Source organism: Faecalimonas nexilis, assembly GCF_059731825.1.
This window is the reverse complement of sequence record NZ_AP029189.1, coordinates 3344946-3400947: the sequence shown is the minus strand read 5'-3', so window position 1 is coordinate 3400947 and position 56002 is coordinate 3344946. Positions and strand designations below refer to the sequence as shown.

Annotated in this window: 58 protein-coding genes and 6 pseudogenes (1 of these 64 running past the window's edge); 22 read left to right on the top strand and 42 right to left on the bottom strand. The window is 48.0% G+C overall.

What is annotated here, in order from left to right; all coding sequences use genetic code 11:
* The first annotated feature begins 77 nt into the window (after nt 1–77).
* The 7 genes and pseudogenes from AC6I5B_RS16835 to AC6I5B_RS16805 all read left to right on the top strand — a co-directional run.
* Nucleotides 78–236, top strand: a complete 159-nt coding sequence (locus AC6I5B_RS16835) for a hypothetical protein (RefSeq protein WP_004612927.1) — start codon at nt 78–80, stop codon at nt 234–236.
* Between the two features lie 278 nt (nt 237–514).
* Complete coding sequence (locus tag AC6I5B_RS16830; protein WP_004612925.1) at nt 515–1375, top strand: DUF6017 domain-containing protein; 861 nt, start codon at nt 515–517, stop codon at nt 1373–1375.
* Between the two features lie 24 nt (nt 1376–1399).
* A complete protein-coding gene (locus tag AC6I5B_RS16825; protein WP_004612924.1) occupies nt 1400–1774 on the top strand; it encodes a hypothetical protein in 375 nt (124 codons plus the stop codon).
* On the top strand, nt 1764–2291 hold the full coding sequence (locus AC6I5B_RS16820; protein WP_004612923.1) for a PcfB family protein: 528 nt from the start codon (nt 1764–1766) through the stop codon (nt 2289–2291). The genes AC6I5B_RS16825 and AC6I5B_RS16820 overlap by 11 nt, the downstream gene beginning before the upstream one ends.
* Nucleotides 2288–2881 (top strand): annotated as a pseudogene (locus AC6I5B_RS16815) (type IV secretory system conjugative DNA transfer family protein); the annotation flags it as partial. The gene AC6I5B_RS16820 and the pseudogene AC6I5B_RS16815, both read left to right, overlap by 4 nt.
* 759 nt (nt 2882–3640) lie before the next feature.
* On the top strand, nt 3641–5488 hold the full coding sequence (ltrA, locus tag AC6I5B_RS16810) for a group II intron reverse transcriptase/maturase (protein WP_062807359.1): 1848 nt from the start codon (nt 3641–3643) through the stop codon (nt 5486–5488).
* A 179-nt stretch (nt 5489–5667) separates the two neighbouring features.
* Nucleotides 5668–5850: pseudogene (locus tag AC6I5B_RS16805) on the top strand (recombinase family protein); the annotation flags it as partial.
* 63 nt (nt 5851–5913) lie between these two features.
* Here the strand turns inward: AC6I5B_RS16805 and AC6I5B_RS16800 are convergent.
* The 6 genes from AC6I5B_RS16800 to AC6I5B_RS16775 form a co-directional block, all read right to left on the bottom strand.
* On the bottom strand, nt 5914–7590 hold the full coding sequence (locus AC6I5B_RS16800; protein ID WP_002569190.1) for a recombinase family protein: 1677 nt from the start codon (nt 7588–7590) through the stop codon (nt 5914–5916).
* A gap of 100 nt (nt 7591–7690) precedes the next feature.
* A complete protein-coding gene (locus AC6I5B_RS16795) occupies nt 7691–7918 on the bottom strand; it encodes a TnpW family protein (RefSeq protein ID WP_004613661.1) in 228 nt (75 codons plus the stop codon).
* A gap of 417 nt (nt 7919–8335) precedes the next feature.
* Nucleotides 8336–8596 carry a helix-turn-helix domain-containing protein gene (locus tag AC6I5B_RS16790; protein WP_002569189.1) on the bottom strand — a complete coding sequence of 87 codons (261 nt, stop codon included), beginning with the start codon at nt 8594–8596 and terminating at the stop codon, nt 8336–8338.
* On the bottom strand, nt 8577–9017 hold the full coding sequence (locus AC6I5B_RS16785) for an RNA polymerase sigma factor (protein ID WP_002569188.1): 441 nt from the start codon (nt 9015–9017) through the stop codon (nt 8577–8579). Before AC6I5B_RS16785 ends, AC6I5B_RS16790 begins: the two co-directional genes overlap by 20 nt.
* Before the next feature lie 537 nt (nt 9018–9554).
* The gene (gene rlmN / locus AC6I5B_RS16780) at nt 9555–10544 is read right to left on the bottom strand and encodes a 23S rRNA (adenine(2503)-C(2))-methyltransferase RlmN (RefSeq protein WP_497773466.1); all 990 of its coding nucleotides are present in this window, start codon (nt 10542–10544) and stop codon (nt 9555–9557) included.
* Nucleotides 10545–10567: 23 nt separating this feature from the next.
* Nucleotides 10568–10747, bottom strand: a complete 180-nt coding sequence (locus AC6I5B_RS16775) for a cysteine-rich KTR domain-containing protein (RefSeq protein WP_002588768.1) — start codon at nt 10745–10747, stop codon at nt 10568–10570.
* A 384-nt stretch (nt 10748–11131) separates the two neighbouring features.
* On the opposite strand from AC6I5B_RS16775, the gene AC6I5B_RS16770 reads away from it, so the two are divergent.
* The 4 genes from AC6I5B_RS16770 (at nt 11132) to AC6I5B_RS16755 (ending at nt 13704) form a co-directional block, all read left to right on the top strand.
* Nucleotides 11132–11485: a helix-turn-helix transcriptional regulator gene (locus tag AC6I5B_RS16770; RefSeq protein WP_002569186.1), complete on the top strand. Its 354-nt coding sequence runs from the start codon at nt 11132–11134 to the stop codon at nt 11483–11485.
* 267 nt (nt 11486–11752) lie between these two features.
* Nucleotides 11753–12082 (top strand): plasmid mobilization protein, encoded by a 330-nt coding sequence (locus tag AC6I5B_RS16765; protein ID WP_002569185.1) that lies wholly within the window; start codon nt 11753–11755, stop codon nt 12080–12082.
* Nucleotides 12043–13389, top strand: a complete 1347-nt coding sequence (locus AC6I5B_RS16760; RefSeq protein ID WP_002569184.1) for a relaxase/mobilization nuclease domain-containing protein — start codon at nt 12043–12045, stop codon at nt 13387–13389. Before AC6I5B_RS16765 ends, AC6I5B_RS16760 begins: the two co-directional genes overlap by 40 nt.
* 63 nt (nt 13390–13452) lie before the next feature.
* Nucleotides 13453–13704: a helix-turn-helix domain-containing protein gene (locus AC6I5B_RS16755; RefSeq protein ID WP_002569183.1), complete on the top strand. Its 252-nt coding sequence runs from the start codon at nt 13453–13455 to the stop codon at nt 13702–13704.
* Between the two features lie 177 nt (nt 13705–13881).
* Here AC6I5B_RS16755 and AC6I5B_RS16750 read toward each other — a convergent pair whose 3' ends face one another.
* The 15 genes and pseudogenes from AC6I5B_RS16750 to AC6I5B_RS16680 form a co-directional block, all read right to left on the bottom strand.
* Nucleotides 13882–14247 carry a cysteine-rich VLP domain-containing protein gene (locus AC6I5B_RS16750; RefSeq protein WP_002569182.1) on the bottom strand — a complete coding sequence of 122 codons (366 nt, stop codon included), beginning with the start codon at nt 14245–14247 and terminating at the stop codon, nt 13882–13884.
* On the bottom strand, nt 14244–14456 hold the full coding sequence (locus AC6I5B_RS16745; protein ID WP_004607965.1) for a transposon-transfer assisting family protein: 213 nt from the start codon (nt 14454–14456) through the stop codon (nt 14244–14246). The genes AC6I5B_RS16750 and AC6I5B_RS16745 overlap by 4 nt, the downstream gene beginning before the upstream one ends.
* Nucleotides 14453–15406, bottom strand: a complete 954-nt coding sequence (locus AC6I5B_RS16740) for a hypothetical protein (RefSeq protein ID WP_002569180.1) — start codon at nt 15404–15406, stop codon at nt 14453–14455. The genes AC6I5B_RS16745 and AC6I5B_RS16740 overlap by 4 nt, the downstream gene beginning before the upstream one ends.
* Before the next feature lie 3 nt (nt 15407–15409).
* Nucleotides 15410–18973, bottom strand: a complete 3564-nt coding sequence (locus AC6I5B_RS16735; RefSeq protein WP_002569179.1) for a YodL domain-containing protein — start codon at nt 18971–18973, stop codon at nt 15410–15412.
* Nucleotides 18974–19185: 212 nt separating this feature from the next.
* Complete coding sequence (locus AC6I5B_RS16730; protein ID WP_002569178.1) at nt 19186–21276, bottom strand: DNA topoisomerase 3; 2091 nt, start codon at nt 21274–21276, stop codon at nt 19186–19188.
* Nucleotides 21277–21291: 15 nt separating this feature from the next.
* A complete protein-coding gene (locus AC6I5B_RS16725; RefSeq protein WP_002569177.1) occupies nt 21292–21480 on the bottom strand; it encodes a hypothetical protein in 189 nt (62 codons plus the stop codon).
* A complete protein-coding gene (locus AC6I5B_RS16720; protein WP_002569176.1) occupies nt 21477–22178 on the bottom strand; it encodes a DUF4366 domain-containing protein in 702 nt (233 codons plus the stop codon). The genes AC6I5B_RS16725 and AC6I5B_RS16720 overlap by 4 nt, the downstream gene beginning before the upstream one ends.
* Nucleotides 22171–22449: a DUF4315 family protein gene (locus tag AC6I5B_RS16715; protein ID WP_002569175.1), complete on the bottom strand. Its 279-nt coding sequence runs from the start codon at nt 22447–22449 to the stop codon at nt 22171–22173. The genes AC6I5B_RS16720 and AC6I5B_RS16715 overlap by 8 nt, the downstream gene beginning before the upstream one ends.
* A gap of 34 nt (nt 22450–22483) precedes the next feature.
* Nucleotides 22484–24553, bottom strand: a complete 2070-nt coding sequence (locus AC6I5B_RS16710) for a C40 family peptidase (protein ID WP_002569174.1) — start codon at nt 24551–24553, stop codon at nt 22484–22486.
* A 35-nt stretch (nt 24554–24588) separates the two neighbouring features.
* Nucleotides 24589–25548, bottom strand: coding sequence for a DNA-methyltransferase (locus AC6I5B_RS16705; protein ID WP_002569173.1), 960 nt, complete (start codon nt 25546–25548; stop codon nt 24589–24591).
* Nucleotides 25545–27983 carry a VirB4-like conjugal transfer ATPase, CD1110 family gene (locus tag AC6I5B_RS16700; protein ID WP_002569172.1) on the bottom strand — a complete coding sequence of 813 codons (2439 nt, stop codon included), beginning with the start codon at nt 27981–27983 and terminating at the stop codon, nt 25545–25547. Before AC6I5B_RS16700 ends, AC6I5B_RS16705 begins: the two co-directional genes overlap by 4 nt.
* Nucleotides 27934–28335 carry a PrgI family protein gene (locus tag AC6I5B_RS16695; RefSeq protein WP_002569171.1) on the bottom strand — a complete coding sequence of 134 codons (402 nt, stop codon included), beginning with the start codon at nt 28333–28335 and terminating at the stop codon, nt 27934–27936. Before AC6I5B_RS16695 ends, AC6I5B_RS16700 begins: the two co-directional genes overlap by 50 nt.
* A gap of 177 nt (nt 28336–28512) precedes the next feature.
* Entirely contained in the window at nt 28513–29382 is an 870-nt protein-coding gene (locus tag AC6I5B_RS16690; RefSeq protein WP_015524262.1) for a VirB6/TrbL-like conjugal transfer protein, CD1112 family, read from the bottom strand.
* 19 nt (nt 29383–29401) lie between these two features.
* Nucleotides 29402–29494, bottom strand: a pseudogene (locus tag AC6I5B_RS16685) (Maff2 family mobile element protein); the annotation flags it as partial.
* Between the two features lie 90 nt (nt 29495–29584).
* Nucleotides 29585–31195, bottom strand: a complete 1611-nt coding sequence (locus AC6I5B_RS16680; protein WP_497773465.1) for a recombinase family protein — start codon at nt 31193–31195, stop codon at nt 29585–29587.
* Nucleotides 31196–31409: 214 nt separating this feature from the next.
* Here AC6I5B_RS16680 and AC6I5B_RS16675 point away from each other — a divergent pair, with 214 nt between their 5' ends.
* Nucleotides 31410–31949 (top strand): DUF3795 domain-containing protein, encoded by a 540-nt coding sequence (locus tag AC6I5B_RS16675; protein WP_055246193.1) that lies wholly within the window; start codon nt 31410–31412, stop codon nt 31947–31949.
* A gap of 62 nt (nt 31950–32011) precedes the next feature.
* Here the strand turns inward: AC6I5B_RS16675 and AC6I5B_RS16670 are convergent, their stop codons facing one another.
* The 21 genes and pseudogenes from AC6I5B_RS16670 to AC6I5B_RS16570 all read right to left on the bottom strand — a co-directional run bounded on the left by AC6I5B_RS16670 (nt 32012) and on the right by AC6I5B_RS16570 (nt 48449).
* Nucleotides 32012–32209 (bottom strand): transposon-encoded TnpW family protein, encoded by a 198-nt coding sequence (locus tag AC6I5B_RS16670; RefSeq protein ID WP_009320846.1) that lies wholly within the window; start codon nt 32207–32209, stop codon nt 32012–32014.
* The gene (locus tag AC6I5B_RS16665) at nt 32206–33060 is read right to left on the bottom strand and encodes an ATP-binding protein (RefSeq protein WP_497773464.1); all 855 of its coding nucleotides are present in this window, start codon (nt 33058–33060) and stop codon (nt 32206–32208) included. Before AC6I5B_RS16665 ends, AC6I5B_RS16670 begins: the two co-directional genes overlap by 4 nt.
* Nucleotides 33057–33806, bottom strand: a complete 750-nt coding sequence (locus AC6I5B_RS16660) for a phage replisome organizer N-terminal domain-containing protein (protein ID WP_373131021.1) — start codon at nt 33804–33806, stop codon at nt 33057–33059. Before AC6I5B_RS16660 ends, AC6I5B_RS16665 begins: the two co-directional genes overlap by 4 nt.
* A complete protein-coding gene (locus AC6I5B_RS16655; RefSeq protein WP_005927784.1) occupies nt 33796–34008 on the bottom strand; it encodes a hypothetical protein in 213 nt (70 codons plus the stop codon). The genes AC6I5B_RS16660 and AC6I5B_RS16655 overlap by 11 nt, the downstream gene beginning before the upstream one ends.
* Before the next feature lie 184 nt (nt 34009–34192).
* Nucleotides 34193–35815, bottom strand: a complete 1623-nt coding sequence (locus AC6I5B_RS16650) for a relaxase/mobilization nuclease domain-containing protein (protein ID WP_373131020.1) — start codon at nt 35813–35815, stop codon at nt 34193–34195.
* Nucleotides 35787–36185, bottom strand: a complete 399-nt coding sequence (locus tag AC6I5B_RS16645; RefSeq protein ID WP_025486349.1) for a plasmid mobilization protein — start codon at nt 36183–36185, stop codon at nt 35787–35789. The genes AC6I5B_RS16650 and AC6I5B_RS16645 overlap by 29 nt, the downstream gene beginning before the upstream one ends.
* A gap of 582 nt (nt 36186–36767) precedes the next feature.
* Entirely contained in the window at nt 36768–36905 is a 138-nt protein-coding gene (locus tag AC6I5B_RS16640) for a helix-turn-helix domain-containing protein (RefSeq protein WP_497773776.1), read from the bottom strand.
* A 55-nt stretch (nt 36906–36960) separates the two neighbouring features.
* Complete coding sequence (locus AC6I5B_RS16635) at nt 36961–37404, bottom strand: RNA polymerase sigma factor (protein WP_215665635.1); 444 nt, start codon at nt 37402–37404, stop codon at nt 36961–36963.
* 157 nt (nt 37405–37561) lie between these two features.
* On the bottom strand, nt 37562–38146 hold the full coding sequence (locus AC6I5B_RS16630) for a DUF2812 domain-containing protein (RefSeq protein ID WP_055247169.1): 585 nt from the start codon (nt 38144–38146) through the stop codon (nt 37562–37564).
* The gene (locus AC6I5B_RS16625; protein WP_055247170.1) at nt 38143–38466 is read right to left on the bottom strand and encodes a PadR family transcriptional regulator; all 324 of its coding nucleotides are present in this window, start codon (nt 38464–38466) and stop codon (nt 38143–38145) included. Before AC6I5B_RS16625 ends, AC6I5B_RS16630 begins: the two co-directional genes overlap by 4 nt.
* Before the next feature lie 177 nt (nt 38467–38643).
* Nucleotides 38644–38784: a Maff2 family mobile element protein gene (locus AC6I5B_RS16620; RefSeq protein WP_002586628.1), complete on the bottom strand. Its 141-nt coding sequence runs from the start codon at nt 38782–38784 to the stop codon at nt 38644–38646.
* A gap of 417 nt (nt 38785–39201) precedes the next feature.
* Nucleotides 39202–39372, bottom strand: coding sequence for a hypothetical protein (locus tag AC6I5B_RS16615; RefSeq protein ID WP_002569167.1), 171 nt, complete (start codon nt 39370–39372; stop codon nt 39202–39204).
* Nucleotides 39359–39913 (bottom strand): annotated as a pseudogene (locus AC6I5B_RS16610) (type IV secretory system conjugative DNA transfer family protein); the annotation flags it as partial. The gene AC6I5B_RS16615 and the pseudogene AC6I5B_RS16610, both read right to left, overlap by 14 nt.
* Nucleotides 39914–40015: 102 nt before the next feature.
* Nucleotides 40016–41203: an RNA-dependent RNA polymerase family protein gene (locus AC6I5B_RS16605; RefSeq protein WP_243097876.1), complete on the bottom strand. Its 1188-nt coding sequence runs from the start codon at nt 41201–41203 to the stop codon at nt 40016–40018.
* Nucleotides 41200–41925 (bottom strand): reverse transcriptase domain-containing protein, encoded by a 726-nt coding sequence (locus AC6I5B_RS16600; protein ID WP_201885414.1) that lies wholly within the window; start codon nt 41923–41925, stop codon nt 41200–41202. Before AC6I5B_RS16600 ends, AC6I5B_RS16605 begins: the two co-directional genes overlap by 4 nt.
* A gap of 814 nt (nt 41926–42739) precedes the next feature.
* Nucleotides 42740–43438: pseudogene (locus AC6I5B_RS16595) on the bottom strand (VirD4-like conjugal transfer protein, CD1115 family); the annotation flags it as partial.
* A 121-nt stretch (nt 43439–43559) separates the two neighbouring features.
* Nucleotides 43560–45407, bottom strand: a complete 1848-nt coding sequence (gene ltrA, locus AC6I5B_RS16590; RefSeq protein WP_062807359.1) for a group II intron reverse transcriptase/maturase — start codon at nt 45405–45407, stop codon at nt 43560–43562.
* A gap of 756 nt (nt 45408–46163) precedes the next feature.
* Nucleotides 46164–46706, bottom strand: a pseudogene (locus tag AC6I5B_RS16585) (type IV secretory system conjugative DNA transfer family protein); the annotation flags it as partial.
* Nucleotides 46703–47179: a PcfB family protein gene (locus AC6I5B_RS16580; RefSeq protein WP_002569165.1), complete on the bottom strand. Its 477-nt coding sequence runs from the start codon at nt 47177–47179 to the stop codon at nt 46703–46705. The gene AC6I5B_RS16580 and the pseudogene AC6I5B_RS16585, both read right to left, overlap by 4 nt.
* Nucleotides 47180–47220: 41 nt before the next feature.
* Nucleotides 47221–47442: a DUF5348 domain-containing protein gene (locus tag AC6I5B_RS16575; protein WP_002569164.1), complete on the bottom strand. Its 222-nt coding sequence runs from the start codon at nt 47440–47442 to the stop codon at nt 47221–47223.
* Nucleotides 47443–47465: 23 nt separating this feature from the next.
* Nucleotides 47466–48449, bottom strand: coding sequence for a DUF6017 domain-containing protein (locus AC6I5B_RS16570; protein ID WP_002569163.1), 984 nt, complete (start codon nt 48447–48449; stop codon nt 47466–47468).
* A gap of 255 nt (nt 48450–48704) precedes the next feature.
* Here AC6I5B_RS16570 and AC6I5B_RS16565 point away from each other — a divergent pair, with 255 nt between their 5' ends.
* The 10 genes from AC6I5B_RS16565 to AC6I5B_RS16520 all read left to right on the top strand — a co-directional run.
* Nucleotides 48705–50957, top strand: a complete 2253-nt coding sequence (locus AC6I5B_RS16565) for a DUF4368 domain-containing protein (protein WP_497773463.1) — start codon at nt 48705–48707, stop codon at nt 50955–50957.
* Nucleotides 50958–50959: 2 nt separating this feature from the next.
* On the top strand, nt 50960–51307 hold the full coding sequence (locus AC6I5B_RS16560; RefSeq protein WP_004612920.1) for a TnpV protein: 348 nt from the start codon (nt 50960–50962) through the stop codon (nt 51305–51307).
* A gap of 17 nt (nt 51308–51324) precedes the next feature.
* On the top strand, nt 51325–51597 hold the full coding sequence (locus AC6I5B_RS16555) for a DUF6809 family protein (RefSeq protein WP_004612919.1): 273 nt from the start codon (nt 51325–51327) through the stop codon (nt 51595–51597).
* Nucleotides 51598–51706: 109 nt separating this feature from the next.
* A complete protein-coding gene (locus AC6I5B_RS16550; protein ID WP_004612918.1) occupies nt 51707–52003 on the top strand; it encodes a hypothetical protein in 297 nt (98 codons plus the stop codon).
* Nucleotides 51981–52271, top strand: coding sequence for a hypothetical protein (locus tag AC6I5B_RS16545; RefSeq protein ID WP_004612917.1), 291 nt, complete (start codon nt 51981–51983; stop codon nt 52269–52271). The genes AC6I5B_RS16550 and AC6I5B_RS16545 overlap by 23 nt, the downstream gene beginning before the upstream one ends.
* Before the next feature lie 200 nt (nt 52272–52471).
* Entirely contained in the window at nt 52472–53089 is a 618-nt protein-coding gene (upp, locus tag AC6I5B_RS16540) for a uracil phosphoribosyltransferase (RefSeq protein WP_004612916.1), read from the top strand.
* 18 nt (nt 53090–53107) lie between these two features.
* Nucleotides 53108–53665 carry an HD domain-containing protein gene (locus AC6I5B_RS16535; protein WP_004612915.1) on the top strand — a complete coding sequence of 186 codons (558 nt, stop codon included), beginning with the start codon at nt 53108–53110 and terminating at the stop codon, nt 53663–53665.
* Between the two features lie 86 nt (nt 53666–53751).
* A complete protein-coding gene (locus tag AC6I5B_RS16530; protein ID WP_004612914.1) occupies nt 53752–54057 on the top strand; it encodes a DUF3847 domain-containing protein in 306 nt (101 codons plus the stop codon).
* Nucleotides 54058–54342: 285 nt separating this feature from the next.
* Entirely contained in the window at nt 54343–55935 is a 1593-nt protein-coding gene (mobQ, locus tag AC6I5B_RS16525; protein WP_004612912.1) for a MobQ family relaxase, read from the top strand.
* Between the two features lie 65 nt (nt 55936–56000).
* Nucleotides 56001–56002: a 2-nt sliver of a CHC2 zinc finger domain-containing protein gene (locus AC6I5B_RS16520; protein ID WP_004612911.1), read on the top strand. The gene runs 625 nt beyond the window's last position; a 2-nt sliver of its 627-nt coding sequence is all that appears in the window; the start codon is cut by the window's right edge — 2 of its three bases fall inside, at nt 56001–56002; the stop codon falls past the right edge of the window.

The following is a 56002-nucleotide window of genomic DNA, read 5'->3' as shown; positions in this document are numbered from 1 at the left end:
AGGGCATTTATGGACAAGTGTTTCATAGATGCCCTTTTTGCCAATACTGATAAAAAAGTGAAGGGAGAAGAAATGGGATGAAAACAGTATTGATCATTGCAGGGATTATCGTATTCCTGGTATATGGGTTTGTTTTATACTGCTGCATAAGAGTTGGAAAGGAATCCGATGAACAGTATAACAAGCTGAAAGAAGGAAAGGAGCAGGAAGATGACAGAAGTAGGGTATGCAAGTGATAAGCCTTCGGACTGTGCGTATTGTTACTTCTTTAGTGCCGGGAGAAAGAAATGCAAAAGGAAAGAATGTTTTTAGCGTATTTCTTCTCCGCCACTTCGCAGGAAGGTAACTCACTGGGAGCCATGTGAAGGCTGTCCTTATGGAAAACATACTCCCTGTCTGGGTTACTGCATTGTGAAGGCTATGAAAGAAGTGAAGGAGCATCGGGACACAGGATAATACATATGAATTTCCGTATCATTATGGTGAAGAAGCGGAGTCCTATTCTTTTTACCGTGTGCCTAAAGTCCTTTTTACCAATACGCAGTTTAAGAGCCTTTCCTGTGAAGCGAAATTGCTTTATGGACTTTTGCTTGACCGTATGCAGCTATCTATAAAGAACCGGTGGCTGGATGAAGAGGGAAAGGTATACATTTATTTTTCCCAGGAGCAGATCTCCGGCATGATGGGATGTGGCTTGAAAAAGGTAGGGAATCTGTTAGCAGAGCTTGACAGTCGGAAAGGAATTGGATTGATTACGAGGATACGGCAGGGGTTAGGCAGACCGGATAAGATTTATGTACGCAAATGTACGCAACAGGATATGTATAAAAGGAATATCCAGACACGTCAAAATGACATTTCTGGAAATGCCAAAATGACAGGTACAGATATGTCAGAAATGCCGGGTAATGATACTGAGGATAATAAGACTGAAATAAGTGACACTGATAGGAGTGATACTGAGTATCTTTCTTTCTATTCTGAAGAGAGTGAAGAAATGCACAGGAAACGAATGGAAAGAGAATTATATCACCAGATGATCTTGAATAACATTGGGTATGAATATCTGGTTGATGTGTATAACCGGGATATGCTGAACGAGATTGTGGAACTGATTGTGGATACTGTCTGTTCCGAACAGGAAATGCTACGTATAGGTGGGGACAGAAAGCCAAAGGATGTGGTTAAAAGTCAGTTTTTGAAACTAAATTCTGAACACATCCGGTTTGTCCTGAAATGCTTGAAGGAGAATACCAGTAAGGTGATCAATATCCGGCAGTATCTTCTTACTGTGCTGTATAATGCACCACTTACAATCAGTAATTATTATTCGGCACTGGTGCAGCATGATATATATGGCGGAAGTGAAGATTAAACCGGAAGTAAAGGAGGTATCAAAGTGACAAAGAAAGATAAAGCGATTCAAGAACTGTGTGACAGCTTGGGTGGTGATTACAAAGTACAGGATATTGATTTGGAAACCTGTATTTACAGAGATTTTGGAAATGGGTTTGATGTGGAGATAAGCGGAGTTTATACCACAAGCCAGAAGAAGAAAGCAACTATCTATTTATGGTGTGTGGGAGAAGGACATTATTTCCAGATTGTCCGAATTGCAAATGGAGTAGCAAGAGACGTAATCGGAAAGGTTGTCGAGGAACTATTTGCATACAGTGAGGAGCTGATAGCACAGGGGTATGACAGCTATGAGAAAGTTTTAGCTTTTTTAAGACAACAGCGAGAAAAGAAAGGGCGTGGTGTGATTGCAGGATGAAGTGAATGAGAAAACAGTTTCACTTTGTATCCGCTGTGGTAAGGTCACTGCCAACTTGCTGAAAGCTGCTATGGTAAAGGCTCTTGCAAAGATGGAGCAGGAGAAAAAACAGCAGGGACAGAGAACAAACCAGAAACAGCCCCAAAAGGAAAAGGAGGATAAGACTTACAAGGGAAAACAGAGCCTGGATAAGCTGATGAAGCAGAATGTACAGCTGTCCAACATTGAGATCACAGATGGAAACATTAAGTCTTTTGAACGGGTGGCAAAGAAGTACAGCATTGATTTCAGCCTGAAAAAAGATGTGACTGCGGACCCGCCAAGATATTATGTCTTTTTTAAGGCAAGGGATGCCGATGTGATGACTGCCGCTTTTAAGGAATACACGGGTAAGTCTCTGAATAAGGACAAAAAACCATCCGTAAGGAAGAAGTTACAGCAGGCAATCACTAAATCGCTTGCAAAGCACAGAGAGCTGGAGAAAACAAAAGGAAAGGAGAAGGAGCCGTCATTATGAGCAGATTACAGAAGTTGCTTGGTGTAGGAAAAGGATACCTGGAGAGATTACCGCCAGTAGATGTACATAAGCTGCTTCGGACTGTTCTGATGAATCTTCCGTATATCGTGATCTTTTATGTGGGAAATAAGCTGGCATGGTTGTACCAATACTGTGTGGGTGATTCCATGATAGAAAGACTGATAGTGTTAGTCCTGAATTTCCAGCTGGCATTTAGCAGGATTCTTCCAAGTATGCATAAAAATAAATTGCTGGTTGGGCTGACCGGAGCCGTGGGAGTGAAGCTCATGGTTTATCTAAAAGGGAAAAATGCCAAAAAGTTCCGGCAGGGAGTGGAGTATGGTTCGGCTAGATGGGGGACAGCAAAAGACATTGCACCCTTTATCGACCCGGTATTTGAGAACAATATTCTCCTTACCATGACCGAACGGCTGACTATGAACGGCAGACCCAAGAATCCGAAATTTGCAAGGAACAAGAACGTGATTGTAATTGGCGGATCTGGCTCCGGAAAGACCCGGTTTTATGTAAAACCGAATCTGATGCAGATGGGAAAATATATCAGCTATGTGGTCACAGACCCCAAAGGTTGTGCGAGACGTTCCAGTCTGAAAAGGACTGGCACATCTCAACTGAATCATTGTTTATTGTAATGAAATTAGTTCGAGTTGGAGAACTGAATGCGTGAATAGTCGAATGAAGGGGTAACGCCCTGAAAGGCTACTCTAATACTCCGGCTGGCATGGAAATGAGTAAACATTGAAATGTCAGAAGCCCGGTGAAGTCGGCAGAGAGATACCGTAACAATAGTAGTTGACGAAAGCTGTCCAGAGGTGGATGGTGTATCCTATATGCCGGGAGTCTATAAAATACCTATGGTTAGAATGGTGGATGTTACATAATCCACTGACGAACCCTCGAATGTACGGGTCTATATCGGGACTAAGTATAAATGCTTAGTAACACAACTAGTGTTGCTACTGCGGGTGAGTAAGACTTCTGCCTTTATGAAAATCCGTGCAATGTTACAGGCATTGATGTGGTAGCAGGCTCAGAGATGGGAACCTACGGGTATATAGGAACAGATAACGCATTCGGAACGTCGTAAGCTGACAGCGTGGAGATTTTACTGTCTATGAAACGTATCGAACGGGAAAGTCATCGTGAGATTAGCGATGATATAAGGGAGATAATGTCAGTGAAAGCGGTGGCATAGTACCGATGAAACCGTGATAACAAGCGGTGGAGGGATAGCCACTAGTCATATATTAGAGTAAATAAGTTACAAATGGTATGGGTTCGAGTAAGACTAAGAGATGTAATAACTCCCAGATAGGAGGTTACAGACCATACAAAAGAAAGCTAAGCTCCGGTACAACGAATATTACGATATGCAGAAAGCATTCGATGAGTTGTATCAGCAGAGCAAAAATGGTAACAACTTTTATAAGTTATTAGAAATTATCGGTTCAGAGCAGAATATTTGCCTGGCATACCGAAACCTAAAAACCAATAGCGGAAGTAAAACCGCTGGTACAGATGGTAAAACAATCGAGGATATCAAAGGTCTATCGGACAGGGAAGTAATTGAAACTGTCAGAAAACAATTAGCAGATTATCATCCGCAATCAGTCAGGAGGGTCTTTATTCCTAAGCCCGGAAGCGATAAAAAGCGTCCGTTAGGGATTCCATGTATCTGGGATAGATTGATACAACAGTGTATCCTACAGGTGTTAGAGCCGATTTGTGAACCTAAGTTTCATAATCACTCATATGGATTCCGGCAAAATAGAGATGCCCACCATGCGGTCAGCAGAGTTGTCAGCATGGTAAATATGTATAAACATTATTATTGTGTGGATGTGGACATCAAGGGCTTCTTTGATAATGTAAACCACGGAAAGCTGCTAAAACAGATATGGACATTAGGTATACGAGATAAACGATTGCTATGTATCATTAGCAAAATATTAAAATCAGAAATTGAAGGAGAAGGAATACCGGACAAGGGTACACCGCAAGGTGGGCTGATTAGTCCGCTACTTTCGCTCATTGTGCTGAATGAACTTGATTGGTGGGTAAGTAGCCAGTGGGAGACTTTTACACCAAATGGAGTGAAGAAAGGCAACATGAAAGGAAGTAAGGGCTGGTTGAGTTATGCACGAAAATATACAAATCTAAAAGATGGGTATGTGGTGCGTTACGCTGATGATTTTAAAATTATGTGCAGAAGTTATACTGATGCACAAAGATATTATCATGCGACAATAGACTTTTTAAAGTCAAGATTAAAACTCGACATTAGTCCGGAGAAGTCCAAAGTTGTTAATCTCCGAAAGAACTCTTCTGATTTTCTGGGATTCAAAATTAAAGTCCTGCCAAAAGGCAAGACCAGATATGGATACATTGCTAAAACTGATATGAGCGATAAAGCCATCAAAAAGATTACTGCTGAATTAAAGGCAAAAGTGATTAATATAAGGAAACACACAACTGTTGGTAGAATCAATGCCTATAACATGGCAGTGATAGGGATACAGAATTATTACTGTATTGCTACCAACATATATAACAATCTAACGGATGTTAATTACGCTCTCTTACCAACCTTTAGAACCAGATTATCATGTATTGGAAGTACAATTCCGTTTGCGGAAACGCCCTATGAATTTCAACAGAAAACTGTAGGAATCAAGAAAGAAACCAAAATTATAACAGTAGGCAAAATGCCACTACTGCCACTTACAGGAGTTCATCACAAACATCCTATAAATTTCTCACAAGATATTACCAGCTATACAGCAAAAGGAAGAGAAAAGATTCATAAATCTGTCCAATGTGTAGAAACACAGGAATTACGAAATGTGATGAAGTATAGGAATCCTAATGAAAGCATTGAATTTAATGATAATAGTATTTCTGCATACCTCGTGCAACAGGGGAACTGCTATGTCATGGGAAATAGGCTGAATGTACATCAAATGAAATGTATAAGGAAAATTCCAGTAGGTGAAGGTGGTACAGACAAGCATACTAATATCGCATTTATTTCAGAGGAAATATGGCGAGCTGTTATGACAGAGGATATTTCAGAAACTATCAGAATAATGAAGAGATTCAATATGGACGACAAGCAAAGACGGAGATTCAACCGATTGCGTGAAAATTATGGATTACTACCAATTAAGAAAAGATAACTTATAAATTTACTTGAGTATGATGGCACGCCGTATGATGCGAAAGCATCATGTACGGTGTAGAGCGGGGGAAAAGGTGGAGATTACTTCAAAGCCTTACCTATCGCTATACAATATACCAAGATAGAAAAAGGTAGCGTTTTATCAACGCTAATTACATACAGAAGGGAGGCAAAACCGTGGCAAAGAAAGAAGAAATCAAAATCACAGCTCTATACGAGCGATTATCCAGAGACGATGAACAGGCTGGCGAATCGAACTCCATCCTAAATCAGAAAAAGTATCTCGAAGAATATGCCCGACAAAAGGGACTGAGAAATATCCGCCATTTCTATGACGATGGCTACTCAGGCACGAATTTTGTTGAGGTAAGATAACGATACCTTTTTTGCAGAGGGTGTTATCTTACCTCTTTTTGATGTATGTTAGATAGCATAACTCTTTACGTCGGCTCCTATCTGTCTGAAATAGGAGATACTTTCGGTAGGCTTGTCACCTGTATCAACTCTGCCGACAAAGCTATAAAAGATTTCGATTTTGCGGGTGTTCGTTTCCTTATCCAGTTCGTGAATAAGAATACGGTCAATAAATTCATGGACGTTTTCGTAGGTCAGTTCTTCAATCGCTGTGTATCTGCGTACCAGTGCGACAAACCTTTTTACGTCCGCGCTGCGCTCGGTGGCGTTGTCGATTTCCTGTGACAGCTCCGCAATCCTCCGGGTCAGCGTCTTTTTTTCTTCATCATAGCCGGAAGTCAGAAAAGCAAATTGTTCATCTGAAAGTTTCCCTAAAGCGTTGTCCTCGTAGAGCTTGCGGAATAAGATGTTCAGCTCGTTAATACGGTTCTGCGCCTTGTCAAGCTCTTTCCGCTGCTGTGTCAGCGTCTTTTGTACTGCCTTTGCGCTGCACTCGTTGGCTGTTTCGATAAACTCCTGTTCATGCTCTTTCACATAAGACGTTACTCGCTGCAAGTCTGCAAGGACAAGTTCTTTCAATACGCTTTTGCGGATATAATGCGTAGTGCAGAGCATATCATTTCTTGCCCGGTTGCGGTAGTTGCCGCAAGTGTAGGCGTGTTTCCGTTCAAGCGTCCCGGCTCCGCGTACTGCATACATTTTGTAGCCGCAGTCCCCGCAAAAGAGCAGCCCGGAAAACAGGTCAATTTCATCAACCTTTGTCGGGCGTTGCCGGGTGGCAATCCGCTTCTGTGCAAGTTCAAAGGTTTCTTCATCAATCAAAGGTTCGTGAGTGTTGGGGAAGAAATACCTTTTTTCCTCCGGGTTCTTTTTCGTCTTTTTCGACTTATAAGATACCTTGTAGGTTTTCCCGGTTATGGTATGCCCTAAATATTCTTTCCTTGTCAGAATGTCGTACAGCGTCTTATCCGGCCAGTTGTACCATGCGTTGAGCTGTGGGCGGGGGTGGCGTTTGCTCCCTGTCCTGCGGTAGCGCAGTTCCCCGACGGTCAGTATTTCATTGTCCCGCAGCCAGTTCTGGATTTCACACATACGGTCGCCCCGTACATACATTGCAAAAATCTGTTTTACGACGTGCGCCGTTTCCGGGTCGGGTATCAGATGATTGCGGTTATCCGGGTCGATAAGGTAGCCGTAAGGAGCTTCGCCGTTGACGCGCTCGCCTTTCTGCGCCTTTGCCTGTTTGACAGCCCGGATTTTCTTTGAGGTGTCGCGGGCGTAAAACTCGTTGAACCAGTTCCGCAGAGGGGTAAACTCGTTATCTTCCCTTGCTGTGTCTACACCGTCGTTAATGGCAATGTAGCGCACTTCATATTCGGGAAAGACAATCTCTATCAGCTCCCCGGTTTTCAGATAATTACGTCCCAGACGGGAAAGGTCTTTTGTTATGACGGTCGCCACGTTCCCGGCTTCAACCTCATGCAGCATGGCTTGAAGCCCCTCACGCTCAAAGCTCACGCCGGAAAATCCGTCGTCTACGAAAAAGCGCGTGTTGAAAAAGTGGTGTTCGTCAGCATACTTTTGTAAAATCAGTTTTTGGTTCTGTATGCTCTCGCTTTCCCCGGCTTGCATATCTTCCTGGCTCAATCTGCAATATAAAGCGGTAATCTTGTCTGTCTGTAACATTTTGTCCTCCTTTCCGACGACAGACAAGCATGGTATTTGTACTGTCTATATTATACCACATACCGCTGCCTGTGTCATGTATAAAATGTGAAGAAACGCCCTATTTCCGGGCGTTTGCGGGGTTCAGTTCCATGTCTTTGCGAATGAGTTTTTTTATCTTTTTATCCAGTGTGTCCGTTGCGCGTTCACTTGCGGACGAACATACAAGGTAAGTAACTTTTCCTATTTTATGCTCCGTTGTGGTAACGGGCGTTTGGTTTTGCGTCAAAGAAAATCCCCCTTTCTTTCGCAAACATATAATATAGTCTATGAATAGCAGCAAGTCCACTATTCAATAAAACAAAGGCTTTAATCGGACGGTTATTAGCATAACCTCATGGGAATTTCACCCCGGCATGGTTCTCATGCCGCCCTACCCATTGCCTGCGACGCTCTTAACGCTCGGACTGTGGCTGTAAGGAAGTATCATTGTATATTCTGCGTGTCGTCGCCCGCAAGCCGCTACACTTGCTTTCCGGCGCGGTGTTGGTCGCTCGGCTGTCCGGGCGGGGATAACCTCACCCGGATAGCGTCATGGCGCACCCGCCGTATGGCTCGGCGCAAAAGGAACGTATCCGATTTGCCCTATGCTGCGCCGCCGTTATCTTGCGCCGCTTTCTTTGTCAAGGTTCAGAATGGCTTTGCTGCCGCGTCAGCAGCGGAACGGAAAAGGGGGAGAGAGAAAGCGTCCCGCCGCCGCTGCGGTTTATTCCTCTGCCTTAAAGGTGAGGACAGCCATCATCAGTTTTGCTTGCAGCCGTTCCCGAATGTCGTGGTCTACGCCAAAATAGACGTTCCCGCGCTCGTCGTACAGCTTCCGCATGGAGAGGCGGGCTATGTAGCCGCTGAAATGCTGCAAGACAATCTTCATGGCGTCCGGGTCGCCCTTTGTCGCTGCCACAATGACAGGATAAGGAACAAGGGCATTTTCCGGGTAGCCGGGTTCGTTACCATTCGTCCCATTCATCAGCATTTTCCTCCAGATATTTTCTTAATTTCTCAAAAGAGCTTGTCCGCCTGTACTGTATCGTGCTTCTCGACGTGTTGAACAGCTCCGCAATCTCGGTATCGTTCATTCCCTCGAAGTAATACAGCAATATGGCTTTGCGCTTTTCTTCCGGCAAAGTACGGATTGCTTCAAGAAGCAGCTTTGGCGTGATTTTCTTCCCGGCTTTCTCAAAGACGGTTTCGGCGGCTTCACGTTTGAAATATTCATCAAACGTATGAAGCTGCCGCGCTTCGTCTAAGGTCATGTCGGAAAAGGTCACTTCCTTTGCCTTGTGTCTGCGAAGTTCTCTATGGGTGTCGCAAGCTTCATTGTGCAATACCGTATTACAAAACTTCTGAAAAGCACACTGTTTGTAAAACTCCCTGCTATTAGGTTCCACATTCTCACCTCCTTTCTCGTTGGAAAGTTGGTGGTGCTTCCCCCCTTTTCGCGGGGCAATACGGCGTTTTTCAAAAACGCCGAAGATTTTTTGAAATTTCTTCAAAAATTTTTTGAACGTACAAAATGCGCCCGTCCGAAAAGCCCGGACGGGCGCATAGGCATTGTAAGCAGTATCCAGATGATTAGACAGTTCATATATATAAGCGTAGTTTCCCCCGGTGGTGGGCGGGCTTTTTTTGATAAGTCAATAACTGTCGGATTTTGTCGATATGCTTTTTGCTTCATGGCGGCTACCTCCTTTAGCCGCCGATTTCAACAGTGATACCGCGTCATTTCATTAGAAGATAAAAAGAAACGGCGGCTTTGATTTTTCAAAGCTGCTGCGGAAATCAAAGAACGACAAGCAACAGTTCTGATTTTGCTCCAATATGGTTATTAGGGGCACAAATTAAAATCAAAAAAGAGCCGATAACAGCAGTATTTCAAACTGCATATTATCGGCTCTGCGTCTGTGCGTCTGGCTCTTTTAATTAAATTATTTCTGTTGTTTTTTGGCTTTATTATATGTATTAGCTAACTGTCCACAAGCTGCTTTAATCTCTCTACCATGAGAAACTCTCATGGTAACTTCAAGTCCTGTTTGCTCTAATCGATGTTTGAACGCAACCATTTCTTGTTTTTGTGGTGCTCTAATTTTTGAATTACTCGTCGGGTTGTATTGCAGCACGTTAATCATAACATTTTTGCCCTTAAACCATTTTGCAAGTTGCCTTATATCTGAGGAACGGTCATTTATACCTGGTAAAAGCAAATACGCAAATACCACTTTTCGATTATGCCTTTGAGAATAGGACAATGCTTGCTTAACAACATCTTCAATAGCGTACATGTGCATATGAGGAATGATACAGTTTCTCGCAGCCTGTGTTGCTGCATGTAAAGATATTGTCAACTGAATTTTTAGATGTTCTTCGCGCAATTTTTTTAATTGATTAACTGGACCAACTGTTGATACGGTAATGCCGTCGGTTGGAAAGTTAAGTCCATTTCTATCTCGAAGAATATGGATTGCTGCAATCAAGTTGTCGTAATTGAATAAAGGTTCTCCCATTCCCATAAAAACGATACGATTTACTTTTTGACGTATCAATACAACCTGCTGCACAATTTCAGACGGTGTTAGATTACGAACAAAACCATTGCGTCCGGACTCACAAAAAATACAGCCAACAGAACAACCAACTTGCGTACTTACGCAAACAGTCCCACCATCTCGCCGTTTAATAAAAACCGTTTCAATATACCTGTTATCTTTCAATTCATAAACATACTTTTCAGTATCGCTACTTTTATAGACTTTTTTTGTTGATATTGATAGATTTTCTTTGTGAAATGGCTGTTTATACAATTCCGTATATAAGGCTCTTGCTTTATCCTCTCCAATTACTTCCGACATTTCTTTGTAAGTAAATCCGTATGGGTCATTCAATATTTCCGTAGGTGTACTTTTAGGTAAGTGTTTCATTTAAATATCCTTCCTTTTCAAAATTAAAAAGTTTGTTTTTCAGAGTTTTTGATTATGATTTCTAGTTTTTCAACATCAACGATATGCGTTAATTTACATTTAGGGCAGAAAAGAGGAAAATTTCTTAATACCGTATTATAAAATACTTGAACCCTCGTCTTTCCGTTACAAATTGGACATTTTATCCAATATTTTTCAAGCATAATATTTCTCCTTTTGCGCAAAAAAATGCAGGTCAATTCTCAACATGAGCATTGACCTGCATTTATACATATAATACTACAACAAAATTAAGGCATAGTTTTTATACTATGTCTATACGTCGTTAGTTTTGTTGTATAGCATACGCAAAATAAGCATGACAAAAAAGCCCATATTGAAAATGGGAAAAATCTTTTTTGATTTCAATGCTTATCGAATACGCATGCTATGTAACATAAACATTCCCCCCCTTTTATATAATATTATATACAAAAGCAGCTTGTTGTCAACATATATATATATGAATTATTTTGGCTAACTGATAGAACTACGTAGACATATCCAAGAAGAAAGGGGAACAGTAAAATGTAATAGGGTGAATAACTATGGCAAAAAGACCAGTACCACGATACGACTTTAAGGCTTTTGGGGCAGCGATAAAGGCAGCGCGTGAGGGATGCAAGGAGAGCCGCAAGAAAGTAGGCGACGAAATGTTTATCTCGCCGCGCTACCTTGCGAACATTGAGAACAAGGGGCAGCACCCAAGTTTACAGATATTCTTTGAGCTGATACAGCGTTACCATATATCCGTAGACCAATTCCTTTTAGAAACGCCGCCGGAGAAGAACACGCAGCGGCGGCAGCTTGACGCGCTTCTTGACGGTATGAGCGATACAGGCATACGGATTGTAACCGCAACGGCAAAGGAGATTTCCGAAGTCGAAAAAGAGGGCGAATAGGAATGTCCGACTTAAAACTGAACAGGATTTAGAAAGCGTTGTAATCTTTTTTGAGGTTGCAGCGTTTTTCTTTTGCGTAAGTTTGGCAAAATCGCTTTTTCTCCGTAGTAGGTGATAAGAGCCTAAAGGATAAAAACATTCGTAGCAAGCATAGGAAGCGGGTACCACTTCCGTATTTTCGCCCTCCCGCGCTGCGGCGCGTCGGTTGAAAATTGCTTGTTGGGAAGTGTCCCAAACCCTCGGAACGGAAAGGAAAGGAGCGAACACATGGACGGACGCAAAAGGACAGTGCAAATCAAATTCAGAGTGACGGAAGCGGAACGGGATTTAATACTGGAAAAAATGAAGCTCGTACCCACCCGGAACATGGCGGCGTATCTGCGGAAGATTGCCATTGACGGGTATATCATTCAGATAGACCACGCCGATATAAAGGCTATGACCGCAGAGATACAGAAAATCGGTGTCAACGTCAACCAGATAGCACGCCGCGTAAACGCGACGGGGAACGCATACCAAGAGGACATAGAGGAAATAAAGGGGGTGCTTGCGGAGATATGGCGGTTACAAAGATTAAGCCTATTAAAAGCACTCTAAGCAAAGCCCTTGACTATATCGAAAACCCGGACAAGACGGACGGGAAAATGCTTGTGTCCTCTTTCGGTTGCTCCTATGAAACGGCAGATATTGAGTTTGAATATACCCTGTCGCAAGCACTCCAAAAGGGGAACAATTTAGCCTTTCATCTGATACAGTCCTTTGAGCCGGGGGAAGTCGATTATCAGAAAGCCCATGAAATCGGAAAGCAGCTTGCCGACGCGGTAACAAAGGGGCAGCATGAGTATGTACTCACGACGCACATTGACAAAGGACACGTCCATAACCATATCATTTTTTGCGCGGTGAACTTTGTAGACCACCATAAATACAATTCCAACAAAAGGAGCTATTACGGCATACGGAACATGAGCGACAAGCTGTGCCGGGAAAATGGCTTGTCCGTTGTCGTCCCCGGCAAGGGCAGCAAGGGAAAGAGCTATGCGGAGTACCAGGCAGAAAAGACGGGTACAAGTTGGAAAGGCAAGCTGAAAACCACTGTTGACGCGCTTATCCCCCAAGTTTCCAGTTTTGAGGAATTGCTAACGCGGTTACAGGCGGCGGGCTATGAGATAAAGCCGGGGAAATATGTATCATGCCGCGCCCCCGGACAGGAACGCTTCACCCGCCTTAAAACCCTCGGCGCAGACTATACAGAGGAAGCCGTAAGGGAACGGATAGCGGGCAGACGGACAAAGGTGGCGAAAGCTCCCAGAGAGCAGCGCGGCGTGTCGCTGCTTATCGACATTGAGAACAGTATCAAGGCAGCGCAGAGTAAGGGCTATGAACAGTGGGCGAAAATCCACAATCTGAAACAGGCAGCTAAAACAATGAATTTCTTGACGGAACATAAGATTGAGCAGTACGCGGATTTAGTCAGCCGGATTGAGGAAATGGCAGCGGAAAGCGGACAGGCGGCAGACGCATTGAAGAACGCCGAAAAGCGGCTTGCGGAAATGGCGGTGCTTATCAAGAATGTTTCCACCTATCAAAAGACAAAGCCTGTCTATGACGCATACCGCAAGGCAAGGAACAGGGAGAAGTACCGCGCCGGACAGGAACAGGCAATTATCCTCCATGAAGCCGCCGTAAGGTCACTGAAAGCGGCGGGCATTGCGAAGCTCCCGAACCTCGCCGCGCTGCAATCGGAGTATGAAGCCCTCCAAGCGCAGAAAGAAGCCCTTTACGCCGACTATGGAAAATTGAAAAAGAAAGTCCGGGAATATGATATTATCAAGCAGAACATTGACAGCATTTTACAGGCAGACAGACAGCCGGAACGGGAAAAGGAAACAGAACGCGGATAAGGATAGCAAAATCCCCGCCGCTGTGCTATGATAGGGCTATCAAAAAGCAGAGGAGCGTTGAGCATGGAAAACCAGAAAATGCCGGAATATGAAACCATACGCGCCGCCGTTGCCGGGGAGAAATGGGCGGTGGAGAAAGTCGTGGATTGCTACAAGGACGAAATCGACAGGCTATCGACGGTAGCGGTCAGACAGCCAGACGGAAGCACGAAACAGGAAATCAACGAAGATATGCGCCAGTCTATCACAAAGAAGCTGATAGAAGCCCTCCCGCAGTTCCCGCTTGAAGAAATGGAAAAGGGAAATGTCAGATAGGCAAAAAAAGAACAGGGCGCGGAAGCCAGTATATGACTTCCGCGCCCTGTCTTTTTATGGGTGCTGTTTTCGTGAATGTTACGCAGTAGAACGCCATTTTCGGGGGTAAAGGTATAAAGTATCGCCTATCCGATTTTCACGCCCGGAAAGCCCTGTAAATCAAGGGATTTTCCGCACCTACTGCGTAACAGGGGTGCGTCTTTTCCTCATGCGCTCGGCAGCTTGTCTGCGGGTGATACGCTTCCGGCAGACGGGGCAGTATTTGACACTGTTAGAGGTTGACGCAAAGAACGCGCCGCACTCGGTACACTTCTTCTTGTCCCCTGTCTGGTAAAGCTCCGCATAGAGTAGCCTGTCGGCGGGAAGCACCGCAGCCCGGAACCACTTGCAGAGAAGCGAATAGGAAATGAGCTGCGGACAAACGCACTCGTCCCCGTCGTCCAGTAAGATACAGTTCCCGTTATCATAATTGCAGCACGTCCGGCGCACAAGGGCGTTGACTTTCCGGCTCTGGGGCGGCGTCAGCCGCTTAACCCCGTTCATACTTCATCAGCGGCGTAAATGGGAAGCTCTGCAAATTCCGCTTCGGTCAAAGCGTCCACTTTGGAAAGGGTGCGCTTTGCAAGCTCCCGCATATCCGCGTCCATGTAGGGCAGCGCGGCGTTGACATTCTCAATCAAAGCCCGCTTGCCGCCCTCGTTGTAAATGCTCAAAAGGTTTGTTTCTTCAACAGTCAGTCTAATCATGCTCATACCTCCATATCGTGATTTTTTGTTTTTGCCGCCGCCTTTTTCGGGGCGGTCTTTGCCTTGTCTGCTTTAAGCTGCGCCCGGATAGAGGGGCGGGGCTTCCTTATCTTCCTGTCCCGGTTCTCCCCCTTGTCAATCAGCGCATACGTCCCATGTCTGCCCTCGATTTTGGAAAAGGCAAGGGTCTTGTAGGGCAGCATGGAGAAAAGGCGGTCAGTGTCCTTTGTGGCTGCAAGCTGCATGAACGCCGGGGAAAGCTCTACCATGAAATGGGTCTTGTTGGGGCTGTTCGGCGTGTCGTGCCGCTTCATTTCCCGTACAATGCGCCGCGCTTCCGTTTCAATCAGCCCGTCCCGCAATGCGGCGATATGCGCCTTGAAATCCCCCGGCGGAAGCTGCTCCCGGCTGCGCCGTTCTTCCTGTAAGAGCGATTGCAGCGCGTCCGGGTCGTTGGGTACGGCTTCAAAGCGTTCAAACTTTCCAAGCTCATAATCGGGATTGCCGTTGAAAAACTGTCCGGCGGGTATCTCCCGTTCCCCATGCTCATAAATCAGCTTCACCGTATCGGCGGGCAGCTCCTTTTCCTTGACGCGCTCATAATGTTTAGCGTAGTCCAGTTCGTACAGATTGCCCTTGATTTTCCCGCGCTCCGTCCCCGTTAGCTCGATTGCATAGGCAAGGACGCGGTCGCTCGTCTGCTCCATGTAGAAACGCCATGTGTTGTGGGGCGCGGTGTCTTTGAGGAAAACGTCGCGCTCCCGGAAGCAATGCGTCCCGGACGGGCGGCAGAACCACAAAAGGGTCTTGTCCTCCTTGCGGGGGCTTGCCGCCGCCTTTGCGATAATCTCCTTGTCAATCTCCAAGTCGCTCTGGTAAAAGCCTGTGTTCTGCTTCATAACCGCATTGAGGGAAGCGAACAAATCCACGTTCTCAAATTTACTCTGTTTCGGCATGGGTCAGCTCCTTTCCAAATCCTGTAATTTCTGCTTTGCGTTTTTCTTCTGCGCCTTTTCCTTGTCAGCCCTAAGCTGCGCCCGGATAGAGGGCTTCTTTTCCGGCTTCGCTTCCTTGCCGCGCTCTTTGTCGGCTTTGACCGCGTTAGCCAGGTCAACAAGGGAAATTGTTTCTCCCGCCTTAACCTTTGCTTCCAGTTCGTCAACGGTAGGGGTGTTGTTGATGATACCGTCAAAGTTGTTGTCGTTCTGCTCTACGGTGTCCTCGATATGCTTCAAGGGGTTTGCCTTTTCCGGCTGCTCTGCGGCAACAGCAAACGCCCGCGTCCCGTTCCCCATAATCAGATACTTTCCGTCGTCCGACTGGTGGTGAAAGCCATATCCGGCGGCTTCTATCTGCTCCCGGCTCATGGCGGTCACATGGAAAGTCCCCCTCGGTGTCTGGATTGTTTCGCCCGTTGTCAGCTCGTCCGGGGTAAGCTGCTTCTGCTCCTGTAAAAACTCCGGCACTTGCCGGAAGCCTACGCTGTCAACGTAATGCGCGGTGTCCTGTCCGTTCTGATGAAGCACTACCACGTCCGAAACGGAAAGGCTGTGTCCCTTAAAATCTTTTGGGTGGTCGATATTGAAGCGGGTATAAATATCTTCAAGGGAAGTTTCCGGCGCAAGGGGCGCGGAATAGACAAGCTCATAGTTCGCTTTATCAACCACATTTCCCGCCGCCTGCAGGCGGTCGTAAGGCTCAAAGCGGAAGTCCCTTGTTTCGTCCCCGCCCTTTATCTGGTAAATGGAAAAGGTGTCCTTGTCCTGTCCGGTGGTCTGCGCCGTTTCCTGTGCCTTTGCGTAAAGCTGCTTTACGTCGCCCTCGGTCAGCTCGCCGCTTTTGAGCTGCCCCATAAGCTCGCGGCATTTCTCCGGCGTTCCCGTATAAAGCACGTCGCCCATTTTCGCCCGCCCGTTCTCCTGTGTCACATAGGCTTGCAAGAGGTGGCTGTTTTCCCGGCTGTCGCTGTAAGGGTTCCGGCGCACTCTGTAAATCGTTTCCGGGGTAAAGGCTTCTTTCGGGGCTGCTTCCGGCTTTTCTTTCCCGGCTGTATCTGCTTTTTTCGGGGCTTCCGGCTGTGGCGCGGCTTCTTGTCCCTCTCTGGTGGGCTGCTCCTGTCCGGCGGTCTGCTCCTTGTCCTGTGCCTTTTGCAGCTCCGCAAAATTCGCGTCTATGGAATTGATAATCTCGGCGGCTGCGCTGCGTATCGTTTCAAGGGAGCTTTTCAGCTCGGACAGCTCCCGCCCGCTGCTCCACCCGGCGACATAGCCGAAAGAATAGTCCGACGTGTCAAGCCCGTAATGTTGGCAGACGGTATAGGCGACGCTTTCCGCTTCGACTTCGCGGGTGCGGCGGTCAACGCGGGGTTGCTCGTCCTTTGGCGCGTTGAGGTCAATGTCGTGCAGCTTCGCATGGGCGATTTCGTGAATGGCGGTCTTTAAGGTCTGTAATTCGCTCATGCCCTCGTTGATAGCAATGCGCTTGTCCTCCAAGTGGTAGTAGCCATGAGAGCCGCCCTCGATATTCTCAAAGGCGATAGGAACGGGGGAAGTCTTTTCAAGGGCTGCGAAAAAGTCCTTATAGCGGTCAACGTCGCCTGTCAGTTCGTCAACGGCAATGTCCGGCAGTTCCTTTCCCTCGGTCTGGGAAACGTCAAAGACGGATACCACCTTGTAGGCGGGTATGGTGATTTCCTTTTCCTCGGTGACGGGCTTTCCGTCCTTGCCGATTATGGGCTTCTGCGTGTGCGGGTCGATTTTCTGCATTTCCTGTTTGATTTTATAGGGCGACGGGGCAATGATTTTAATTCCCTTTTGCCCTCTCATCACATTTCGCTCAAAGTTGTTCTTCCAAGCGGAAAAGCCCGCCAAAAGGGAAGCGTCCGGCTTCTGCATGGCGATAAGGACGGTGTTTCGGAAGCTGTAATTATGGAATTTTGACATGACTTTCAGATATTCCTTGTAACGCTCGCTGTCAAAGAGTTCCGTAATGCCCTGTTCCAGACGGTCGGTAATCTCTTTTAATTTCTCGGCGGGCTTCCCGGCTGTCAGCACGATAGGGATAACCGGGTGCGGCTCCTGTGGCTGCTCTGCGGCGGTTCGGGCGGTCTGCTCTGTGGCGGCTGCGTCCATAAAGGTCTTGTCCTGTCCGCCGCGTTCCGGCTGTGGGAAGCTCATAACGCGGTATTCTTTGGGTATCTCGTTTTCCGTTCCCCGATACCATTCGGTAAAGGTGTTCTGATTGTTATAGATATAGCCCTGTTCGGTAAACTGCCCCTTATCCTTGCTAACTGCGTCCCGCCCGTATTCTTCATACTTGAAATATTTCTTTGCTTCTTCGGGAAGCTCCAGCTCGTCCAGTTCGTCGATAAGATAATAACCGTAATCTTCTTCGCTGCGGACAGTGGGATAGAGCCAGTAACAGTCAAGGTTTTGTGCAAGGTTGATAAGGTCTTTCATGCTTCCGGCATACTCGCCATGTGTAACCGCCGCCGCAAATTTATCCTTGTCCCCGTCACTCTGCATTTCCAGAAGTTTTCCAAAATAATTCAGCTCGTCCATGCTTGCGCTTTGGATAACGGAAAGCGGCAAGTCAAAGGGGCAGTCCTCCGTAGAAGAATACCCGTTGATGAAAAAATCCTGCGGATTGTCTGCGGTAATGCCGACGCTTTCCATAGCCGCATGAAGCTGCTCTGTTGTGGTCGGCATGGGAAGCCACACGCCGCCCGGTTTGCCTGTTTCAAAGCGGCTGCGGCTGTCGATAAGAATTGAAAACTGCTCGTTTATGGTTTCACGCTCCTTTCTCTGTTCGGTGTCCTGTGGCGGCTCTGCTGTGGTGGGGGCTGCTTTTTCAGCGGTAGGCTGCGCCCGTTCCTCGCCCTCGATAGCATAGCCCGGTAAAAGCTGCCCGTTTACTTTGAAATGCTCTGCATACTCTGGCGGGATAGGCGGCGATACCTCGGTGAATAAATGCTGATAGGCTTTGATACGCCCATTCAGATATTTTTCCATAGCTGCCTTGTCTGCAAAGACTTTCCTTTCCTGTCCGGCGATTTTTGCCTGTCCGTAATTGTGGGGGCTGTTGGTGTAAATACTCCATGAAAGCGTCCACGAATAGGGAATGGATTTCTCTTTTTCCCTGTCATACCGGGTATTCTCGGATATGTGGTAGCGCATTTGGTAGACGCGGTTGCTGATGTGCTTCCCGTAGTCCGTAGCTTCCCACTGGTTCGCGGTATGCGTAGCTTCGGGTGTCCTCACATACTCAATGGCTTTGTCAATGGCAAGGGTCTTTCCCGCCTGTTCGTCCCATGCCGCCGCCTGTTCTTGCAAGGCTTCAAAAGCTGCCTGTTCAGCCGCCGCGTATTCTTCCCGCAATGCCTGTAACTGTTCTAAGGGCAGGGCGGTAAGCCCGGAAAGGTCAGCGGTCTGTTCCTCAAAATAAATATTTCGCTCTATCCGCATACTGTCAGCCGGGTCTAACTTGTCACGCTCAAACATGGAGTAACCTTTTTTCTTTTCCATTCATTCGCTCCTTTCTGAAATGGCGGCGCACCGCCGCGCTTTTGGGGTTCGCCCCGTACTACGGTGGGCTGTGCGTTATGCCAACAATTTTTTCATTTTTTTAGAGGGTTTGGGAAACTTCCCAACAAGCAAAATCCCCGTCCGGCGCGTCAGCGGCAGGACAGGGATTTACGGAAGTGGGTACCCGCTTCCTATGCTTGCTATTCAAGTTTTTAGTTCTTCTGTACTTCGATACGGTAGTTGACGTATTTCCCGCCAGTGTCAGCCAGAACGATAGTTCCGTCATAGGTCTTGCCTGTTTTCGGGGAATAGAGCTTCTTCACATTCACTTTGCCGGATTTAAGGAGCGCGGCGGCAATCTTCGCGGAAAAAGCGGTCTTGCGTTCCTCGAAAAAGCGGTCATTCTTCCACATGACAAAGGCACATTCTTTGTTGCTGCAATAATAGTTTTTCTTCCCCTCATGGACGGGGGAACCGCAACGGGGGCATTTGCCGACAGAGGGCTTTTCCTCCCGGAACAAATCCTTTTTCCCGTCCAGTGCTGCGGCGTGTGTCTGCACAAGCTCCCGCGCCATAGCTTCAATGCCGGACAGAAATTCGCCGGGGTCTGCGGCTCCCTTTGCTATCTGCGTCAGATTGTTTTCCCATTCTGCGGTAAGCTGCGGGGAAGTGAGCATATCCGGCAAGACTGATATAAGGGCGGCTCCGTTCTGCGTGGGGATAAGCTGCTTCCCCTTGCGCTCTGCAAAGCCGCCCTTTACCAGTTTTTCAATGACGGCGGCGCGGGTGGCGGGAGTGCCAAGCCCCCGGCGTTCCGCGTCCGGGTCGGTGTCCCCGTTCCCGGCTCGCTCCATAGCAGAGAGAAGCGACGCTTCGCTGTGGGGCTTCGGCGGCGTTGTGGTATGCTCCGTTACTTTTGCGGCGGGGTTAGGAAAGTTCTGTCCCTCGGAAAGCTCCGGCAGCGTCACGCCCTCATTTTCCCCGTCCTCTGCTTCGGGCTTATCTTTCAGCGTCGCCCGGTATCTGCGTTCAAGCTCTTTCCAACCCTCCGCAAGTACGGTCTTTCCCCTTGCGGTGAAGTCTGTCCCGGCGCATGAGAAAACCGCCGTAACCGCTTCATAAATATGCGGCTCGGCGGTGGCAAAAAGCAGACGCGCCCCCGCAAGGGTAAGGATATTCTTCTCGCTTTCCGGCAGCGCGTCCGGGTCAGCCTTTGCAAGCTCCATAGTGGGAATGATTGCGTGGTGGTCTGATACTTTCTTGCTGTCTAATACCTTTGCAATCTCCGGCGTGAAGTCCGCGCCCGCCATAAAGGGGAGCTTTTCGCAGAGCAGCGCGATAATGTCCGCTGCGGTGCCGCCCATGTCGTCAGTAAGAAAGCTGCTGTCCGTCCTCGGATAAGTAAGGAGCCGCTTTTCATAAAGGGATTGTGCAAGGTCAAGGGTCTGCTTTGCGGTGTAACCGAAAATGCGGTTCGTTTCCCGCTGCAAAGAGGTAAGGTCAAAGAGCTTTGGCGGGGCTGCGGTTTTCTTCTCTCTGGTAAGGGAAACGCATACCGCCTTTCCCGCTTCGCAAGCCCCTTTCAGCGCGTCGGCTTCTGCCTTGTCCGAAATCCTTTCGCTTGCCGCGTCCGCGCCGGATAAATCAAGGCGAACATGATAATATTTTTCTTTCTGGAAATGGGAGATAGCCGCGTCCCGGTCGGTGAGCATTTTTAAGGTCGGGGTCTGGACGCGCCCCACGTTCAAGGTCTTTCCATACAGGCAGGAGAAAAGCCGGGTGGCGTTAATGCCGATAAGCCAGTCAGCCTTTGCGCGGCAGAGGGCGGACGCAAAGAGCGCGCCATAGTCCCGCCCGTCTTTGAGGGAAGCAAAGCCCGCCTTAATCGCCCCGTCCTCCATTGAAGAAATCCACAAGCGGCGCATGGGCTTCTTGCAGCCCGCCACTTCGTAGACAAAGCGGAAAATCAATTCACCCTCGCGCCCCGCGTCACACGCATTTACCACTTCGGAAACGTCGGCGCGGTGCATAAGCTCTTTAATGGTTTTGAATTGCTTCCCCTTGTCCGGGTCAACGGCGTACTGCCATTCCTCCGGCAGAATGGGTAAGCTGTCAAAACTCCATTTTTTATATTGCTCCCCGTAGGCGGCAGCTTCCGCAAGCTGTACCAAATGCCCGACGCACCATGAAATGAGGTAGCCGCCGCCCTCGATATACCCGTCCTGTTTCCCCTTAATGCCAAGCGCGGCGGCGATAGTCTGCGCCACGCTCGGCTTTTCTGCAATCACAAGTCTAAATGCCATGAAAAAATCCTCCTTTCAGCGTTCCGGCGCGGTGTGCTTCTTCTCCTGTGCCTGTTTCAGACAATAGCCGATACAGGGGGATTGCGCCTTATAAGGGCAACGCATACACGCCGGGGATTTTGGAACGGGCGGCGCACTGTCACGCCGCCCGGTGGGTCTTTGTACCATCATTTTTTCTAAAGGGTTTTCGGTAAAAAGCGTCATGCTTCCTCGTCCTCCTGTTCTTCATCAGAAAGCCCGTCCCCCTCGTCCTCGTCGTAATCGTCAAAATCGAAATCTTCAAGGTCGGTGTCGCCCTTGACGTTCTGCTTTGGCTTCATAAACTTAAAATAATAGAACGCGCCCCCGCCGCCAAGAAGTGCCACGACAAGGAAAAGCACAAGCCCGCCTGTATTGCCTTTCTCTTTGGGCTGCTCTGTTGGTTTCTCGGTTTCCGGCTCCGCTTCCTTGCCGCTGCAAGCGGTCATGTTGTCCTTGCAGACAGGGCAGCTCACATTTACCTTTCCGGCTTCGCATTTATCGGTGCAACTGCAAACGGCGGGCGGGGCTGCTTCGGTGCTTCCGTCCTCCATGAGTGCCATAAGGTCGGCTTCGTCCACTTGATTAAGGAAATGTACGGTGTCCTCGCCCTCGTCGTCCCGGTCGATAAGGATATAAAAGTAATTGCCGTTTTTGGTCGTCACTGTGATAAGCTGCTTGTTGCCGCCGAAATCGTCTACAAGGGTCGCGTTCCCGTCCGGGGTAAGGGGTTCTTCCTTTTCGGGTTCCTCATAGACAACGCCGCTGTCGTCGGTCGCGTCCTGTCCCTCCGGGGTCTGTGCAAAGGCGGTGACGGAAAAGCCGCCCGTCAGCATGAGGGCGGCGCAGAGTGCGGTCAAGGTTCTAAGGATTTTCTTATTCATTCTCGGTGTCCTCCATTTCTTCGGTGTCGTGGTCTGCGGGTTCTGCGGGGTAGCCCGGCGCGGCTTCCATGCCCGGAATACCGCCGCCGGAAAGCATAGCGGAAAGCTCATGCGGGGAAAGGCGCATGGAGCGCACAAGCTGTACGATTTGCAGGTTTTCCGCTTCGGTTTTCTGCGCTTCAAGCCCCCTTAATCTGTTCTGGTACTCGGTGATTTTCTCGCGGGTCTTTGCAATCTCTTTGTCGATACGTTCAATTTTGTTCATAGCCATCAATAAATTTCTCCTTTCTTTGCTCAAAAATATGTTAATTCCAGTTCATCAGCCCATAGCCTTTGATACAGGAGTAATTGACGGGGTAGCTCTTTATCTTGCAGGCGTCGCCGGAATTGCCCTCGACGGTATAGACGCGCTCCCCGTCCGTTCCGATAACAAGCCCCACATGGTCTGCGCTCCCGTCCCCGTCCCAGTCGAAAAAGATAGCGTCGCCGGGGGCGATATTCTCATAGCCCCTCGCGCCCCATTGCCCGCGTGACTGGAACCAGGGTACGCCCTGTGACTGGCACCCGGCAAAGCGCGGCTCGCTCTTTCCGGCTTGATTGTAGCACCATGAAACGAAACAGGCGCACCATTCCACGCGGCTGTTAAATCCGTACCAGCTCCAAAAGGGTCGCCCGCCCACGTTGCCGACTTGCCGCTTCGCAAGGTCTACAACGGCGGTGTTGCCGGGGCGTGTGCCGTTTACAAGCTGTACGCCGCTTAAATCCTCGGACGCGCCCATATCGGGGGAGCCGCCGCCGAAAATCAGCGGTTTGTTTCCGCTTGTTTCCAGATAGACGCGGTACATTTCAAGCTGCTGTGGCGTTAGAAGTTCCTCCGCAATCTCGGAAATGGGCTTGTTCGTCAGCTTCACGTTGAGGATATGGTACTCGTAGGGTACTTCCTCGGTGGTCGTTTCCCCTGTTTCCGGGTCTGTGCTTGTTTCTGTGCGGTAGCGGATTTCCGTTTCTTCTGTCAGCGTCAAAGTGTACTGCATGGCAAAGACGCGATTTAGCTCTGCCTGTGCGCTCTGCGGGGTGTAGGTCTGTAAAAGGGCGGTGAGGTAGGACGCTAACTCATGGGGGTTATGCCCGATACTGTCAAGGTCATAGCGGTATTCGTCATAGCCGGGGTGGGTGCTTTCGATATTGTCAATCTGCTGCTGAAGCTCGTTTTCCTTTGCGGCGTAATTGTTCTCCGTCGCCACAAGGTCGCTGTCCTCCGACGTGTAGGAAGTCCCAAGTATGCCGTTCATCAAGCCGGAGAACATGGAACCGCAAGAGGAAAGCCCCGCCGATACCATGATGAATAAGAGTAGCGCGGCAACGGCGATACATACGCCCGCCGGGTGCCGCCCTACAAAAGCGATTGCCTTTTTTGTTTCCTCGGCGGTCTTTTTTGCCGCCTTGCGGGTGTTCTCTGCGGCTTTCTGCGCCGTTTTTGCGCCGCCTTTCCTTGCCGACTTTGCATACTGCCGCTTGATTTGCTGCTTCTGCATGAAGCGGGAAAGGGGATTGCCCGCAATCTGCGGATTGTCATGCAGGGCTTTATGGTACTGAAAATCCACATTCGCCTTGAACGCCGCTTTCTCTGCCTTTGCCGCCGCCCGGTAGGGTTTGAGCTTGTGGCTGTGGTAGCCCTCCTTGACTTTCCGCGCCCCGTACTTTGCGCCGCGCTCTGCCAGTTCTTCGGATTTGTGCGCCCCCTCAACGCCGGAATTGTCCTTTTCAACGGAATGTATCTTGTTGTGGACGAAAATACCCGCTTCCTGTGCGGGGCGGGATAGCGGGTTATTGTGGGGCTTATTCTTTCCTATGGGCTTTTCCTGTTCCTCAAAATGTAGGCGGGTCTTGCCTTTCCCGGTGGCTTCATCAAAGGTGCGCTCCCGTACAAGTTTCTTTTCTTTGGGGATAGCCGCCTTTGCCGCGTCCAGACGGTCGGCTGCTTTGTCCGATTTTCGGATATACCTTTCAAGCTCCGGCGTTGCCCGTTCCTCGTCGGTAAACTGCAAGCGGGAAGATTTTTCTTTTGCTGTGGCTTCTGCCTGTGCTTTCCTCGCCGCCTTTTTGCTCGCCTTTCTGGTACGCGCCCCGTCGATACGTTCCAAGACGCGCTCGGCTGCTGCGGTGTCCTGTTCCCGTTCTGCCCCCGGCGCATGGGGAAGCGGCGGCGTGTCGGTTAAGGGCGGGGAAGTTGCGCCGCCCGGTAGGGGCTGCGCTGCCTGTTCCGGCTGCGGTGGGGCTTCGGTCTTTGCAAAGTCCGCGTCCCTTATCCGCTTGCTGATACGTTTCTTTTTCCCGGTAGCGGCGTTTACCTCGACAGCCCCCTCGCGGGTCATTTTCTGCGTGACTTTTTCACGCGCCTTATATTGTTTTATGTGTCTGTCCCTCCAATCCGCGCCCTTGCAAGGGCGCAATACTCGGCGTTTATCTCAATGCCTATATAATGCCTGTCAAGCTGCTTTGCGGCTGCCCCCGTCGTGCCGCTGCCGAAAAAGGGGTCAAGCACAACGCCGCCTTTCGGACAGCCCGCCTTGATACAGGTTTCGGCAAGTTTTGGCGGGAACGCGGCGAAATGCCCGCCCTTGTAGGGAACGGTATTGATAAGCCACACGTCCCGCCTGTTCCGCATGGTCGGCATGAGGGCTTCGTCGTAGTAGCTGCCGCTTCGCGCCCGGTTAAGCCCCTGTACGTTCCCCTGTCCGGGTACTTCGTCCGCATATTTCTGTCCCGCGCTGCGCCCGGTGCGGTACCGCGCCGCCGTTGTGGGGGCTAACGGCTCGGCTATGGCGGCTGCGTCATAAAAATACTTCTTTGACTTCGTAAGCAGAAAGATATGTTCATAGCAGCGGGTAGGGCGGTCTTTCACGCTCTCCGGCATGGGGTTTTCTTTCTGCCAGATAATGTCGCTCCGTAAATACCACCCGTCAGCGCGTAGGGCAAAGGCTAAAAGCCAAGGGATACCGATTAAGTCCTTTTGTTTGCAGCCGGAAACGCGGTTGTTTCTTGCAATCTGCTGTCCGTTTCTGCCTTTCGGGTTCTTCGGGTCTGCATGGTAGCCTTTATTTCCTGTGCCGCAGTAGGTGTCCGCGATATTCAGCCAGAGCGTACCGTCAGAACGCAGTACCCGGCGCAGCTCGCGGAAAACCTCGGTCAGCCTGTCAATGTACTGCTCCGGCGTGTCCTCCCGCCCAATCTGCATATCAAGCCCGTAATCCCTAAGCGCATAGTAGGGCGGGCTTGTGACGCAACAGTGTACGCTTTCCTCTGGAAGCTCCCGCAAGGCATAGAGCGCGTCCCGGTTGATGATTGTGTCAGTTTTCAGCCCGTTCATGCTTCGCCCACTTCCTCCGGCTTCGTCGTCATTACCCGGTAAAGCTCGGTGTCTTTCGGGAAGCGGTCTACAAAGGGCAGCACCACGTTCCCGTAGAAGATAAGCCCCTCGCCCGCTTCGGTGTGGGTGACATACTTCATCTGCTGCGGGGAGATGTTGAGCTGCTTTGCAAGGATAGCCCGGTCGCCCGCCGCCTGATTGAGCATGAGGACAAAATCAGAGTTTTCAAAGATATTCTCCACTTCGCGGGAAGCAAGCAAATCTTTGACGTTCTGCGTGATTGCTGTGGGTATGCCGCCCCATTTTCTGAAACGCTTCCAGATTTCAACGGAATAGGCGGCGGTCTGTTCCTCTTTCAAGAGAAGATGAAATTCGTCCATAAAATACCGGGTGGATTTCCTTTCTGCCCGGTTGACGGTGACGCGGTTCCATACCTGGTCCTGCACAATGAGCATACCTAATTTTTTGAGCTGCTTCCCAAGCTGCTTGATGTCAAAGCAGACAAGGCGGTTTGAAAGCTCTACATTCGTCCTGTGGTTAAAGACGTTAAGGCTCCCGGAAACATAAAGCTCCAACGCCGCCGCGATACGCGCCGCTTCCGGCTCCGGCTGCTTCAAAAGCTCGTTGTAGAGGTCGCCCAAGATAGGCATTTTCTCCGGGTCGGGGTCTGCAAGGAAAGGGCGGTACACGTTCCTAACAGCGCGGTCAATGACGGTCTTATCGACGGGCTGCAAGCCCTCCTTGCCGCCTATGACAAGCTCGCAGAGGGAGAGGATAAAGTCGGATTTCAGCGCAAGGGGGCTGTCGTCCTCGCTGTAATTGAGGTTAATATCCATAGGGTTCACATACTGGGGCTTCCCGTCAATGCCCTTGCCCGTAGGCGATAACCGTATCACTTGCCCGTCAAGCCGCTGCACAAGGGAAAAATACTCTGCTTCCGGGTCGCAGATAATTATGTCGTCGTCGGTAATGAGGAAAGCGTTTGTCATTTCCCGTTTGGCGGCAAAGGATTTCCCGCTTCCCGGCGTACCCAAGATTAAGCCGTTGGGGTTCTTTAGCTGCTTGCGGTCGCAGAGTATCATGTTGTTACTAAGGGCGTTTAAGCCATAGTACAAAGCCGCGCCCGTCTGAAAAAGCTCCTGCGTGATAAAGGGGATAAAGATAGCGGTGCTTGACGTGGTAAGCCCTCTTTGAATGGGGATAAGGTTCTCCCCAAGCGGTACAGAGGACATAAGCCCCGCTTCCTGTTGGTAGTCAAGGCGGGTTAAGGCGCAGTTGTTCTTCTGTGCAATGCCCGCCGCCGCGAATACGTCATTTTCCAGTTTCCTTTTTGTGTCTGCCATGTTCACCACAAGGAACGTCAAGAGGAACATTCTTTCATTCCGGCTCTGCAAGTCCTGTAAGAGGTTCTTCGCTTCGCTGCCGAAAGTGGCAAGGTCGGACGGGATTATATCCATGTCGTAGCCGCTGCGTACCGCTTTTTTCTGTTCTTCGATTTTCATTTTGTCAAGGTCGGTGATTTTCCGCTTGATTGTCTTTATGGCTTCGGTCTGGTCGATACTGTGGATATGCAGATTGACGATAACGCCCGTTTCCAAGTCCAGAATGTCAGATAAGATACGGTCGTTTAATTCCGGCGCAAGGATTTCAAGGAATGAAACCGCGCCGATTTTGCGCCCCATGCGGAAATACCGCCCCTCGCCAAAACGGAAAGAGGACGGGGCGATAAAGTCCTTTGTGGAAAGCCCGGACGGGGCAAGCCATGAAAAATCAAAGGCAAACTGCCCGCCCTCCGGGTGGAAAATGCCATGCAGCATTTTAAGGCGTTCATAGCCTGTCATGGGGCGGGCAGACACGCCCAAGAGCTTAAAGTTGTTGAGTACGTCCGTTTCGATACGGGCAAGGCGGGATTTCGCCGCGCCCAGACTGTCGGCTTCAATGGCAAAGGTGATATATTTTGCTTTGACAAGCCCGTTGTTGCCCTTTGCAAGCTGGTTTTTCAGCATATCCCGGTATTCTGTGCGGATAGAATTGAAAGCGTCCTCCTGTGCCGGGATATTGACCGCCTTTTCCGCTTCGCCGCGCTGCGTCCCCTGATTGATGAAAGAGAGCTGCACCGAAACGGAAGCGTCAAAGTAGTTGAGGAAGTCGCACCAGTTCTCAAAAATGGCGGTCTTGTCGTCTGCCTGTGCAAGCTGATAGTTAATATCTTCAAAGGCGACGGTCTTTGAGTATTTCCGTCCCGTAACCTTGCAGATACCGTCCGGGTACATCTGGATATAAGGGATTGTCTGCTGCGCGGTGTGCGCTTTCCCGTCGCCCTTTGCCTGTCTGATGATTTCCGCAATCTGCTTTTTCTCGGCGCGGGTGAGCTTGCGGGGCGGGTTAGGCTTTGCGCTTCCCGCCGCGCTGTTTCTTCGTGTTTCCTTTTGCAATCGCTGATACCTCCTTTTCAAGTTTTCTCTGCCGTTCTAAGACGGAATAAAAGTTGTCTGTCCTGTATGGTCGTTCTTTGGGGGCTATGAATTTCGTCTGAATGATGTTCTTCACCACCACTTCAAGGGGCTGTCCATGCTTCTCATACATGGCAAAGAGGAAACAGGGCAGCATGACGGCAATCATAGCCATAGACGCAAGGCTTGTGCCTGTGCTGTCTTTGAGCAGAAAGAAAAGCGGCAAGCCGAACAGGAGAGCCGCCGCAAAACATACAATCTGCCGTTTGGTAAGGTTGAACGCTACTTTTGTCTTGACTTTGGATAAGTCTTTGGGTACGGGTACATACGCCAAGTGAAAACCTCCTTTCTCTGGGTTTGGTGTTGCTGTAACTTCCCATAAGGGTAATCAAGGCAAAGGTCAATCTATGCCCTTTGCCCGCCCGTATTATATGGGGGTTATCCGCGTCAAGGTCGGGTCGTATTTTCGCCGCTTCGCTCTGAAAATCTCCACCCTGCCCTTGACACGCCGCTAATGCGCGGAGAATATCGACTTCGCCAGTGCGCCGGATTTGAACAGGGAGAAACAGAGGATAACGGTATAGGCTGCAAGGGAGAATATCGCGCTGTGCAGATTGTCCGCTATTATCATGTTGTTTACCAGAACCGCGTAAATGCCGACGCATATCATAATGAGGAAGCCTTGAAAACCGATAGCGAACAGGGATTTGAGGTAGTTGTTTCCTATCTGCCCCCATTCCCGGTTCGTCATTGTTGCAAACGGGATAGGCGATACCGAACAGTAAAGGTAAATCTCTATCATGCGCCCGTAGAGGATAACGGTTATCAGTACGGACATGATTTTCATGCACAAGCTCACAAGGCTTGTTTCCATGACAAGTAAGAGCAGTTCGGGGATTTCCATAGCGTCAAGCCCGTCCTGCATGGAAGCAAGGGCGGCGGCAACATCAATCTCTGTGCTGCCGCCGATTACCCCCGCCGCGCCGGAAACAACGTGCTGCGCCATATCGAACACCGCCATAGTGATGTCAAAGGTGTGCGTCACAAGGTAGACTGCCACAAACGCCTTGAACACCCACTTGAAGAACATGGAAGTGTCAACGTCGTGCATATTGTTCTTTTCCGTTACCATGCTGATAAGCTCATAGCATAGGACGTAGGTAATGACAAGCCCCGCAATGGGTACGATTACATTCTCACTAAGGGTCTGTATCATGGAGAATATATTTGCGTTCCACCCTTGCGGGGTCTGCCCTACCTCTGCGGCGATAGTGCCGACTTTCTCGTTTACGTCCCCGAACATAGTTGACAGATTATCGTTTATGGCTCCTATGAGGATTTCCTTTATCCATTCGTTAATCGCGTCAAGTATGCTCTGCATAAGCCTTTACCCGCGCTTCTTAACCGAACAAGCCGGAAAGCAGCGGTACAAGGGTCATGCCGATAAGGGCAACGCCGCCGCCCGCCATAAGCTGCTTCATGCCCTGGCTCTTTACTTATGTGTGATAAAGAAGCAATAGAAGTGTAAAAAATTTTGCCGTTCCTATCCGGCACTTAGCTCTTGTGTCGGATAGGTCGGGCGGTTATTCGGGCAAGTCCACCTTGCCAACAAAAGAATAATAAATCTCAATGTCCTGTCTGCGGGTCTTGTTCTCGTCATAGCTGCACTCATGCACAACGATTTTCTCTACAAACTCCCGCAGCAGAGTAGGGGTAAGTTCTTCAAAGCTGGTATGCCGCCGGACAACATTCATAAACTTTTCTGCGTTCACGGTGGCTTCCTGTGCTTTGGAAAGCTCCGCTTGGATAGCGGCGGCTCTTTCTTTCAGTTCCCGTTGCTCCGCTTCATAGTCTGCCAACAGCTCTGTGAAACGCTCGTCTGATATGCGCCCGGTCACGCTGTCCTCATAAAGCCGCTTGAAGATAGCGGATAACTCGGCTATGCGTTTCTCGGCGGCTTCCAGTTCCTTTTTCTTGGCGGCGTTCCTGCGCTTGCCCCCGTCCTCGTTCTGCTCAATCAAGAGCTTTATAAACCGAGCTTCATGCTTTGCCGCATAGCTGGTCACTTTCCGCAGATTGGATAGTACACCAGCGGTCAAGAGGTCGGTGCGGATAAAGTGCGCCGTACAGTCATGGGTGCGTTTCTTGTAGTTGCCGCAGATATAACAGTCCTGCTTGCGCTTGTCCGTCTGGTATCGCTGCTGATACATGACGCTGCCGCAGTCCGCACAGAACAGTATGCCGGAGAACAAGCCCACTTCATCATAGCGGTTGGGGCGTTTGCGCTGCTTGCGAAGCTCCTGCACCCGTTCCCATGTTTGGGTGTCTATGATAGGCTCGTGGTGGTTCTCGAATATCGCTTGCTTTTCCTCCGGGTTTTCTACGCTATGCTTGACTTTGTAAGAGAGTTTTTCCGTCTTGAAGTTTACCAGACAGCCCGTGTATTCCCGGTTTTCAAGGATATGCACAACGGTATTGGTTGCCCACTTGCACTCATAGCCGGGGTGGTAGCGGCGGGTGCTGCCCGTCCTGCGGTATTCCAGCGTCCCCGGCGTGGGGATTTGCTGCTCTGTGAGCATACGGGCTATCTTGGTCGGACCGTTCCCGGCAAGGCAGAAGTTGTATATCTGCTTGACTACGGGTGCAGCTTCCTCGTCAATAATGAAATTTTCGTCCTCGTCCATGAGGTAGCCATACACAGGCTTGCTTGTGATGGGCTTGCCACTCATACCTTTTGAGCGTTTCACTGCTTTGATTTTCTTGCTCGTATCTCTCACCAGCCATTCGTTAAAGATATTCCGCAGCGGGGCAAAGTCATTGTCGCCCTGTGCGCTGTCCACTCCGTCATTGATAGCGATGAAGCGGACACCTTTCTGTGGGAAAATCATTTCTGTGTACATTCCCACTTGCAGGTAGTTTCGCCCTAATCTCGACATATCCTTTACGATAACTGTCCCGACTTTTCCGGCTTCAATGTCCGCAAGCATGGCTTGAAAACCGGGTCTTTGAAAGTTCGCACCAGAATAACCGTCGTCCGTGTACCAGCGCAGATTCGAAAAGCCGTTCTGCTTTGCATAGGTTTCAAGGATACGCTTCTGATTGGAAATGGAATTGCTCTCGCCTTGCAGCTCGTCCTCATGGGAAAGTCTTGGGTAAAGGGCGGTAATTGGTTGTTGGTTGGTCTGTCTTAACATAAAATTCTCCGTTTCCGACAGCCAGCCCCACTATTCCGTACCTTGATTGTACCACATGGGGCGGCTGTCTGTATAGCGGCAAAAGCGTCAAATCTGCTTCTTTATGGTCGGTCAAATCGCCGTTTTTTGTGTAGCAGATGATTGGGATTGCATAGTAGAAAAACTCTTGTTCTTATGGTAAAATGGAGCTAATCAATACAAGGGGGGTGTGACAATGAAAGGGTTTGTCCGTAACAATCAGTACCTTTCTCTTTGTGGTCTAAATTGTAAATTATGTCCTATGAATTTGGCAGGGCATTGTTCCGGTTGCGGCGTTGATAATCAAAGTTGTAAAATCGCAAAGTGCAGTATTGAACATGGGAAAATCGAATATTGCTTTCAGTGTACCAGCTTCCCTTGTGACAAATACGCTCATATAGATGATTTTGATTCTTTTATAACTCATCATAATCAAATGAATGACATGGAAAAAGCCAGCCAGATAGGGATTCCCGCCTATAATGCTGAACAGGAAGAAAAGCGCAAATTATTGGATTTCCTCTTGTCACACTATAATGACGGGCGCAGAAAAAATCTATTCTGTGTTGCAGTCAATCTCTTAACGATTAAAGAAATTGAAAATATCTTGCAAACAGTTAAATCCGATAAGGATTTTCAAAGTATGGGGAAGAAAGAACAGGCTTCTGTTATCGCAAAACTGTTGCAGGATATAGCTGCTCCAAAAGGCATTGAGTTGAAACTTCGGAAAAAATAAAGTTGTTACTGATATTCCAGCGGTCATGCCCCCCCGGCGTGACCGCTTTTCCATGTCATCACTTATGCGCTGAACGGTGGCGTATGTCCGGCAGCAGCCTCCGCTTCCAGCACTTTCATCATCTTGTCGGCTGCGGTATCGGTTGCGCCCTGCTTGAAGAAGCCGGAAACGGTAAGGACGGAGTTGCCCATGCGGATTTCCGTTACACAGTCCGGGCGGCGGTCTGTTTTGGTGGTGCTTGTCTGTTTGGTTTCTGTCATAGGCTCTCCTTTCGCTGCTTCATCAGTTGCTTTAAGCGTTCCAGCTTTTCCTGTGCGGTTTCCTTTCGGAAATTGCTGCCCGTGAAGCGAACGGGGGCGCACATGGAAGTCAGCCTGTCATAGATACGGGCATGGGGCGTGTCCTGCGGGTACTGCAATTCCTCCAGCGTGAGGTTGGTCGTGGCGATCAGCGGCTTGCCGCTTCGGTAACGGCTGTCAATCACGCTGTAAACCTGTTCCAGCCCGTATTCTGTTCCTCGCTCCATACCAAAATCATCAAGTATCAGCAGGGGGTAGCTGCAAAGGCGGGAAATATATTCGTTCCTGCCATCAAAGCTGGCGGCAAGGTCATTGAGTATGGTTGCAAAGTTTGTCATACAGACGGCAACCTCTTTCTCCATAAGGGCGTTGGCGATACAGGCGGCAAGGTAGCTTTTTCCTGTCCCCACGCCGCCCCAAAACAGGTAGCCGATATTTTCAGCCTGCATGGTTTCCCAGCTCTCCACATAAAAGCGGGCAGTTTCGGTCTGTGGGTTTCTGCCGTTGTCATGCTCAAATGTCCAGTTCCGCATAGCGGGGTCGGTAAAGCCCCGGCGTTTCAAGTCCTCCACTTTTTCAAGGTGCTTCTGTCGGCTTTCGGCGGCTTGCTGCTTTTCACGGGCTGCTCGCTGGCAGTCGCAGTCTGTTGGGTGGCGGTCACGCCCGAAACAGGTCTTTCCCTCTGCAAAGTAGGCTTCTTTGGGCGTATGGCACTTGCCGCAGTATAAACGCCCGTCCTCGCCTGTGTAGTCCTCCGCTTCGGCGGTAGTGGCTGTAATGTCCGTAATCATAACTTCAATCTCGTTTTTCATAAGCTCTCGCCCTCCTTGCATGAATAATCGGGTATGCCCTGTTTCGGGGCAGCCTTGCCTTTGGCAGCGTCCTCCTGCGCCCACTTGTAAATGGTGGCTGCATGGCTGTGGTACTGCTTCCCGGTGGAAGCGATATGGCAGGAAAGCCGGTCAATATAATACTCCCACTTGTCGGGCAGCTCTGTTTTCAACCCGGAAAGCTCTGTATCGGTCAGTATCACATTGTTGTATCTGCCATAAGCGGCGGGGGCGGGGTGTCCCGTTTCTCCCTCTCTCTCTTTTTCTATCTTTATCTCTTTCTCTAACTCTATCTCTATCTCTGGTGGACGAATGTCGGACAAATGTCCGCCTTTTGTCCGGGACGGTAAAAGTGCCTTGTTTTCGAGCCTTGCAGCCCGTTTCCTTTCGGCTTCGGTAGAGGACTGTCCTATCATCAGCTCAATGTCGGTCATATAGAAAGTCCCGCTGTCAAGCTGCTCCACAAGCCCCAACTGCCGGAAAATCTCTAAAGCCCTTTCAACCGTCCCTATCTGGTGGCGGGTCAGTGTCGCTATCATCTGCGCTGTGTAGGGGATATGCTCGTCAAGCTGCAACTTCCCGCCGTTTTTCAGCGACTTTAAGTACAGCTTCAAGAGGATATTAGAATATAAAATCCCGTCTTTCATATCTTCCAGCAGCACAATGGAGTCGCTGTCAAAAAAGTTCTCTTTCAGCTTGAGGTAGTAATACTTGCGGTTATCTGCCATTGTCCCTGTCCTCCTTTTTCCGGCGTTTGGAGTAGTAGCGGGGGCAGAGTATGATAACCGCCCGGAAGCTCTGTTTGCAGCTATGGGTACAGCCCCGGCAGAGGTCGTTGTATGTGATACGGTCGCAGGTGGTATTCCCGACTTTTACTTGCCGCAGGAAAAAAGACCATTCCAGCCGCCGTTTCTTGCTCATTCTTGGCATGGGTGCGCTCCTTTCTGCCGTTTCCGCTGGTGTGGCGGTATCGGCGGTAATTCTGTATCATCTCGGTATCATTTTCGGGGTTTTTCTGCCCTGTAAGCCCGTTAAAAAACCCTTTGGTATTGCGGATAGGGTACGGGGCAGCCCCCTTGTTCTGTATGGGTTCGGGTACATTTTGGGGTGGTTTTTATCGCTCCTGTTCCTGCCTTTTCACAGGCTTGCGTTCCCGGCGTAAAATCTGGTTGATATTGCCCTTGACAGTCTGTAAGCGGCGGTATTCCTCCCGTTTTGCCCGGTAATCGTTGTAGCCGCTGTTTTTCTCTTGGATAAGGCTTTCAATCTCGGCTTGTAGGGCTTTATAACTTGGCAGCTTGGAAATGCCGTTCTCCCTGAAATAGCGGGCGGCTGCGTCTGCTATGATAAAGTCGCTTTCATGCTTTTCCCGGTAGGCTTTGCGTGCCTTATCGGTTTTCTGCTTTTTCAATCCGTCACGCACATCTCTTGTCTTGGCATAGGCAAGCACCTGCCGTTGCAGCTCCTTTTTCCCGTTCAGCGTCTTTTCCACCTGCTTCAGCTCTGTAAGGCTTTCCTGCATAGCGGCATAGGCGGCAGAACAGGCTTCGTCCAGTTTCTCCTGGGAAGAAAAGCCGTATTGCTGGTAGGCAGTAACGGTAGCTGCCATCTGCTTTAGGTTGTGCTTTGCCGCCCAGCGGTCATAGCCCACGCCCTTGCCCTCGGCTCGCTTGGCTTCCCGGTCAACCATGCGCTGCAAGGTGTTGTCTGCCGGGGTGGTTTTTGCGGCTTTTTCCTCCCACAAGCGTTCCTTTTGGGTGTGTGGGTATTCGGGTATGGCTATGGTCTTTTCGGCGGCTCTGTGGGCGTTCTGCGTGAGCAGGGCAAGGACAGCAGCCTTGTCAAAATCTTCCCCCAGCTTCCGGGCTGTGATAGGCTTTGTCCTGTCCGGCGTGAGGTAGGAAAGCCGCCCCCGGCTCTCCTTGACGGTCACACCCTCCCGCAGCAAAAGGGAAGAAAACTCGTCAAAGCTGGTAGCTTGGGAAAATGCCTGCCGTATCGTCCGGCGCAGCTTCGCCTTGTCCGTTTCAAACTTGGTGGGCTTGGTCGGCTGTCCGGCGGCTTCTCTGGCGGCGTTCTCTTTATCAAGGGCAAGCTGCCCTTTCTTTGCCGCCCAGTATTCCCGTTCCGTTATCCGTTCCTTGCTGCCGTTCAAGAGGTCGATTTGGTAAAGCCCCTCCCGGTGGCACATCTCCATGACTTCACTCTTGAAATATTCCATAGCGGCGTTGGTGCAGCGGTGCTTGCAGCCCTCCCGTGTATCGGCTGGTCTGTCCATGTAGGGCAGAAGCGGGACTTCATAAATCCGCAGGGAGTTGATGACGATATGCACATGGATATTGCCGCTGTGGTTATGCCCGTCCGGGTGGGTGCATACAAGGGCTTGGTGTCCGGGAAAATGCTCTTTACAGAACTGCTCGCCCAACTCCTGCGCCCGGTCTACGGTCAAGCCGTTGTCTGTCCCGTCCCGTGGGTCAAAGGAAATGATATAGTGGTGGCTTTTCACATCTTCCCGTTTTTGGTTTTTCTCATAGCGGAGATTGGCTCGCATACAGGCAACAGCGAAATCCCCGCCCCCGCAGTTGAGGGAAGAAATGCGGTAATCCTCCCTCGGTATCAGCCGCCCGTTTTCATCAAGGGTGGGCTTCATGGTAAACTCGTCATGCTCAAATGTGAGGTAGGCTTCCGCTGCGCCATAGTCGGCATTTTTAGAGCTGATATGTTTGAATGTTGCCAACAGCGTCACCCACTTTCTGTAAGACTTCAAACTTTAGGGCAGCAAGGTCGGAAACCGCCGCCCGTACTTCCCCGGCAAGCTGCGGATAGGGACTGTGCCACTCGTTCAGCGTCCGGGCTATCTGGTTTAAGTTGCCGCCGATCCTGCCGTATTCGGCGGTCAGCTTCCCGACAGCGGCAAGTAGCTCGTCATTGACGGGGGAAACGGTTATGATGGGGCGTATGGCTGCCCCGGTTATGGCTTGCCGGATAAACTCGGCTTGGCTCATGTTGTAAGCAGAAAGCCGCTGGGCAAACTCGGCGTATTCTTCCTCGGTCATGCGTGTTTTGACTACCCGGCTGCGGTGCGGTGTGTTGTATCGTTTTCGCATGGTAAAACCTCCTTTCTGTGCGTGGTGTCCTCTCACTAATAGGAGAAAAACGGGGTGTGAAGCGGAACTGTTTTTGAAAAATCCGAAAAAATATTTTGAGGGATTTTTAAGCGGCGCAAGCCGCATAAGCAGGGTTTGGGGAAGGCACTCCCCAACAAGATTCCCGCAGGGGCAAAATGAGCGAAAAGCGAATTTTGGTACTGCGGTAGAATCTTGCTCTAAGAAACTGCCGGACTGCCGTTCACTTCCTACTGCCACTTTTTCAGAAAATCTATAACCAGCTTTTTTATAAAAGGCTGCGGGCTGGCGTTCTTCCTCTTACTCCCTACAACACCGCAAAAAGCAAAAATGACGGACTTTCCGGCAAGAACTTTTCCGGCGGCTCGGTCTTTCCCGACAATAAGGCGTTTCGGAAGCTGCGTTTTGCCCGCTGTCTAAAAAAATGGCAGCCTTTTTAGCTTCAATGTCTAATACGGAACTTTTGGAAATTTGCCAAAAATGGGCGCAAAAAAAGCAGCAAATCTTTTTCGGATTTACTGCTTCATGTGCTGCTGCGGGGCGGCGGGATATTCAGTTTTTATGTTATCGGTCAGGCCGGAACTTGAACAGGCTTTCAATCAGCTTTGTTTTGATGTAGTCCTCCATATCAGAGTTATAATAGCCGTTCATTTTGGAAAAGTAGCGGATATATCCGGCGTAGCGGTCAAGGACAGCTTGTATCGCTATGGGGTCGCCCTCATGTGCCTTTATAATCGTGTCATAGGGGAGAAGTCGGTTACTCAGAGGACAGCACCTCCATTTCTTCTTTCAGCCGCTTCAAGGCAAGCTGGATATGCCGCCCGATTGTGCTGCGTGTCCAGCCGCATTGTTCTCCGATTTCTTTCTGTGTCAAGTGCTGGAAGTAATACAAAAAGATTTCCTCCTGTGTCTGTTCCGGCAATCGGGCAAGAGCAGCCGCAAGAGAACAGCTATCTAAAAGTATCGTCTGCCCTCGGACAGAAAACGGATAAGTTTCGCCATAGTCCGGCACTTGAAAATACTCGTCTGTGGTGCTTAATGGGACAAACTTTTCTTCGGTCAAGTATTCAAGGGAGATTTCCCGTCTCCACCTCGCTGCCAGCATACGGGCAGCGTCAAAGGACGCATGGCGAATAACAATCCGGCAATAGGTATCATGGGTATAGCGGATATGTTCTTGATAGGCTTCGTATTCAGTCACGGAAAATCCCCCTTTCTTCGATTATGGGAAAGGGCGGCAGCACTTTTTGCTGTCGCCCCTTGATTACCCACCAGCAAGGACAGACGGGGCTGTCAACGGTGGGCGCAGCCCATTCACTTGCGGTTGACTGGCTCGGCTGGATTTGCTATTTATATTATCATTCTTGTGTTTTTGCTTCTTGTCTGTTGTGCATGATTTGTATTTGATATACAAGAACGGGAATCAGAGAAATCAAAGCAAGCACACCAAAAACAATCGAATGATTTATAACTGCAAATATTGCAAACATAAGCAGTATCAACAACCATGGATTACGCAGATTTCTGTAATAGTTTTCCTTGTCCTCATAGGAAGTATGAAGTTCAAACGGCTTTCCATCATTCTCTTTTTCTACAATCAACAATTCACGGTTGAAGGTTGTAGTGTTGGTCGCAATGCGTCCGCCTTTTTCAGCCCATGGACGCCAACGCACCTTACCGACAGAATAGTTAAGATTGATATTTTTGAAAAATACCTTATAGCCCATATCTTCCAAAAAGAGGGAATAATCTTTTGCATTCTCTTTCGATTTTTCTCCGATAAATTCTACACAGTATTTTACTTCATTAGGTTTACATTCTTCAAACTCATATAACATTTTCCCCGCTCGAATAAGACGATAGCCCTTCTCCGACATTTTATTCAGCCAATTCGCCTGTGCATTCAACAGACCACCAAAAAAATGATAACATTTTTTTCTCATACTGTACCTCCAATAATTCCACTTGCAACCTCTACAAGTTCATTAAGCCTTACAAGTTCTTTTTTCGCAACTTCTTTTCCCAGTGAGGTAATGATGTATTCTTTTTTTCTACCTTCACAATCTCCGCAAGGCTTAATCCATTTCTTTTCCTGCAAAGAGTTTAGCGCACCATACAAAGTGCCTGCTCCCAATGAAAGCCGCCCACCTGTTTTTTCTTCGATAAATTGCATGACAGCATATCCATGTTTTGGAGCATAGAGAGAAAGTAAAATGTAAAATGTCACTTCTGTAAGCGCACCACCTTTCATATTATCACGCATTGTTTATCCTCCTTGTTACGGTTACTGTAATAAATATATCACTAACCGTAATAGAAGTCAACAGCGTTCAAAGAAATTTGGAAATATGAAAATGAAGCAGCAACATCTTGGTGTTACTGCTCCATTCTTATACGGTATAGCGGTAGCCTTGGCTGCCTTTGTCTTGGTTTAGCTTCTTTACCGCACATGAGCATTCGCGCCCGGATTGTCGTTGCCGTAGCCCTCCATGAGATTGATAACGCCCCAGATACCAAGCCCGGCTCCAAGTGCTACAACAAGGGTCTGCAAAACGTCTACTGCGCTATTGAAAAATGCCATAAATAAATCCTTTCTGCCGCGTCTGCGGCTGTCCGGCAAGCGGACAAAAGGCGGTCAGCGTATGCCGCCGCATAAAAAAACCGCCCTCTGGTAAAGGCGGCTGTCCCCGCGCTGCGTAAGTTCTGCGGCGCGGCGGTATTCAGTTGTAGGGGGGTGCGGCTCCTGCCGCTGTGTGCTGCGCCGGAAAGTAGGGGCGCGTATCATGTAGCCGATATTGATATATGTGATTGCTTCGATTCCTCCTTTCGGTGTCCCGCTGTGCTGCCGGACGGGTATTATTCAGACTTGCGGGAAGTGAATAGCTTGCATAGCAAGGTGTTCGCTTCCCGCAAGTTCACAAAGGGGTAGCTGCCGCAAGGCAGCGTAGGGGAAGTGTAGCTTCCCCTGTCCCCCCCTCCCCGGCGGTCTGCCATGCTGTCACTGTTGAGGGATAAGCCCCCGGCGCGTGACATACTCCGTTGCAAAACGGCGGTGTTCCGCTTCCTTTTCCCGCCAATACTCCCATAATGCAGCGTCGGCGGCTTCCGCAACATTCATTAAAAACCGTTCAAGCTGCTTTTGTTTTTCCTCTGCGCTACGTTTCCTCATGGTCTGCGTCCTCCTGTAAGTCTGCTGCGTCAATCTCGTAATAGTCAAAAACCTCGTCGGGCTTGACAATGGCGGGGCGGCGTTTAAGGTGCTTTTCCATGTCAAAGGCGTTCTTCGGGTCTGCGTCGGATAGGTACTTGTATTTCGGGTGTTTCGTTATGTCGAATTTGTCCGAAAAGAACGGGCGCACCCCGCGTAGCTGCAAGATACATTTCCCTCCGTCCATGACTGCGATTTCATCTTCCGTCATAAGCTGCTTTCCCAATTTCTGATAGTTCAGCCCATGCGAAAGCTCCCGCCCCCTTGTTTCGGAAGTGTTGAAGCTGTCTATCGTTTCCTTGCCTAAAATCTCCGATATTTCTTTGAGCGTGGTTTTTTCCTTGCCGCCCAAGAAAAGCGTGGTGTCGCAGTTGCCGACTATGGTATCGGCGTTGTCCTTGTAGATTGCCTTTAGCTGTGACTGGCTCTGCAAGATGATTGACGCGGAGATTTCCCGGCTCCGTATGGTTGCGATTAGTTTCTCAAATTTGGGGATTTGCCCGAATAGCGATAGGTAAGCCTCTGGCGTTTCCACCTCGGGCTTTTCCCCCGCTCCACACCGTGCGTGATAGTTTCCCATCACACGGCGTTCCACCGACTAAGATTACTTTTTAGTGCCTATATAGTCCTCGAATTGTATTTCCTCCAACTCTCTGTGTTTTCGGAGTTTATTGATTTTATCTTTCATTTCTTCGGTCAACTGTAAGTCTTTAAGCAACTTTCCAATTTTTACAGGATTCGTTGCTCCAACCAGTTCTGACACCTCTTTTGACAGGATAATCAAATTCCTGTAAGTGTCGTTTCGCTCTCCCTTACATGGTTTGATATGCACACATACCATATCTGATATTGACAGGGCATTGTGCGTTACCGCACATTTGCCTTTTTGTGCGATATATCTCGAAAGAGCGTTGTCTGCCATCTCCAACGTAGGGTAGAGATGTGCATTTTCCATCATGTATTTCATAACATCGTAGCTGATACAGTTTTCGATGTCTGAATACTTCCTCACATATTTATTGACTTCACGCCTTTTATATTTGGGGTATTCATAAGCCACATATCCAACAGGGATAATCATTCTTCCCTTTATCCATCGGAACTGCTTAGACTTTCCATACTTTTCCTGAATAAACTTGCTGGTTATCTCGCCTTGACGTTCTATGGGGTAACAGCGGTTATTATGATTCATGCCGTTACTTTTTCCCGTTACTTTAAAGGCGATTTCCGCAAAGTCTGCTGATACCATAGTTGCCATACAGTAATAGTTGTGCATTCCCATAACCATTGCATTATAAAGACTTATATTTCGGTCTATCTCGCTTTGTTTGCTCGGATTCTTTATGTCTTTCCAAACGTCACTTAGCTTTTTAATGACCTTTGCTTTACTCTTGTCTGCCATGTGGGAACGTATTACCCACTTACTGCCTTTTGGTACAACCTTAAATTTGATACCGAGGAAAGTAGTGTAATTCTTCCGCAAGTTTGTGATACCCGACTTTTCTCCACTGGTCTGTAAATGCAGATTTTCTGCCAACCAGAGTTTTGTGGCACACATTACCTTTTTCGCCGTTGCATAATCCCGACAGAATAGCTTAAAATCATCTGCATACCTTACGATATACATTTCTTTCAAATCGGTTTTTGCTCTCAGCTTATTCCATTTCTGCGTTCTGTCTACTGTGAGGACGTTTCCCTCTTTATCAGTCTTGTTAAACTCTAAACCTGTTTTACCCTCTTTGATTTTGAACATTTCCCACTGACTGGCAATCCACCAGTCCAGTTCATTCAATACAACATTTGCAAGAAGTGGGGATAGAATCCCCCCTGTGGTGTACCCGTTTCGGGAGTGATTATAATGTCATTGAACAGGATTTCCGCTTTCAGCATCTGCTTGATTATCATAATCAGCTTTCTGTCCTGTATGCCGATTCCCCACAACTGCCGAATCAACTTACTGTGGTCGATATTATCAAAGAAGCCAACAATGTCTACATCTACTACAAAGTGCAGATTCTGCAACTGTGCCATTTTATAGCATTGTGCGATTGCATTCTGAGTTGACCGATATGGTCTGAAACCATTGTTCCGCTCATGAAATTTCGCTTCACAAATCGGCTCCAGTATCTGTAAGATACACTGTTGTATCAGTCTGTCCCAAATACTCGGAATCCCTAATGGGCGGGTTTTTCCGTTGTCTTTCGGGATTTCAACTCGTCTAACCTTTTTTGGCTGATAATAGTTCAACTTATTTCTGACGGTTTTAATGACCGATTCGATGGGCAGTGACTGTATCGCTACAATCGTTTTCCCATCTGTGCCGGGAGTTTTGCTCCCACTATTTTTACAGATATTTCGATATGCAAGTATGATATTCTGCTCTGACACAATCAACGGCATGAGCCTGTCAAATGTCTTTCCATTCTGGCTGTCCTCAAATAATCGGTAGCCTGTTTCTTTAGCGTCATACCTTTCTGCATTTCGCTCTGCTTTGTTTACAATTCGTTTTGCCATAGTAACCAGCTCCTTATCAGAGAATGATTTTTTCTTAGTCGCACCACGACAGCTATGAAAATCTCCATTTTGGTGATTACTATATAGGCATGAAAGAAAATCTTAGTATCGGCTTGAGGCTATCCCTCCACCGCTTATTGTTACGGCTTCACAGGTACTGTGCCTCTACTCTCACAGCCACTAATGCACTTATTATAGAAAGGCTCTTTCAATCCCTTTCCTTTTCGATACAACTACGGTACTTTTTCCGCTGATACAGTCAGCTCCCGTATTGGCTGCTTTCCACGTTCCGCATAACTTAGGATTGTTGCCACTTAGGTCGTTCCTTTAGCCCTGCAAGCATTATCTTCGAGCGAATCCCTCAAGATACCTGTGTCCTGTAAACACAGAGGGCATTTCATACTAACAACTTTTACTTTGCCCCGCTTGCGTACCCATTGGTACACTTGCATTTCTGCAAGCCATTCGTTTAGAGCCGTACATTCGGAATCTTTGTCAGACCGCCTTTTTGGTCATTCTAACCATATGGCAACCCCACCCGCACCGTCACACACAACCCGTACCTCTACGAATCTTTCCTCGCCATTAAGCGTTAGGGTGTGCTTCGCACGACTTCCCCGAGCTTATAACCCCAACCGTCTGTATTCGGCTGACGCTATTCGGAGTATTAGTGAATCCCCTTCAGGGCGTTACCCCGTCATTTGAGATTTCAGTTATGCAGTTCTCTAAAACCACATTTATTTAATTGTTTGTGACTTTAGGCTACGCTTTTGTCGGTTATTCCCACCGTTTTAGGCGTAGAACGTGTCACACTATTCGCAAATTCATCAAGTAAGCACCGTACATGGACGGGAAGCCGCCCGCCGTATTCATCATCTGCTTTGTCGCACAAGAGGTTGAATAGCTGTGTGTAGAGAATACTCACGACAAAGTTAAAGGTGTCGTCGGTGTCGCTGATAATCACGAAAAGGGCGGTCTTTCTGTCACCTATGGTGTCAAGCTCCATTTCGTCGGTTTCCATAAGCTCCCGCAGCTCCTTAATGTCGAATGGGGCTAACCTCGCGCCGCATGAGATAAGTATGCTTTTTGCGGTCTTGCCCGCCGCCAGTTTGTATTTTTTGTACTGCTTGACTGCAAAATGTTCCGGGTCTTTTTCTTCCAGACGTTCAAACATGAGGTCAACCGGGTTCTGGAAATCCTCGTCGTCCTCGCGGGCTTCCGACGCATTTATCATTTCAAGCAGCGTCGTGAAGTTCTTCTCGTCCTCTGGGGCTTCATACCAGATATAGCCGATTAGTGCGGTGTAGTAGAGCTTTTCCGCTTTCACCCAGAAATCCTCGCCGGATTTTTCCCCGTCGCCTTTGGTGTTGGCGATAATGGTATTGACTAATTTCAAAATGTCCTTTTCGCTCCGCAGATAGGCAAAGGGATTGTATTTCATGGATTTTTTGAAGTTAATCGTATTTAGCACTTTGATACGGTATTTGTACCGCTGCAACATTTTCCCGGTTTCCAAAATCAGTGATAGCGATAGGTAAGGCTTTGAAGTAATCTCCACCTTTTCCCCCGCTCTACACCGTACATGATGCTTTCGCATCATACGGCGTGCCATCATACTCAAGTAAATTTATAAGTTATCTTTTCTTAATTGGTAGTAATCCATAATTTTCACGCAATCGGTTGAATCTCCGTCTTTGCTTGTCGTCCATATTGAATCTCTTCATTATTCTGATAGTTTCTGAAATATCCTCTGTCATAACAGCTCGCCATATTTCCTCTGAAATAAATGCGATATTAGTATGCTTGTCTGTACCACCTTCACCTACTGGAATTTTCCTTATACATTTCATTTGATGTACATTCAGCCTATTTCCCATGACATAGCAGTTCCCCTGTTGCACGAGGTATGCAGAAATACTATTATCATTAAATTCAATGCTTTCATTAGGATTCCTATACTTCATCACATTTCGTAATTCCTGTGTTTCTACACATTGGACAGATTTATGAATCTTTTCTCTTCCTTTTGCTGTATAGCTGGTAATATCTTGTGAGAAATTTATAGGATGTTTGTGATGAACTCCTGTAAGTGGCAGTAGTGGCATTTTGCCTACTGTTATAATTTTGGTTTCTTTCTTGATTCCTACAGTTTTCTGTTGAAATTCATAGGGCGTTTCCGCAAACGGAATTGTACTTCCAATACATGATAATCTGGTTCTAAAGGTTGGTAAGAGAGCGTAATTAACATCCGTTAGATTGTTATATATGTTGGTAGCAATACAGTAATAATTCTGTATCCCTATCACTGCCATGTTATAGGCATTGATTCTACCAACAGTTGTGTGTTTCCTTATATTAATCACTTTTGCCTTTAATTCAGCAGTAATCTTTTTGATGGCTTTATCGCTCATATCAGTTTTAGCAATGTATCCATATCTGGTCTTGCCTTTTGGCAGGACTTTAATTTTGAATCCCAGAAAATCAGAAGAGTTCTTTCGGAGATTAACAACTTTGGACTTCTCCGGACTAATGTCGAGTTTTAATCTTGACTTTAAAAAGTCTATTGTCGCATGATAATATCTTTGTGCATCAGTATAACTTCTGCACATAATTTTAAAATCATCAGCGTAACGCACCACATACCCATCTTTTAGATTTGTATATTTTCGTGCATAACTCAACCAGCCCTTACTTCCTTTCATGTTGCCTTTCTTCACTCCATTTGGTGTAAAAGTCTCCCACTGGCTACTTACCCACCAATCAAGTTCATTCAGCACAATGAGCGAAAGTAGCGGACTAATCAGCCCACCTTGCGGTGTACCCTTGTCCGGTATTCCTTCTCCTTCAATTTCTGATTTTAATATTTTGCTAATGATACATAGCAATCGTTTATCTCGTATACCTAATGTCCATATCTGTTTTAGCAGCTTTCCGTGGTTTACATTATCAAAGAAGCCCTTGATGTCCACATCCACACAATAATAATGTTTATACATATTTACCATGCTGACAACTCTGCTGACCGCATGGTGGGCATCTCTATTTTGCCGGAATCCATATGAGTGATTATGAAACTTAGGTTCACAAATCGGCTCTAACACCTGTAGGATACACTGTTGTATCAATCTATCCCAGATACATGGAATCCCTAACGGACGCTTTTTATCGCTTCCGGGCTTAGGAATAAAGACCCTCCTGACTGATTGCGGATGATAATCTGCTAATTGTTTTCTGACAGTTTCAATTACTTCCCTGTCCGATAGACCTTTGATATCCTCGATTGTTTTACCATCTGTACCAGCGGTTTTACTTCCGCTATTGGTTTTTAGGTTTCGGTATGCCAGGCAAATATTCTGCTCTGAACCGATAATTTCTAATAACTTATAAAAGTTGTTACCATTTTTGCTCTGCTGATACAACTCATCGAATGCTTTCTGCATATCGTAATATTCGTTGTACCGGAGCTTAGCTTTCTTTTGTATGGTCTGTAACCTCCTATCTGGGAGTTATTACATCTCTTAGTCTTACTCGAACCCATACCATTTGTAACTTATTTACTCTAATATATGACTAGTGGCTATCCCTCCACCGCTTGTTATCACGGTTTCATCGGTACTATGCCACCGCTTTCACTGACATTATCTCCCTTATATCATCGCTAATCTCACGATGACTTTCCCGTTCGATACGTTTCATAGACAGTAAAATCTCCACGCTGTCAGCTTACGACGTTCCGAATGCGTTATCTGTTCCTATATACCCGTAGGTTCCCATCTCTGAGCCTGCTACCACATCAATGCCTGTAACATTGCACGGATTTTCATAAAGGCAGAAGTCTTACTCACCCGCAGTAGCAACACTAGTTGTGTTACTAAGCATTTATACTTAGTCCCGATATAGACCCGTACATTCGAGGGTTCGTCAGTGGATTATGTAACATCCACCATTCTAACCATAGGTATTTTATAGACTCCCGGCATATAGGATACACCATCCACCTCTGGACAGCTTTCGTCAACTACTATTGTTACGGTATCTCTCTGCCGACTTCACCGGGCTTCTGACATTTCAATGTTTACTCATTTCCATGCCAGCCGGAGTATTAGAGTAGCCTTTCAGGGCGTTACCCCTTCATTCGACTATTCACGCATTCAGTTCTCCAACTCGAACTAATTTCATTACAATAAACAATGATTCAGTTGAGATGTGCCAGTCCTTTTCAGACTGGAACGTCTCGCACTTCCTTTCGGGTCAGTGACGATATACGACGTTGGAAAATCCTTTGACGTACATTGCATGAGCGACGGTTTCACAAAGAACCGGGTCTTGCCGCTGCCGGAACCGCCGATTACAAGAATATTTTTGTTTCTTGCGTATTTCGGCTGCTTCGGGCGGCTGTTCATGGTGAGCCGTTCCGTCTGCGTTAAGGGGATATTGTTCTCAAATACCGGGTCTGTGTACGGCTTTATGTCGTCAGCCCCGCCCCAACGCGCCGAACCGTATTCTGTCCCGCGGCGGTATTTCTTCGCGTTCTTGCCTTTGGTGTAGATAATCAGCCGGACAATGACCGCCCCCGCAATGCCGATAAGTAAGTCTGCCGGGTGGAAGCTCGGCGCGATACTGGAAAAGGCGGTGGTAAAACCGTCCCCAAGATGTAGCAGCTTTGCGCTTGCGTCCGCGCCGGGGGATAGACGGACAGCCGCGCCCACTTTATCAAAGAGCCAGACAAAGAGCAGATACGGGAGATTTAGGATAAGCAGCTTCTTGATTTCCGGCTTCATAGCGATACCTCCCTGTCCTTGTTCTTGACCTTTGCCCGTTCCGCGTTCTTGCCCTGTGCGGCTTCTTTGAGCGTAGAGAGCAGCTTTCGGATAGAGGGCTTTTTCTCCTGTGTCAGCTTCTTTGCGGAAAACTCCTTAAAGGCTGCGGTCAGCACGTCCGCGTCCCGCCCCTTGAAAAAAACCAGATAGCGGGGCGGGCTTTCCGTTGCGTCCTTTTTCAGCGCAAAGTCGATACCGTACTTTTTCGCCGTACTCTCAAAGGCTTTGATATTGCCCTCGGTAATCTCAATGTTGGAAACGCCCGCGTTCTGCTTCATAAGCTGCTTTAAGCTCTGCTTTCCCTGTGGCGGTTTTGCAAGCTGCTTTTTGCCCTTTGACAGTATGGCTTTCATTGCCTTTTGGAGCGTCTGGGCGGTCAGCTTCCCGGTCTTGATGTAAAGGGCTATGGTCTTTTCGTTTACTTCGTCCTGCAATTCCTCGCGTCCTCCTTTCGCGTTTCTTTATGGGGCGGCGGTCAGATACGCACCCGCAGCCCGTTCAAGTCCTCGGCTCTGATACCCACAAGATACCAGTTGTCGCCGTACTCAATCCGGGTCGGCTTCCACTTGCCCCGCACGAATACGTCAAAGCACTCACCGCAATGCAAGCCCCCGTAGTAGCTGTTTAAGTCAAAGCGAATGTCGTAACGGTCGGTGCGCTCGTCAAATACCAATGCTCCTGTCATTTTCTGTGCCATAATAAAATCCTCCTTTTGTTGTTTTACAGGCTTTCGCCCGGTTTGAATGAATAATAGTCCGGGTCGCCGTACTGCGGCTTCTTCGGTGACAGTGCGCCGCTTGCCATGTCATGGGCGACAAGGGAAGTGTAATAATTGCCGATAGTGGACGGGGCGTTGAAAAGGGCTGCTTTCAGATATTGCTTGATGTTGCGGATTTTCGTTGTGTTCTCCCGCATACAGTCAAGCACAAAGCGGATATGCTCGCCGTCCAGTTTCATAAACTTAGATTTCACAAGCTCTGCCGGGTAGTCGTCCCCCGCAATCCGTACCCGCTTTCTGGCGGTGCATACGGTTTCAAGCATGAGGTCTACAATCTCGTCCAGCCTGTCCCCGTCAAACTTCATGTCCTGTTTGAGAATGTGGTAGTCGATATTGTCCTTGATGATTTCCCGGTATATATCAACTGCGCTCTGTGCTGCCGCTTCCGTTCCTTTCCGTTCCGGCGGCGTAGCCGCTTCTCTGCAAGGAGAGGGGTTAGGGGAAAGGATAGGAATGGAATGGGTACTTGATAAATCTGTATTTGATTTTTCTTTTTTTGGTAAGTCAGTTCTTTGTATATCTTTATTTAATTGCGTTGGATTTTCCAACGTAGGTTTTTCCAATGTTGGTTTTTCCTGCGTTGGATTATCCAATGTTGGATTTTCCAATGTAGGTAAATCCGGCGTAGGCGGCTGCGGCTGCTCGAATATCACATAGTCCGCGCCCCGCAAGCGTCCTTTCTCGTCGCGCTCCCTTGACCGAACGATATACCCGGCGCGTTCAAGCTCCTTAATGGCTTCGCGGATAGCGTCTATCTTCTCCCGGTTGATAAGGGATAAGCCTTTCAAGGTGTAGTCCCAATCTTCGGGGAGTGACAGCATTTGCGACAACAGCCCTTTTGCCTTTAAGGAAAGCTCCTTGTTGCGTAGGTGGTGGTTGCTCATTACGGTGTAGCCCTTGTTCCGTTCCACTCTGAAAACTGCCATAGTAAATCACTCCTTTTGCTGTGGATTTGTTACGCAGTAGAAGCGCGGTTTCGGGGGATAAGGTATAAATCCCTTGCCGCGCCAGATACGCGCCCGCAAAATCGCTTGTAGCAAGGCTTTTTCTGCCCCTACTGCGTAACAAAGGGCATAAAAAAGCGGCGTTCCTGTTCTCCCATGTAGAGAGTAAGAAACGCCGCTTCTGCGTCGTATTCAGTTTTTAGTACAATACCCTGCTTGTCCGTCGCTCGAAAAACCTTGATTTTCCAGTGTTTTCAAAAGTATCGTTATCTAACGTCAGCTTTCAACCGCCCCGGCTTTACCGCCCTGCTGGAAGAAATCGAAGCCGGACGGGTGGACACTCTGGTAGTAAAAGACCTTTCAAGGTTTGGCAGAAATTACCTGCAAGTCGGCTATTACACAGAGATTGTATTCCCGAAAAAGGGTGTTCGCTTTATCGCTATCAACAACAATGTGGATAGTGCCAATCCAACCGAAAATGACTTCACACCGTTTTTGAATATCATGAACGAGTGGTACGCCAAAGACACCAGCAACAAAATCAAGGCTGTCTTTAAGTCCAGAATGAAAGAGGGACTAAGGTGCAGCGGTGCTATCCCCTATGGCTACAAGCGTATCAACGGAGATAAGCAGACCCTTGTTGTGGATGAACCGGCTGCTGAAATCGTCAGAAAGGTGTTCCGTCTTGCCTGTCAAGGTATGGGCGTGACGGCGATTGCGGAACAACTGACCGAAGAAAAGGTGCTGATACCATCTGCATATACGGCAAAGTATTTCCCCGAAAATTGCAGAAACAGGAGCTTCAGCGACCCTTACCGTTGGAACGCAAATACGATTGGTCATATTCTGGACAGGCAGGAATATCTCGGTCATACCGTGTTGGGCAAATCCATCTGTGAGAACTTCAAGACAAAGCAACGCAGAGCCGCAACGCCGGAAGAACTGATGATATTCCCCGATACCCACGAAGCCATCATTGACCAAGACACATGGGACATTGCCCAGAAGCTCCGTGTTCGTGCAAAACCGAGAGCCGCAAACGGAACTTATTCCCACCGTTTGTCCGGCATGATCTATTGTGCGGATTGTGGTTCACGAATGGGATTCATCAGCCCCGAAGCAAGGCAAAGCGGAAAACATTATGATTCCGATTCTGCTTTTCAATGTGGCAATTATCGAAATCAGAACAATGAATGTGTTTCCCACTTCATTAAAACCTCCGCTCTGGAAGCGGCGATTTTGCAGGCAATCAAAGCGGTCAGCCAATATGTCATTGAGAACGAAGCAGAGTTTATTTCCCAGCTCAAGACCGTATGGAATGAGAGCAAATCCAAGTCAGCCAACAACGGACAGCAGGAAATTGACGAAGCCAAGAAACGAATGGCTGAACTGGATGCAAAGATACAGAAGCTCTATGACAGTGCCATCAGCGGTCTGTTGCCGGAGCGACAGGCACAGCGAATGATACAGCAGTACGATGAAGAACAGCTTATGCTGGAAAAACGAGTTGAGGAATTGCAGGGACAGATACAAGAGGAAGAAGTTGAGAAAATCGACACCAACCGCTTTATCGCCTTAGTCAACAAGTACCGAAACTGCGAGGAACTGACGGACACCATGCTCTATGCCTTTATTGACAGAGTGGAAGTCCACGAAGCCACAGGTGGTCGCACCGTTTACCGTCAGCAGAATATCGACATTTATTTCAACTTCATCGGCAACTACTATCCCCCTGTTGAAACTGTTTCCGAAGAAGAACGCATTGCCGCCATCGAAGCCGAGCAGTTGCGAAAGAAGCAGGAAAAGGCGAAACGAGCCGCAGAGGTTCAGAAACAGAAAAAAGCAGCATTGATGAAAGCTGTTGAAGCCGGAGACCCGGAAGCTATTGCTGAATATGAACGCAAACTTGCCTTGCAGCGTGAGCGAAACCACCGCAGACAGCAGAAAATCAAGGAAGCCAGAGAAGCCGACCCTGCCTATATCGCCCAAATGGAAGAAAAGGAACGCTTACAGCGTGAAAAGCTACTGGAAGCGGAACGCAAACGGACAGAACGAGCCAACAGGCAAAAGAAACTTTCCCGAAAGGAGCTGAAAGAAGCCGCCAAGACAGACCCGAAAGCCGCCGAGGAATGGCAAGCCTTGAAAGAAAAAGAAGCCGTAGCCAGACAGCGAAAAAAGGAGCGTGAGGAAGAACGCATGGCGGCAGACCCCGAATATGCCGCTATGATGGCAGAACGCAAGGCTGAATACACGAGGACAAGAACTGCCAAGCGACAGGCAGAGCGTGAAGCCCTTGTAGAGCTTGCCAAGACCGATGAAGAAGCAGCAAAGAAGCTGGCTGAAATGCGAAAGTATCAGAGCCAAGCTACTGTCAGAAGCTATCAGAAAATGAAAGCCGATGCAGAAGCCGGAGACCCCGATGCAATCAAACGCTATGAAACTACCCTTGCCAAACGCAGGGAAGAATATCACAGAAAGAAAGGTGCTTGAATATGGAACTGAATTTTATCAAATGTGGAGACTACTACATCCCCGACATCAAGCTGAAAAATCCGAATATCCGTCTTGGCAAGTGGGGACGGATGCGAAAGGAGTATCTGCGACTGGCTAATCCAGTCCTGTTCTCCGACATGGTGCTGAATGAAACTCTCTATGAGCATTGTGCGGAGATTGAGGAAACCGCCAAGAAGCGTATGGAAATCATCGTGCCACAGCTTGCAAAGGCATACGGCGTGACGGAGCAGCTCAAAGCCGAAAATCAAATCGAATGGGTTCGCCAGATGAACGCTTGTGTTGCACAGGCTGAGGAAGCCATCAAGGGCGAGCTGATTTACTGCTGAGAAAGGAGCGTGAATTTATGATTTTAGAAGCAATCTTCAATGGAGAGATTTATCCGGCAGAAACGGTAGTACCGAAATCAGAGAAGTTTCGGGAAGCAGGACAGGCAATCGCAGACATCATGCGATACTTTGAGCAGACATTGAGCAAAGAAGATTATGCGAAGCTGGATAAGCTCAATGACAATTTTGCAGACTGCCAGACTATGCAGACCGAGGAACATTTCAAGTATGGTTTTACAATGGGCGTTCTGCTGATGAAAGAGATATACGAACTGCCCGACTTTAAGTAAAAAAGTCAAGTGCAGAACCAACAATTTAATATCGTGAGCAAAGCGACAGGTATTTCTATTCTGAGTATCTGTCGCTTTTATTTTATCAACTATCAAGGAGGACTTTTGAATGAAAATGAACCTGAAGGAAATGAAAACCCTGTATACCTTTGGCTGTCCGAACCGTGAAGCAACGGTTGAGCGTTTGCGTTATGTAGCTGCCCTTACTCCTGATCCGGCGGCAAAGAAACTGTTCTATATGCTGTCGGTCAAGCTGAGTGACGAGAAGTGCGACAAATGGTATCGTCGTTTCTACTACAATCTGCGTTTGCAGATGCAGGAATACTACCAGCACAAGGCAGTCATTATGGATAGCTACTGGAATCATCACATGGAGAAAAGTTATGGCGAAGCTGACGAAGTATGAAAAAGAAACTATCATCCTCTTTAATGAGGGCGAGGACACAGCCAGTATCTACACCTACAATGCCAGCCTGCGAAAGCGACTGGCATTGTTCAGTAAAAAGCACCCCGATCTCTGCCGACTGGAAAAATCCCATGAGCAAGGCGGTGTGACTTATCTTCTGGACAAGTCCAGACTTTCTATCCGTCTGCAACCGCCGTACAGCGAGGAACGCAGACGAAAAGCAAGCGAGAACGCCAAGCAAAACGGTTTCAATAGCCAGATGGAATGATGTAGCATTTTGGGTTGATTTGCGGTCAAAATGTCGGGTCTGCACTTGATGTTTTCTTTGGCTGTTAGCTGAAAAATACAGATTATATGAGGTGTACAATGTTGAATTAGAAATACAGATATGATATACTTCGAGTAAGGACATAGTCCTGCAATTATAAATTATAAACATAAGCTGTATACGGAAAGAAGGATTTTGATATGAATTATAAGCATCCTAATTTATTCGTTATGATACCATACGAAGAACGCAATAGAGTATCAGGCTATTTTGATTTAAGCGTTGTTGGAGAAGAATATGCAAAGTTACTTGGTGATTTAACAGATGAATTATCAACATATGCCGTGTCTAAAAATGATGTTGGAGAAAATGCTGTAATTATCCCAATACTGAGAGCAGGAATGTCTATGTCAAATAGATTGACAAAAAGGTTGCCTAAAGCAGATGTTGCACGAATTAGCATGAGACGTAATTTGCATACATTAAAACCATTTGTTGCTTGGGATGAATTTGAACAGATAAAAGAACCAGAAAGTAAAAGAGTTTTTATCACAGATCCGGCACTTGCTACAGCTGGTAGCATTTTGAAAACACTGGAACACATGAAAAAGTATGGTTTCAAAGATGAAAATGTAGTTATTATGGCAATGTTCGGATGTCAATCTGGAATAGAACGAATTTTTAAGGAGCATCCAGAAGTGAAGCTATTTTTAGTCCATATGGCAGACGGAATTAGAGAAGATGGGTATTTACTGCCGTATAATGGAGATACCGGAGATAGATTATATGGAGTAAGAGAAAATGAATATGTAATTTGATAATGTGGAGGTAAAATTATGAATTCCAGAGAATTATTAAATGCGCTAAGTGTCGCTGAGCGTTTAAAAGATACGACAAGGCATTGCTATACATCGAAAGGAAGACACGAGAGTGTAGCAGAACATAGCTGGATGATGACGCTGATGGCTTTTTTTATGCGGGATGAGTTTCCAGATGTTGATATGGATAAAGTTATTCGTATGTGTATTATTCATGATTTGGGTGAATGCTTTACAGGAGACATTCCTACCTTTGATAAAAAGCAAGTGCATGAGGATATAGAAGAAAATTTACTATTTAACTGGATAGATACGTTACCGTCTTATTATGCAGAAGAAATGAAAGCTCTATATAATGAGATGACAGAAAGAAAAACTGTCGAAGCTAAGATATATAAAGCTATTGATAGCTTGGAAGCTTTAATTCAGCATAACGCTTCTGATTTATCTACATGGATTCCGAAAGAGTATAAATTAAATTTGACTTATGCAGATGACCGAGTGAGTTTTTCAGAATATCTTACTACATTACGACAAGCTATACGAGAGGATACACTTGCAAAGATAGAAAAATAGTTATAAGTATTGTCTAAGCCAAAGGCGATCAACCGTAAAAAGTTGGTCGCTTTTGTTTTATCCATTATTGCGAAAGGAGCTTGTCTATGAGTAAAGAAGAACTGGAAAAATTGGAGCGTGAGAAATATGTGGTCGAGCGAAAGCTGACCGCAGCCATGCACAAGGAAAAGCGATTGCAGAGCGAATTAAAGAGGTTGACCCGAAGTGAGCGAACCCACCGCCTTTGCACTCGTGCCGGAATGTTGGAAACCTTTTTGAAAGAGCCGACCACTCTGACCGATGATGATGTGATGGAGCTTTTGACTTTCATCTTTCACAGCGAAGCGGTTCAAAAGAAGTTGGATTTGCTGATTGCGAACCGAAAGGAATTGGGGCAGCCGAACGGGAGCTAAAAGACCCTTTTGGAAAAAGGGCGCAATTATACACCACCTAAAGGTTGTGCATTGCGTTCTGCCGAAAGCCCCTTGCAGGGAGCTGATGATTTCCGCAGTCTGCTCCAATCATACAGGGGAAGCTACACTTCCCCTGCGTTGGCTTTGCCAACTACCCCTTTGTGGACTTGCCGCCGGGAAACGATTGCAAGCAATCATTCCCCGACAGCAAGTTTATATTCCACCACCTGACCGCTGCTGAAAAGTATCGGTCATTTTTTTGCACCGAAAGGAGGTTCACACAAATTGCCAGTACCCCACTTCAATATCAAAATCACTCAGCGAAGCAAAGGCAACTCTGCGGTTGCCGGAGCTGCCTACCAAGCCGGAGAAAAGCTGTTTTCCGAGTATGACCAGAAAACCAAGAATTACACTTGCAAAAAAGAAGTGGTCTATACGGAAATCATGCTGCCCCCAAATGCTCCACCCGAATATGCAGACCGAGCAACCCTCTGGAACTCCGTTGAAGAAATCGAAAAGCAATGGAACTCACAGCTTGCAAGACGGTTTGTTGCCGCCCTGCCCAGAGAAGTCCCGATGGAGCTGTTACCGCAGATGGTCAAAGAATACTGCGAGGAACAGTTTGTTTCAAAGGGAATGTGTTGTGATTTCGCAATCCATGACCCCGATCCGCCGGGACACAATCCCCATTGCCATTTCATGCTGACCATGCGAGCCATTGATGAAAATGGAAAATGGATGCCTAAGAGCCGCAAGGTTTATGACCTTGACGAAAACGGCGAGCGTATCAAGCTCCCATCCGGCAGATGGAAAAGCCATAAGGAAGATACCGTTGACTGGAACGAACAGTACCATGCCGAGGAATGGCGGCATGGTTGGGAAATTGTTCAGAACAAATATCTGGAACTTGCCGGAAGTCCAGAACGGATTGATATGCGTTCCTATGAAAGACAGGGACTTGACATTATCCCGACAGTCCACATGGGAACGGCTGTCTCTGCGTTGGAGCGAAAAGGCATTGCCACCAACATCGGCAATCTCAACCGAGACATTAAAGCCGCCAACCGCATGATGAACGCTATCCGCAGCACTATCAAAAGTCTGCGTGACTGGATTGCTGACATTCTGGAAGCCACCAAAGAAGTCATTGCAGAAAATGAAGCGGAAAAGAAAAATGCTTCTCCGAACCTTGCCGTTCTACTGCGTGATTATCTGAATCTGCGAAAGGCAGAGCGTAGCGAATGGTCGAGATACGGACAGCAGAAAGGCACGACCGATGATTTGAAAACCATTTCCCAAGCGACCGTCTATCTACAACGGCATGAGCTTTTCACGCTGGAAGATTTGGACATTGCCCTGCAAGGGGTGAGTGAAAAGGCTACTGCCATTCGTGAAGATATGCAGAAAGCCGCTAACCGCATGAAAGCCATTACCGCCATTCAGACCGCCGTTGCTGATTGTGAAAAGCATAAAGCAGTCCATGACAAGTATATCAAAATCGGCTGGAAAATCCGAAAGGAAGCCTATGTCGAAAGTCATAAGGACGAGCTGACCGCTTTTAATAAGGCATACCGCATTCTGAAAAAGCATGGTGCTGATTTGAATGTGGATTTGAAAGCCTTGCAAAAAGAATATGACGGTCTGCGGACTACTCACGCTGATCTGAAAGAACAGCTTGCCGCAGTCAATGAAGAATTGAAGCCGATGAAAGATATTCGCTACTGGGTTAGCAAGGTTCTATCGCCGGAACAGACGGGAGAGAAACAGCCAGAGCCGAAGCATTCTCTCAAAGAACGCTTGCAGTATGAGCAGGAACAGAAGAAACAGAAACAGGTGCAGAAAGCACCCAAGCAGAAAAAACAGGATATGGAACTTTAACAGGCACTTGCCGTTTTCATTTGGAAAATAGCAGGTGCTTTTTCTATTTCAGGAGGAAATGCCTATT

What these genes read in the sequence shown, in the direction of transcription:
- AC6I5B_RS16835 (WP_004612927.1), top strand. Translation starts at nt 78, where the DNA reads ATGAAAACAGTATTGATCATTGCAGGGATTATCGTATTCCTGGTATAT.
- AC6I5B_RS16800 (WP_002569190.1), bottom strand. Translation starts at nt 7,590, where the DNA reads ATGTTACAGACAGACAAGATTACCGCTTTATATTGCAGATTGAGCCAG.
- AC6I5B_RS16790 (WP_002569189.1), bottom strand. Translation starts at nt 8,596, where the DNA reads ATGAATGGGACGAATGGTAACGAACCCGGCTACCCGGAAAATGCCCTT.
- rlmN (WP_497773466.1), bottom strand. Translation starts at nt 10,544, where the DNA reads ATGAAACACTTACCTAAAAGTACACCTACGGAAATATTGAATGACCCA.
- AC6I5B_RS16775 (WP_002588768.1), bottom strand. Translation starts at nt 10,747, where the DNA reads ATGCTTGAAAAATATTGGATAAAATGTCCAATTTGTAACGGAAAGACG.
- AC6I5B_RS16770 (WP_002569186.1), top strand. Translation starts at nt 11,132, where the DNA reads ATGGCAAAAAGACCAGTACCACGATACGACTTTAAGGCTTTTGGGGCA.
- AC6I5B_RS16765 (WP_002569185.1), top strand. Translation starts at nt 11,753, where the DNA reads ATGGACGGACGCAAAAGGACAGTGCAAATCAAATTCAGAGTGACGGAA.
- AC6I5B_RS16760 (WP_002569184.1), top strand. Translation starts at nt 12,043, where the DNA reads ATGGCGGTTACAAAGATTAAGCCTATTAAAAGCACTCTAAGCAAAGCC.
- AC6I5B_RS16755 (WP_002569183.1), top strand. Translation starts at nt 13,453, where the DNA reads ATGGAAAACCAGAAAATGCCGGAATATGAAACCATACGCGCCGCCGTT.
- AC6I5B_RS16750 (WP_002569182.1), bottom strand. Translation starts at nt 14,247, where the DNA reads ATGAACGGGGTTAAGCGGCTGACGCCGCCCCAGAGCCGGAAAGTCAAC.
- AC6I5B_RS16745 (WP_004607965.1), bottom strand. Translation starts at nt 14,456, where the DNA reads ATGAGCATGATTAGACTGACTGTTGAAGAAACAAACCTTTTGAGCATT.
- AC6I5B_RS16740 (WP_002569180.1), bottom strand. Translation starts at nt 15,406, where the DNA reads ATGCCGAAACAGAGTAAATTTGAGAACGTGGATTTGTTCGCTTCCCTC.
- AC6I5B_RS16735 (WP_002569179.1), bottom strand. Translation starts at nt 18,973, where the DNA reads ATGGAAAAGAAAAAAGGTTACTCCATGTTTGAGCGTGACAAGTTAGAC.
- AC6I5B_RS16730 (WP_002569178.1), bottom strand. Translation starts at nt 21,276, where the DNA reads ATGGCATTTAGACTTGTGATTGCAGAAAAGCCGAGCGTGGCGCAGACT.
- AC6I5B_RS16725 (WP_002569177.1), bottom strand. Translation starts at nt 21,480, where the DNA reads ATGACGCTTTTTACCGAAAACCCTTTAGAAAAAATGATGGTACAAAGA.
- AC6I5B_RS16720 (WP_002569176.1), bottom strand. Translation starts at nt 22,178, where the DNA reads ATGAATAAGAAAATCCTTAGAACCTTGACCGCACTCTGCGCCGCCCTC.
- AC6I5B_RS16715 (WP_002569175.1), bottom strand. Translation starts at nt 22,449, where the DNA reads ATGGCTATGAACAAAATTGAACGTATCGACAAAGAGATTGCAAAGACC.
- AC6I5B_RS16710 (WP_002569174.1), bottom strand. Translation starts at nt 24,553, where the DNA reads ATGACCCGCGAGGGGGCTGTCGAGGTAAACGCCGCTACCGGGAAAAAG.
- AC6I5B_RS16705 (WP_002569173.1), bottom strand. Translation starts at nt 25,548, where the DNA reads ATGAACGGGCTGAAAACTGACACAATCATCAACCGGGACGCGCTCTAT.
- AC6I5B_RS16690 (WP_015524262.1), bottom strand. Translation starts at nt 29,382, where the DNA reads ATGCAGAGCATACTTGACGCGATTAACGAATGGATAAAGGAAATCCTC.
- AC6I5B_RS16680 (WP_497773465.1), bottom strand. Translation starts at nt 31,195, where the DNA reads ATGTTAAGACAGACCAACCAACAACCAATTACCGCCCTTTACCCAAGA.
- AC6I5B_RS16675 (WP_055246193.1), top strand. Translation starts at nt 31,410, where the DNA reads ATGAAAGGGTTTGTCCGTAACAATCAGTACCTTTCTCTTTGTGGTCTA.
- AC6I5B_RS16670 (WP_009320846.1), bottom strand. Translation starts at nt 32,209, where the DNA reads ATGACAGAAACCAAACAGACAAGCACCACCAAAACAGACCGCCGCCCG.
- AC6I5B_RS16665 (WP_497773464.1), bottom strand. Translation starts at nt 33,060, where the DNA reads ATGAAAAACGAGATTGAAGTTATGATTACGGACATTACAGCCACTACC.
- AC6I5B_RS16660 (WP_373131021.1), bottom strand. Translation starts at nt 33,806, where the DNA reads ATGGCAGATAACCGCAAGTATTACTACCTCAAGCTGAAAGAGAACTTT.
- AC6I5B_RS16655 (WP_005927784.1), bottom strand. Translation starts at nt 34,008, where the DNA reads ATGCCAAGAATGAGCAAGAAACGGCGGCTGGAATGGTCTTTTTTCCTG.
- AC6I5B_RS16645 (WP_025486349.1), bottom strand. Translation starts at nt 36,185, where the DNA reads ATGCGAAAACGATACAACACACCGCACCGCAGCCGGGTAGTCAAAACA.
- AC6I5B_RS16630 (WP_055247169.1), bottom strand. Translation starts at nt 38,146, where the DNA reads ATGAGAAAAAAATGTTATCATTTTTTTGGTGGTCTGTTGAATGCACAG.
- AC6I5B_RS16625 (WP_055247170.1), bottom strand. Translation starts at nt 38,466, where the DNA reads ATGCGTGATAATATGAAAGGTGGTGCGCTTACAGAAGTGACATTTTAC.
- AC6I5B_RS16620 (WP_002586628.1), bottom strand. Translation starts at nt 38,784, where the DNA reads ATGGCATTTTTCAATAGCGCAGTAGACGTTTTGCAGACCCTTGTTGTA.
- AC6I5B_RS16615 (WP_002569167.1), bottom strand. Translation starts at nt 39,372, where the DNA reads ATGAGGAAACGTAGCGCAGAGGAAAAACAAAAGCAGCTTGAACGGTTT.
- AC6I5B_RS16600 (WP_201885414.1), bottom strand. Translation starts at nt 41,925, where the DNA reads ATGGCAAAACGAATTGTAAACAAAGCAGAGCGAAATGCAGAAAGGTAT.
- AC6I5B_RS16575 (WP_002569164.1), bottom strand. Translation starts at nt 47,442, where the DNA reads ATGGCACAGAAAATGACAGGAGCATTGGTATTTGACGAGCGCACCGAC.
- AC6I5B_RS16570 (WP_002569163.1), bottom strand. Translation starts at nt 48,449, where the DNA reads ATGGCAGTTTTCAGAGTGGAACGGAACAAGGGCTACACCGTAATGAGC.
- AC6I5B_RS16560 (WP_004612920.1), top strand. Translation starts at nt 50,960, where the DNA reads ATGGAACTGAATTTTATCAAATGTGGAGACTACTACATCCCCGACATC.
- AC6I5B_RS16555 (WP_004612919.1), top strand. Translation starts at nt 51,325, where the DNA reads ATGATTTTAGAAGCAATCTTCAATGGAGAGATTTATCCGGCAGAAACG.
- AC6I5B_RS16550 (WP_004612918.1), top strand. Translation starts at nt 51,707, where the DNA reads ATGAAAATGAACCTGAAGGAAATGAAAACCCTGTATACCTTTGGCTGT.
- AC6I5B_RS16545 (WP_004612917.1), top strand. Translation starts at nt 51,981, where the DNA reads ATGGCGAAGCTGACGAAGTATGAAAAAGAAACTATCATCCTCTTTAAT.
- upp (WP_004612916.1), top strand. Translation starts at nt 52,472, where the DNA reads ATGAATTATAAGCATCCTAATTTATTCGTTATGATACCATACGAAGAA.
- AC6I5B_RS16535 (WP_004612915.1), top strand. Translation starts at nt 53,108, where the DNA reads ATGAATTCCAGAGAATTATTAAATGCGCTAAGTGTCGCTGAGCGTTTA.
- AC6I5B_RS16530 (WP_004612914.1), top strand. Translation starts at nt 53,752, where the DNA reads ATGAGTAAAGAAGAACTGGAAAAATTGGAGCGTGAGAAATATGTGGTC.